At 54.5% G+C, this 56898-nt stretch carries 57 protein-coding genes and 1 tRNA gene (2 of these 58 only partly in view); 30 read left to right on the forward strand and 28 right to left on the reverse strand.

Annotated features, from left to right (window positions below):
* Nucleotides 1-348, reverse strand: the 5' end (the start) of a protein-coding gene (locus tag PGR29_RS07930) for an SPFH domain-containing protein (protein ID WP_020079443.1). It extends 570 nt beyond the left edge of the window; only the first 348 of its 918 coding nucleotides appear in the window; it begins with the start codon at nt 346-348; the stop codon falls past the left edge of the window.
* Nucleotides 349-487: 139 nt separating this feature from the next.
* On the opposite strand from PGR29_RS07930, the gene fetA reads away from it, so the two are divergent.
* Complete coding sequence (fetA, locus tag PGR29_RS07935) at nt 488-1165, forward strand: iron efflux ABC transporter ATP-binding subunit FetA (protein ID WP_087860346.1); 678 nt, start codon at nt 488-490, stop codon at nt 1163-1165.
* Nucleotides 1152-1934 (forward strand): iron efflux ABC transporter permease subunit FetB, encoded by a 783-nt coding sequence (gene fetB / locus PGR29_RS07940; protein ID WP_015367890.1) that lies wholly within the window; start codon nt 1152-1154, stop codon nt 1932-1934. Before fetA ends, fetB begins: the two co-directional genes overlap by 14 nt.
* Nucleotides 1935-2021: 87 nt before the next feature.
* Here the strand turns inward: fetB and PGR29_RS07945 are convergent, their stop codons facing one another.
* Genes PGR29_RS07945 through tesA form a run of 3 tightly spaced genes read right to left on the reverse strand, consistent with a single transcriptional unit; the run spans nt 2022 to nt 4357 of the window.
* Nucleotides 2022-2876: a co-chaperone YbbN gene (locus tag PGR29_RS07945; RefSeq protein WP_087860345.1), complete on the reverse strand. Its 855-nt coding sequence runs from the start codon at nt 2874-2876 to the stop codon at nt 2022-2024.
* Nucleotides 2877-2934: 58 nt separating this feature from the next.
* Nucleotides 2935-3741, reverse strand: a complete 807-nt coding sequence (locus tag PGR29_RS07950) for an SDR family oxidoreductase (RefSeq protein ID WP_162750175.1) — start codon at nt 3739-3741, stop codon at nt 2935-2937.
* On the reverse strand, nt 3731-4357 hold the full coding sequence (tesA, locus tag PGR29_RS07955; protein WP_087860429.1) for a multifunctional acyl-CoA thioesterase I/protease I/lysophospholipase L1: 627 nt from the start codon (nt 4355-4357) through the stop codon (nt 3731-3733). The genes PGR29_RS07950 and tesA overlap by 11 nt, the downstream gene beginning before the upstream one ends.
* Between tesA and ybbA the strand changes: the two genes are divergently transcribed.
* The 3 genes from ybbA (at nt 4325) to PGR29_RS07970 (ending at nt 8749) form a co-directional block, all read left to right on the forward strand.
* Nucleotides 4325-5011, forward strand: coding sequence for a putative ABC transporter ATP-binding protein YbbA (gene ybbA, locus PGR29_RS07960; RefSeq protein WP_047049495.1), 687 nt, complete (start codon nt 4325-4327; stop codon nt 5009-5011). The two genes, tesA and ybbA, sit on opposite strands and share 33 nt — an antisense overlap.
* Complete coding sequence (ybbP, locus tag PGR29_RS07965; RefSeq protein ID WP_316424363.1) at nt 5008-7422, forward strand: putative ABC transporter permease subunit YbbP; 2415 nt, start codon at nt 5008-5010, stop codon at nt 7420-7422. Before ybbA ends, ybbP begins: the two co-directional genes overlap by 4 nt.
* Nucleotides 7423-7603: 181 nt before the next feature.
* Complete coding sequence (locus tag PGR29_RS07970; RefSeq protein ID WP_087860342.1) at nt 7604-8749, forward strand: porin; 1146 nt, start codon at nt 7604-7606, stop codon at nt 8747-8749.
* 107 nt (nt 8750-8856) lie between these two features.
* Here PGR29_RS07970 and mnmH read toward each other — a convergent pair whose 3' ends face one another.
* From mnmH to ppiB, 7 genes are all read right to left on the reverse strand, one after another.
* Entirely contained in the window at nt 8857-9933 is a 1077-nt protein-coding gene (gene mnmH / locus PGR29_RS07975) for a tRNA 2-selenouridine(34) synthase MnmH (protein ID WP_316424364.1), read from the reverse strand.
* Nucleotides 9934-10042: 109 nt separating this feature from the next.
* Complete coding sequence (purK, locus tag PGR29_RS07980) at nt 10043-11110, reverse strand: 5-(carboxyamino)imidazole ribonucleotide synthase (protein ID WP_316424365.1); 1068 nt, start codon at nt 11108-11110, stop codon at nt 10043-10045.
* Nucleotides 11107-11616 (reverse strand): 5-(carboxyamino)imidazole ribonucleotide mutase, encoded by a 510-nt coding sequence (gene purE, locus PGR29_RS07985; protein ID WP_087860339.1) that lies wholly within the window; start codon nt 11614-11616, stop codon nt 11107-11109. The genes purK and purE overlap by 4 nt, the downstream gene beginning before the upstream one ends.
* Nucleotides 11617-11712: 96 nt before the next feature.
* Complete coding sequence (locus PGR29_RS07990; RefSeq protein ID WP_113373773.1) at nt 11713-12051, reverse strand: hypothetical protein; 339 nt, start codon at nt 12049-12051, stop codon at nt 11713-11715.
* Between the two features lie 8 nt (nt 12052-12059).
* Nucleotides 12060-12401: a hypothetical protein gene (locus PGR29_RS07995; RefSeq protein ID WP_316424366.1), complete on the reverse strand. Its 342-nt coding sequence runs from the start codon at nt 12399-12401 to the stop codon at nt 12060-12062.
* Nucleotides 12402-12506: 105 nt separating this feature from the next.
* The gene (gene lpxH, locus PGR29_RS08000; RefSeq protein WP_316424367.1) at nt 12507-13229 is read right to left on the reverse strand and encodes a UDP-2,3-diacylglucosamine diphosphatase; all 723 of its coding nucleotides are present in this window, start codon (nt 13227-13229) and stop codon (nt 12507-12509) included.
* A gap of 3 nt (nt 13230-13232) precedes the next feature.
* On the reverse strand, nt 13233-13727 hold the full coding sequence (gene ppiB, locus PGR29_RS08005; protein ID WP_015367878.1) for a peptidylprolyl isomerase B: 495 nt from the start codon (nt 13725-13727) through the stop codon (nt 13233-13235).
* A gap of 173 nt (nt 13728-13900) precedes the next feature.
* Between ppiB and cysS the strand changes: the two genes are divergently transcribed.
* Nucleotides 13901-15286 carry a cysteine--tRNA ligase gene (cysS, locus tag PGR29_RS08010; protein WP_045393462.1) on the forward strand — a complete coding sequence of 462 codons (1386 nt, stop codon included), beginning with the start codon at nt 13901-13903 and terminating at the stop codon, nt 15284-15286.
* Between the two features lie 45 nt (nt 15287-15331).
* Here cysS and PGR29_RS08015 read toward each other — a convergent pair whose 3' ends face one another.
* The 5 genes from PGR29_RS08015 to folD form a co-directional block, all read right to left on the reverse strand.
* Nucleotides 15332-16162, reverse strand: a complete 831-nt coding sequence (locus PGR29_RS08015) for a DUF2145 domain-containing protein (protein ID WP_316424368.1) — start codon at nt 16160-16162, stop codon at nt 15332-15334.
* Nucleotides 16159-16590 (reverse strand): STM0539 family protein, encoded by a 432-nt coding sequence (locus PGR29_RS08020; protein WP_113373776.1) that lies wholly within the window; start codon nt 16588-16590, stop codon nt 16159-16161. Before PGR29_RS08020 ends, PGR29_RS08015 begins: the two co-directional genes overlap by 4 nt.
* A 9-nt stretch (nt 16591-16599) precedes the next feature.
* Nucleotides 16600-17133: a metal-dependent hydrolase gene (locus tag PGR29_RS08025; RefSeq protein ID WP_316424369.1), complete on the reverse strand. Its 534-nt coding sequence runs from the start codon at nt 17131-17133 to the stop codon at nt 16600-16602.
* 118 nt (nt 17134-17251) lie between these two features.
* Nucleotides 17252-17464 (reverse strand): ribosome-associated protein YbcJ, encoded by a 213-nt coding sequence (gene ybcJ, locus PGR29_RS08030; protein ID WP_015367876.1) that lies wholly within the window; start codon nt 17462-17464, stop codon nt 17252-17254.
* Between the two features lies 1 nt (nt 17465).
* On the reverse strand, nt 17466-18332 hold the full coding sequence (gene folD, locus PGR29_RS08035) for a bifunctional methylenetetrahydrofolate dehydrogenase/methenyltetrahydrofolate cyclohydrolase FolD (RefSeq protein ID WP_087860332.1): 867 nt from the start codon (nt 18330-18332) through the stop codon (nt 17466-17468).
* 319 nt (nt 18333-18651) lie between these two features.
* Between folD and PGR29_RS08040 the strand changes: the two genes are divergently transcribed.
* From PGR29_RS08040 to PGR29_RS08065, 6 genes are all read left to right on the forward strand, one after another.
* Nucleotides 18652-18728 (forward strand) — tRNA-Arg (locus PGR29_RS08040).
* A gap of 160 nt (nt 18729-18888) precedes the next feature.
* Nucleotides 18889-19290 carry a hydroxyisourate hydrolase gene (gene uraH / locus PGR29_RS08045; RefSeq protein WP_015367872.1) on the forward strand — a complete coding sequence of 134 codons (402 nt, stop codon included), beginning with the start codon at nt 18889-18891 and terminating at the stop codon, nt 19288-19290.
* 401 nt (nt 19291-19691) lie between these two features.
* Entirely contained in the window at nt 19692-20690 is a 999-nt protein-coding gene (gene kdgT / locus PGR29_RS08050) for a 2-keto-3-deoxygluconate transporter (RefSeq protein ID WP_316424370.1), read from the forward strand.
* A 58-nt stretch (nt 20691-20748) separates the two neighbouring features.
* On the forward strand, nt 20749-21585 hold the full coding sequence (gene kduI / locus PGR29_RS08055) for a 5-dehydro-4-deoxy-D-glucuronate isomerase (protein WP_087860328.1): 837 nt from the start codon (nt 20749-20751) through the stop codon (nt 21583-21585).
* A 255-nt stretch (nt 21586-21840) separates the two neighbouring features.
* Nucleotides 21841-23148: an MFS transporter gene (locus PGR29_RS08060; RefSeq protein ID WP_087860327.1), complete on the forward strand. Its 1308-nt coding sequence runs from the start codon at nt 21841-21843 to the stop codon at nt 23146-23148.
* Between the two features lie 9 nt (nt 23149-23157).
* Nucleotides 23158-23958: a substrate-binding domain-containing protein gene (locus PGR29_RS08065; protein WP_213794418.1), complete on the forward strand. Its 801-nt coding sequence runs from the start codon at nt 23158-23160 to the stop codon at nt 23956-23958.
* On the opposite strand, the gene PGR29_RS08070 is transcribed toward PGR29_RS08065, so the two are convergent.
* Nucleotides 23959-24858, reverse strand: coding sequence for a LysR family transcriptional regulator (locus PGR29_RS08070; RefSeq protein WP_087860325.1), 900 nt, complete (start codon nt 24856-24858; stop codon nt 23959-23961). It abuts the gene before it with no gap.
* Between the two features lie 118 nt (nt 24859-24976).
* Nucleotides 24977-25843, reverse strand: coding sequence for a GNAT family N-acetyltransferase (locus tag PGR29_RS08075; RefSeq protein ID WP_020079430.1), 867 nt, complete (start codon nt 25841-25843; stop codon nt 24977-24979).
* Nucleotides 25844-26446: 603 nt separating this feature from the next.
* Here PGR29_RS08075 and PGR29_RS08080 point away from each other — a divergent pair.
* The 3 genes from PGR29_RS08080 (at nt 26447) to PGR29_RS08090 (ending at nt 28991) form a co-directional block, all read left to right on the forward strand.
* Complete coding sequence (locus PGR29_RS08080) at nt 26447-27283, forward strand: alpha/beta fold hydrolase (protein WP_045393439.1); 837 nt, start codon at nt 26447-26449, stop codon at nt 27281-27283.
* 287 nt (nt 27284-27570) lie between these two features.
* Complete coding sequence (locus PGR29_RS08085) at nt 27571-28491, forward strand: Kdo(2)-lipid IV(A) acyltransferase (RefSeq protein ID WP_316424371.1); 921 nt, start codon at nt 27571-27573, stop codon at nt 28489-28491.
* A gap of 227 nt (nt 28492-28718) precedes the next feature.
* A complete protein-coding gene (locus tag PGR29_RS08090; protein ID WP_015367862.1) occupies nt 28719-28991 on the forward strand; it encodes a DUF1471 domain-containing protein in 273 nt (90 codons plus the stop codon).
* 110 nt (nt 28992-29101) lie between these two features.
* On the opposite strand, the gene PGR29_RS08095 is transcribed toward PGR29_RS08090, so the two are convergent.
* Complete coding sequence (locus tag PGR29_RS08095; protein WP_316424372.1) at nt 29102-30208, reverse strand: alkene reductase; 1107 nt, start codon at nt 30206-30208, stop codon at nt 29102-29104.
* Nucleotides 30209-30413: 205 nt separating this feature from the next.
* Between PGR29_RS08095 and cadC the strand changes: the two genes are divergently transcribed.
* The 5 genes from cadC (at nt 30414) to lysS (ending at nt 39128) form a co-directional block, all read left to right on the forward strand.
* Nucleotides 30414-31940, forward strand: a complete 1527-nt coding sequence (gene cadC, locus PGR29_RS08100) for a lysine decarboxylation/transport transcriptional activator CadC (protein WP_087860322.1) — start codon at nt 30414-30416, stop codon at nt 31938-31940.
* Between the two features lie 365 nt (nt 31941-32305).
* A complete protein-coding gene (gene cadB / locus PGR29_RS08105) occupies nt 32306-33643 on the forward strand; it encodes a cadaverine/lysine antiporter (protein ID WP_015367859.1) in 1338 nt (445 codons plus the stop codon).
* A gap of 82 nt (nt 33644-33725) precedes the next feature.
* Entirely contained in the window at nt 33726-35873 is a 2148-nt protein-coding gene (gene cadA, locus PGR29_RS08110) for a lysine decarboxylase CadA (RefSeq protein ID WP_015367858.1), read from the forward strand.
* A 60-nt stretch (nt 35874-35933) separates the two neighbouring features.
* On the forward strand, nt 35934-37406 hold the full coding sequence (dtpD, locus tag PGR29_RS08115; protein WP_015704649.1) for a dipeptide permease DtpD: 1473 nt from the start codon (nt 35934-35936) through the stop codon (nt 37404-37406).
* A 204-nt stretch (nt 37407-37610) separates the two neighbouring features.
* Complete coding sequence (lysS, locus tag PGR29_RS08120) at nt 37611-39128, forward strand: lysine--tRNA ligase (RefSeq protein WP_015704650.1); 1518 nt, start codon at nt 37611-37613, stop codon at nt 39126-39128.
* A 58-nt stretch (nt 39129-39186) separates the two neighbouring features.
* Here lysS and PGR29_RS08125 read toward each other — a convergent pair whose 3' ends face one another.
* The 6 genes from PGR29_RS08125 to PGR29_RS08150 form a co-directional block, all read right to left on the reverse strand.
* Complete coding sequence (locus tag PGR29_RS08125) at nt 39187-40575, reverse strand: amidohydrolase family protein (RefSeq protein WP_316424373.1); 1389 nt, start codon at nt 40573-40575, stop codon at nt 39187-39189.
* Between the two features lie 17 nt (nt 40576-40592).
* Nucleotides 40593-41543 (reverse strand): carbamate kinase family protein, encoded by a 951-nt coding sequence (locus PGR29_RS08130; RefSeq protein WP_087860319.1) that lies wholly within the window; start codon nt 41541-41543, stop codon nt 40593-40595.
* A gap of 127 nt (nt 41544-41670) precedes the next feature.
* Nucleotides 41671-43089, reverse strand: a complete 1419-nt coding sequence (locus tag PGR29_RS08135) for a DUF1116 domain-containing protein (RefSeq protein ID WP_316424374.1) — start codon at nt 43087-43089, stop codon at nt 41671-41673.
* Nucleotides 43089-44636 carry an acyl-CoA synthetase FdrA gene (fdrA, locus tag PGR29_RS08140; protein WP_316424375.1) on the reverse strand — a complete coding sequence of 516 codons (1548 nt, stop codon included), beginning with the start codon at nt 44634-44636 and terminating at the stop codon, nt 43089-43091. Before fdrA ends, PGR29_RS08135 begins: the two co-directional genes overlap by 1 nt.
* Complete coding sequence (locus PGR29_RS08145) at nt 44626-45489, reverse strand: DUF2877 domain-containing protein (RefSeq protein ID WP_316424376.1); 864 nt, start codon at nt 45487-45489, stop codon at nt 44626-44628. The genes fdrA and PGR29_RS08145 overlap by 11 nt, the downstream gene beginning before the upstream one ends.
* Nucleotides 45490-45528: 39 nt before the next feature.
* Nucleotides 45529-46134: an ankyrin repeat domain-containing protein gene (locus PGR29_RS08150; protein ID WP_316424635.1), complete on the reverse strand. Its 606-nt coding sequence runs from the start codon at nt 46132-46134 to the stop codon at nt 45529-45531.
* Nucleotides 46135-46393: 259 nt separating this feature from the next.
* Here PGR29_RS08150 and PGR29_RS08155 point away from each other — a divergent pair, with 259 nt between their 5' ends.
* The 7 genes from PGR29_RS08155 (at nt 46394) to PGR29_RS08185 (ending at nt 51440) form a co-directional block, all read left to right on the forward strand.
* Nucleotides 46394-46879: a DUF1097 domain-containing protein gene (locus PGR29_RS08155; protein ID WP_271032031.1), complete on the forward strand. Its 486-nt coding sequence runs from the start codon at nt 46394-46396 to the stop codon at nt 46877-46879.
* A 110-nt stretch (nt 46880-46989) separates the two neighbouring features.
* Entirely contained in the window at nt 46990-47928 is a 939-nt protein-coding gene (locus PGR29_RS08160) for a LysR substrate-binding domain-containing protein (RefSeq protein WP_316424377.1), read from the forward strand.
* A gap of 118 nt (nt 47929-48046) precedes the next feature.
* The gene (locus PGR29_RS08165) at nt 48047-48688 is read left to right on the forward strand and encodes a helix-turn-helix domain-containing protein (protein ID WP_026612377.1); all 642 of its coding nucleotides are present in this window, start codon (nt 48047-48049) and stop codon (nt 48686-48688) included.
* Between the two features lie 93 nt (nt 48689-48781).
* Complete coding sequence (locus tag PGR29_RS08170) at nt 48782-49117, forward strand: DUF3302 domain-containing protein (protein ID WP_020079414.1); 336 nt, start codon at nt 48782-48784, stop codon at nt 49115-49117.
* A complete protein-coding gene (locus tag PGR29_RS08175; RefSeq protein ID WP_316424378.1) occupies nt 49117-50259 on the forward strand; it encodes an HlyD family secretion protein in 1143 nt (380 codons plus the stop codon). Before PGR29_RS08170 ends, PGR29_RS08175 begins: the two co-directional genes overlap by 1 nt.
* A 115-nt stretch (nt 50260-50374) precedes the next feature.
* Nucleotides 50375-50800, forward strand: a complete 426-nt coding sequence (locus tag PGR29_RS08180) for a hypothetical protein (RefSeq protein WP_015367842.1) — start codon at nt 50375-50377, stop codon at nt 50798-50800.
* Between the two features lie 175 nt (nt 50801-50975).
* Nucleotides 50976-51440: an RcnB family protein gene (locus PGR29_RS08185; protein WP_316424379.1), complete on the forward strand. Its 465-nt coding sequence runs from the start codon at nt 50976-50978 to the stop codon at nt 51438-51440.
* 89 nt (nt 51441-51529) lie between these two features.
* Here PGR29_RS08185 and PGR29_RS08190 read toward each other — a convergent pair whose 3' ends face one another.
* Nucleotides 51530-52120, reverse strand: coding sequence for a YSC84-related protein (locus PGR29_RS08190; protein ID WP_316424380.1), 591 nt, complete (start codon nt 52118-52120; stop codon nt 51530-51532).
* Nucleotides 52121-52356: 236 nt separating this feature from the next.
* Here PGR29_RS08190 and PGR29_RS08195 point away from each other — a divergent pair, with 236 nt between their 5' ends.
* From PGR29_RS08195 to PGR29_RS08205, 3 genes are all read left to right on the forward strand, one after another.
* Nucleotides 52357-53535 carry a M20 aminoacylase family protein gene (locus PGR29_RS08195; RefSeq protein ID WP_087860309.1) on the forward strand — a complete coding sequence of 393 codons (1179 nt, stop codon included), beginning with the start codon at nt 52357-52359 and terminating at the stop codon, nt 53533-53535.
* Between the two features lie 19 nt (nt 53536-53554).
* Nucleotides 53555-54331, forward strand: coding sequence for an ABC transporter substrate-binding protein (locus PGR29_RS08200; RefSeq protein ID WP_015367838.1), 777 nt, complete (start codon nt 53555-53557; stop codon nt 54329-54331).
* Between the two features lie 129 nt (nt 54332-54460).
* Complete coding sequence (locus PGR29_RS08205) at nt 54461-55414, forward strand: aldo/keto reductase (RefSeq protein ID WP_316424381.1); 954 nt, start codon at nt 54461-54463, stop codon at nt 55412-55414.
* Between the two features lie 391 nt (nt 55415-55805).
* Here PGR29_RS08205 and PGR29_RS08210 read toward each other — a convergent pair whose 3' ends face one another.
* Nucleotides 55806-55952, reverse strand: a complete 147-nt coding sequence (locus PGR29_RS08210; RefSeq protein WP_162750176.1) for a hypothetical protein — start codon at nt 55950-55952, stop codon at nt 55806-55808.
* Nucleotides 55953-56156: 204 nt separating this feature from the next.
* A protein-coding gene (locus PGR29_RS08215) for a MoaF C-terminal domain-containing protein (RefSeq protein ID WP_316424382.1) crosses the window boundary here: on the reverse strand, nt 56157-56898 show its 3' portion. The gene runs 50 nt beyond the window's last position; 742 of the gene's 792 nt are visible here — the last part of the coding sequence; its start codon lies beyond the right edge, outside the window; it ends in the stop codon at nt 56157-56159.

Below are 56898 nucleotides of genomic sequence, written 5' to 3' on the forward strand. Positions count from 1 at the left end.
AATATTGGTCATCGTCAGATTGACGATTGCCAGCTCAAGATTGCTGACTTCATAGGCGGCTTTTGGCGCATCGATAACCTGAATGAAGCACACGGCGTCAATGGTGACGTTGGCGTTATCGCGGGAGATGACCTCCTGTGAAGGGATATCCAGCACCTGCTCCATCATGTTCACTTTACGGCCGATGCGGTCCATAAACGGCACCACTAAACTTAAGCCCGGCTGCAGCGTCTGCGTGTAGCGGCCAAAGCGTTCGACGGTCCATTGATATCCCTGCGGCACGATTTTTACTGCCGCCCCCACAATGACCAGTGCGACAAAAATAAGAACGGGGATAAAAATCAGCATCAAAAACCTCCTGTCTTGTTGCCTGATGGGCGCCGCAGCGAAATGGCGCATGTTTAAACAGAGTATAACTTTCTCCTTGTTCCGGTGAAAGAAAACTGGAGTAAACTGTCTGGGTTTGAGGAAATAAACTGGACATATAATGAAGGAAAATAACGCGATTTTACGTCTCGAGGGTGTTGGTTTTAAAACCGACGACGCGGTCATCCTGAATAATATCGATCTCCGGATTGCGGCCGGGGAATTTAAGTTGATTACCGGGCCATCCGGATGCGGCAAAAGTACGCTGCTGAAAATTATCGCCTCGCTGCTGAGCCCGACCAGCGGAGAGATTTTTTTCAATGACAAAGATATCACTACGCTGACGCCAGAAAACTATCGCCAACAGGTCTCTTACTGCGCGCAAACCCCGGCGCTATTCGGCGATTCGGTCTATGACAACCTGGTCTTCCCATGGCAGATCCGCAACAAACAGCCGGATCCTAAAGCGCTGATTGCCGACCTCGAACGATTCGGGCTGGCGGATAACACGTTGGAGAAATCCATTAATGAGCTTTCCGGCGGTGAAAAGCAGCGGGTCTCGCTCATTCGTAATTTGCAGTTTCTACCGCAGGTTTTGCTGCTTGATGAAATTACCAGCGCGCTGGATGAAAGTAATAAGCGCAACGTTAACGAGATTATTCATCGCTACGCGACGGAAAAAGGGATGGCCATTCTGTGGGTCACTCACGACCAGAACGAAATTGCCCATGCTGATGAAGTCATTACGCTACAGCCTGCCGGCGGGAAAATGCAGGAGGTGAAAAATGAACGGGCATAATATTACTAACGAATCACTGGCGCTCTCGATGGTGCTGGTGCTGGTAGCGATCGTCGTCAGCTATCGAGAAAAGCTAGCGCTGGAAAAAGATATCATCTGGAGTATTTGCCGGGCGATAGTGCAATTAATTATCGTCGGCTACGTGCTGAAATATATCTTTAACGTCAACCATGCGGTGTTGACGCTATTGATGGTGCTGTTTATCTGCTTCAACGCGGCGTGGAATGCGAAGAAGCGCAGTAAATATATCGATAAAGCTTTTGTTTCATCGTTTATCGCTATTACCACCGGCGCTGGACTAACGTTGGCGGTACTGGTCTTCTCGGGGTCGATTGCCTTTGTGCCGATGCAGGTTATTCCGATTGCCGGCATGGTGGCCGGTAACGCTATGGTGGCGGTAGGACTGTGCTACAACAATATGGGCCAGCGTTTTAACAGTGAGCAGCAGCAGATTCAGGAGAAGCTAAGCCTCGGCGCGACGCCGAAGATGGCCTCCGCGCGGCTGATTCGCGACAGCATACGCGCTTCGTTGATTCCCACGGTAGATTCGGCGAAAACGGTCGGGCTGGTGAGTTTACCGGGCATGATGTCGGGACTGATTTTCGCCGGGATTGACCCGGTGAAGGCGATTAAGTATCAGATTATGGTCACGTTTATGTTGCTATCGACCGCCAGCCTGTCGACGATTATTGCCGGTTATCTGACCTACCGGAAGTTCTTCAATGCCCGCCATCAATTGGTGGTGACGCAGTTGAAAAAGCGCCCGTAAGTATTCCCGGGTTACGCCTTACCCGGGCTACCACGGCGTAATCTGTAGCCCGGATAAGCGTAGCGCTATCCGGGTCAGCGCCTCTGATTAATACAGCAGTGAATACAGCTGGCGGCGGTACTTCGCCGCCAGGGCGTCGCCGGTGCCGAGCGCCGCGAGGATCTCTTGCAGCATTTTGCGCACCTGGCCATCGCCGGCGCCTAAATCTTTTTGCAGATGCGTGAAGAGCAGCGCCAGCGCTTCTTCGTTGCGCCCGACCTGGTGCAGCTGCAACGCCAACTGAGACGCCAGCGCCGCGTCGTCCGGGTTCTGCTCGACCTGCTGCTGAAGTTGCTGGATTTCCGGGGTATCAGCGGCCTGCTTAAGCAGGTCAATCTGTGCCACCAGCCCCTGATAACGGGTGTCTTGATCCTGCAGCGGCACGGTTTTCAGCACACCTTCGGCCTCATCGGAACGCTGCAGGGCAATTAGCGTTTCCGCCAGCAGCAGGCCAATCTGGCTATCCTGGTTAGACAACTGCCAGGCCTCTTTCAGCAGCGGCAGCGCGTCGGCGTATTTTTCTTCCTGCATCAGCGCCAGCGCTTCCTGCGCTTTCAATTCTTCTTCGCGCGGCAGCACTTTATCCAGCAGGGCGCGGATGGCTTCTTCCGGCTGCGGGCCTTCAAAACCATCTACCGGCTGGCCGTTCTGGAACAGATACACCGTTGGGATCGCGCGCAGACCAAACTGCGAGGCCAGCATCTGCTCCGCGTCGCAATCTACTTTCGCCAGCGTAAACTGACCGTGGTATTGGGCGGCCAGGCGCTCAAGCACCGGCGTCAGCTGTTCGCAGTGCTGGCTGCGGGCGGACCAGAAGTAAAACAGCACCGGCGCATTCATGGATTGCTGCAGCGTCTGCTGCAGATTAGCTTCGGTAATATTGACAATATTCTGTTCGGACATGAGCGTATCTCGTTGGTCGATTTCTGTTTTAGATGGGGGCGACATTCAGCGCTTCAACTCAGCCCTGGATAATTTTGTCCATCGCACGGGCCGGTAGCAGGCGTTTTAACCAGCCTACAGCGTGGGTGACCAGCGTCACCGGATAGCGCAGTTTCGGTTTGTCGCTGACGAAGGCATGACGCACTTTTTCCACCACCGCCTCCGGGCCGAGCGTAAAGCGCGCGGCAATACCGGGATTTTCTACCGTCTTGTCGCCGGTCTGGTTAACATTGTTGGTAAAGCGGGTGCGGATTGGCCCAGGCTCAATCAGGCTGACTTTTATGCCGCTGTGGCGGAGTTCCATACGCAGCGCATCGGACCACGCCTCCAGCGCGTATTTACTGGCGGCATAGGCGCCGCGACCGGGGCTGGAAATCAGGCCCATCACCGAAGAGGTCATCACGATGCGGCCTTCGCCGTGCGGCTGCATGGCGGGCAGCAACAGCATGGTGAGCTGATGGGCGCCAAAAAAGTTGGCGGAAAACTGCTGTTCCATCTGCTGACGGCTGATGGTGGTGAGCGGGCCATAGACGCCGTAGCCTGCATTATTGAACAGGCCATACAGGCGGTTATCGGTCAGTGCGATGACTTCGGCGGCGGCATTTTCGACGCTTTGCGGGTCATCAAGATCCAACAAAATACCGGTCAGACCCAGTTCCTGCATACGAGCGACATCCTCCCCCTTACGGCAGGCGGCCAGTACGCGGAAGCCCTGGCGCTTTAAATCAAGGGCGCTTTCGAGGCCAATCCCGCTGGAACATCCTGTAACTAAAACCGATTTTTGCATAACTTTACCTGTGAATGACTCCCGGCGTTCAGGAGTCATGATTAACTAAGGGAGCCAACCGGGTTGCCATCCAGTCGGCAATAAACGGTTGCGCATCGCGATTAGGATGAATGCCGTCGTCCTGCATCCATTGTGGCTTGAGATAAACCTCCTCCATAAAAAAGGGCAGCAGAGGAATATCGAACTCTTTGGCCAGTTGCGGATAAATCGCGCTAAAGGCTTCATTATAACGGCGCCCATAGTTAGCGGGCAGGCGTATTTGCATCAGCAGCGGCTGGGCCTTCGCCGCTTTGATATCCTGAATAACGGTGCGCAGCGTCTGCTCCGTTTGCTGCGGCGGGAAACCGCGCAGCCCGTCGTTGCCGCCCAGCTCCACCAGCACCCAGCGCGGCTGGTGCTGCTTCAGTAGCGCCGGCAGGCGCGCCAGTCCCTGCTGCGAGGTGTCGCCGCTGATACTGGCATTGATCACTGTCGTTTTGGCCTGCCACTTGTCGTTGAGCAGAGCAGGCCAGGCCGTATTGGCCGCCATTCGATAGCCGGCGCTCAGGCTATCGCCAAGCACTAACAGCGTATCCGCCGCCATCGCGCGACAAGTAAACAGAACCATAAACAGGAAAGGCAAATGCCAGCGGAAAACATACTTGAAGTTCATCATCTTAAGAAATCCGTCGGTCAGGGAGAGCATCAGTTGTCCATCCTTACCGGAGTTGAGCTGGTTGTCAAACCGGGGCAAACCATCGCCCTGATTGGCGAGTCTGGTTCCGGGAAATCCACGTTGCTGGCCATTCTCGCCGGGCTTGATGATGGGAGCAGCGGCGAAGTGTCTCTTTTGGGGCAACCGCTGCATCAGATGGATGAAGAGGCGAGGGCGACGCTACGCGCAAAGCACGTAGGTTTTGTCTTTCAATCGTTTATGTTGATTCCGACGTTAAACGCCCTTGAGAACGTCGAGCTGCCGGCATTGCTGCGCGGCGCCAGCGATAGCCAGAGCCGTGGCGATGCGCGCGCGCTGCTTGAACAGCTGGGGCTTGGCAAACGCCTGCACCATTTGCCGGCCCAGCTTTCCGGCGGCGAGCAGCAGCGGGTGGCGCTGGCCCGCGCCTTTAACGGCCGTCCGGCGCTGCTGTTTGCCGATGAGCCGACCGGCAATCTTGACCGTCACACCGGTGATAAAATCGCCGATCTGCTGTTTTCGCTTAACCGCGAACACGGCACCACGCTGATTCTGGTGACCCACGATCCGCTACTGGCGGCGCGCTGCGATCGTCGCTTACGCCTGGTGGATGGCAAGTTGCAGGAGGAAGCATGATAGCCCGCTGGTTCTGGCGCGAATGGCGCTCGCCTTCGCTGCTCATCGTCTGGTTGGCATTAAGCATGGCGGTGGCCTGCGTGTTGGCGCTGGGCTCAATCAGCGACCGTATGGAAAAAGGGTTGAGCCAGCAAAGCCGCGATTTTATGGCCGGGGATCGCACTCTGCGCAGTTCGCGCGAAGTGCCCGCCGAGTGGATCGCCGAGGCGCGTACGCTAGGGTTAACCGTGGGCGAACAGCTGAGCTTCGCCACCATGACTTTCGCTGTGGATACCCCGCAGCTGGCGGACGTGAAGGCGGTTGATGATAGCTACCCGCTGTACGGCACGCTGGAGACCGCTCCGGCGGGATTAAAACCGCAGCGCGGCAGCGTCCTGCTGGCCCCAAGGCTGATGGCGCTGCTGAATCTAAAAACCGGCGATAACATTGATGTTGGCGACGCTACTTTGCGCATCGCTGGCGAGGTCATTCAGGAGCCTGACGCCGGCTTCAACCCCTTCCAGATGGCGCCGCGGCTGCTGATGAATATCGCCGACGTGGCGAAAACCGGCGCAGTACAGCCCGGCAGCCGCGTCTCCTGGCGCTATAAGTTCGCCGGTAGCGCGCAGCAACTGGCGGCTTACGAGCGGTGGCTGCTGCCGAAACTTGGCGCGGAACATCGCTGGATCGGTCTGGAGCAGGATGATAGCGCGCTGGGGAAATCGCTGGAACGCTCGCAGCAATTTTTGCTGCTGTCCGCGTTATTAACGTTGCTGCTGGCGGTCGCTGCGGTAGCGGTCGCGATGGGGCATTACTGCCGCAGCCGCTATGATTTGGTCGCCATCCTTAAGACGCTGGGCGCCGGGCGGGCGCAGCTACGTAAACTTATCGTCGGTCAGTGGCTGATGTTGCTGGCGCTGGCGGTAGCGGCGGGGGGTGCGATGGGGCTGCTGCTGGAAAAAGCCCTGCTGTTGATGCTTAAACCGGTGCTGCCCGCCGCGCTGCCGCCGGCCAGCGGCTGGCCGTGGCTATGGGCTATCGGCGCGATGATGGTAATTTCGCTGCTGGTTGGTTGGCGGCCCTATCGGCTGCTGCTGGCGACCCTGCCGCTACGGGTATTACGGCAAGATGTGGTGGCTAACGTCTGGCCGCTGAAACACTATATTCCCGTGGTCTGCGCGGTTGTCGTGGGCGGACTAGCCTGGCTGATGGGCGGTAGTCCGCTGCTATGGTCGGTGCTGGTCGGGGCGCTGGTGCTGGCGCTGCTGTGCGGGCTGGTAGGCTGGGCCTTGCTGTGGTTGCTCAAGCGCTTAACGCTGAAAGCGTTACCGCTACGCCTGGCGGTGAACCGCCTGTTGCGCCAGCCGTGGTCAACGCTGAGCCAACTGGCGGCGTTTTCACTGTCGTTTATGCTGCTGGCTCTGCTGTTGGTGTTACGCGGCGATCTGCTCGAACGCTGGCAGCAGCAGTTACCCCCGGAAAGCCCGAACTACTTCCTGATTAATATCGCTCCCGAACAGGTTGTGCCGGTGAAGACATTCCTGGCCGAACACCAGATCCGGGCGGCGGAGTTTTATCCCATCGTGCGCGCGCGTTTGACGCAGATTAACGGTCAGACGACGGAAGGGAATAAAGACGAAGCGCTGAATCGCGAACTGAATCTCACCTGGAGCGAGCAGCGCCCGGATCATAATCCGCTGGTGGCCGGAAGCTGGCCGCCGAAGGCGGGCGAGGTGTCAATTGAAGAGGGGCTGGCGCAGCGGTTGGGCGTCAGGATCGGTGATAGCGTCACCTTTACCGGCGACACCCAGCAATTTAACGCTAAGGTGACCAGCGTGCGCAAAGTTGACTGGGAGAGCCTGCGGCCAAACTTCTTCTTTATTTTCCCGCCAGGGGCGCTGGATGGGCAGCCGCAAAGCTGGCTCACCAGCTTCCGCTGGGATAATGGCAACGCGATGCTGACCCAGCTTAACCGCGAGTTCCCCACCGTTAGCCTGCTGGATATCGGCGCCATCCTGCGCCAGGTCGGCCAGGTATTGACGCAGGTAAGTCGGGCGTTGGAAGTCATGGTGGTGCTGGTCACCGCCTGCGGCGTATTACTGCTGCTGGCTCAGGTGCAGGTCGGGATGCGTCAGCGGCATCAGGAGCTGGTCGTCTGGCGGACGCTGGGGGCTGGAAAAAGCTTGCTGCGTACCACGCTGTGGGCGGAGTTCGCCCTGCTTGGCGTGGTGTCGGGGCTGGTGGCGGCCATTGGCGCCGAGGTGGCGCTGGCGATGCTGCAAACAAAAGTGTTTGATTTCCCATGGACGCCGGACTGGCGGCTGTGGGTTATGCTGCCACTCTCAGGCGCTATTTTATTATCATTATGCGGCGGATGGTTGGGATTACGCTTATTAAAAGGCAAAGCGTTATTCCGACAATTTAACCAGTAAATAGATTTCATTTTTATGAAGCGCCGCGCAATTTCGTGGCGCTTTTATTTTAACGGCACAAAATGATAATTCCTTGATTTTTAAGCGCACAAAACATTAAAAAACCAACAACACGTCGTGCTAATTCGCAGTTAATATTCAACTGGCAAATATAAGGTTGCTTATTACTCAAGGAAAAAGCATGGCACATAAAATAAAAGCGCTGGCGATCTCGATCGGCGCAGCATTAGCGTTAACCTCTTTTGCATCCCAGGCTGAGATTACGCTGCTGAAACAAGATCCGCAGGCGGGCGATCCGTTAAGTCGCCTTAACTTTACCGTCGGCGGCAGTATTCGTCCGCAGTTCAATATGATGACCGGCGATGGCGATAAAGGTTCCTACAAGCGTAACGGTTTCGATGGCGGCACCCGTTTCCGTTTCGCAGCTGATTACTATCTGTTTGATGATATTAGCTGGATTAGCTACTACGAACTGGGCGTCAATATTCCGGCGCTGTTCGATTGGGACAATCACTACGCGGAAGGGGCGAACAATACCTCCCGTCGTATGCTCTATACCGGTCTGAAGAGTGATACCTGGGGTACCTTAACCTACGGTCAGCAGAACAGTATTTACTATGATGTCGTCGGCGTGAAAACCGATATCTGGGACTACGATATGATTGGTCAGGCCCCGGGTAACGGTATCAATGGCGACTACGATGGTTCTTATCGTTCACGCAATATGTTGAAATATAAGAAAACCGTGGGCGATGTCGATCTGTACGGATCCTATTTGTTTGAAGATAGCGAATATCTGCCGGGTAATGGCCTACGCTACAAGCGTAAAGGCGGCGGTTCTATCGGTGCGGATTACCACATCATGAAGGACCTGACCTGGGGTACCGCGTGGAACTACACCCGCGCCGAAATGCGCGACCCGTCAAGCTCCGATAGCAAAACCTATGACCAGAATATTGTTGGTACCGCGCTGAGCTGGACCCCGGATAACTGGACTTTCTCCTTCGGCGGCGGCTGGTATCAGAACTTCCTGACTACCAAGAAAACCGATGTTCATAACTACTTCGCCGGCGATGCCTGGGGTATTGAATACTTTGCCGGCTATAAATTCCCGATCAATCAATACGCTGTTAAATCTATTCAGCCGTACTTTATGGGCGACCGCCTGGAGTATGTGAATGGCCGCAACTATCAGCGTATTGATAACGGTTTGGGTATTAGCTTCCAGCTGGATTACGGTTTCCGTGTTGATTACGAGCACGTGTTTACCTCCAGCACCGATGATCTGGGCGATATGAACCTGGTGCGTCTGCGCTACGACTTCTGACGATGAGTTGCCGCAAGCCGGGAATTTCCCCGGCTTGCGCTGCGTTAAGCGGGGGTAGCCCGGGTAAGGCGCCAGCCGCTACCCGGGAAGCCGTCTGGTTGGGGGAACTACTTCGCCAGCCAGGCGGCGACCTCTTGCCAGTTGCCGCGAAAAATGATTTTTCCGGCTTTTTTCCCCAACTGATAGCGATACATCGGGTCGTAGTATTCATTCAACAGCGGTACCAGCCAGGCGAAGTGCGCCTCGGTACTGGCGGAACGCTGCTGCTGCAACAGCGCCGCGTCGAGCAGTTCGGTTAACTGGGCAAAGCGCTGTAGCCCCAGCCGACGCCGGATGGCAAACAGCCCATGATGCAGATACTCGCTATATTCCTGCCAGCCTTTCTCTTCGCCATAGGCGGTAATAAAGTCGCGATGCATACGATCGAAGTACTCTTCGCGCAACCGTTCGAGACGAACGTCAAAGGGATCCTCCACCACCGCCAGCGGCGATTGCGCCATGCGGATGCGCAAGCACTCCGGCAGGTGGTTCGCGCCGATCATATGGCCTTCATCTTCCAGCACCCAACGTGTTTGTTGTTCCGCCTTTTTAAGCAGGGAGACCGCCAGATGGTTTTCGAACGTCGCCTGCGGGTGTTGCTGCTGCAACGTACGGCCAAATGACGAACCGCGGTGGTGGGCATGACCTTCAAGATCGATACCGTCCGGGCGCGAGCAAACCAGTTGGGTTTTGCCATTGCCGGTGCAGCCGCCAATCAGCACGATGGGGCGCTGTACCAGCTCCTCGGTAGCCTGTATTGCCGCCTGGCGTAGCGCTTTGTAGCCGCCGACAATCAGCGGATAATCGACGTCCGCTTCCCGCAGCCACTGCTGCACGATATGCGAGCGCTGGCCGCCGCGGGCGCAGCACAGATAACCCTGTGGATAGCGGGCGCAGGCTGTCAGCCACGCCTTCAGGCGGCTGGCGCGCAGGTCGCCATCGACCAGCTTATGGCCGAGGGATAATGCCGCTTCCGGCCCCTGGCGCTTGTAACAGGTACCGACGGCGGCGCGTTCTTCGTCGTTCATCAGCGGCAGGTTAATCGCCGCGGGCATCGCGCTTTGCTGGAATTCCACCGGCGCGCGAACGTCGATAAGCGGCGTATCCGCGCAGAGGATGGCGCGATAGTGTGTCCCATTTTCCATGGGTCGTCCTTTTGAGTTAAAACCAGATGTGCTTACTGCGAGGTGGGGATTCTACGCGCCGAAGGGCGTGCCGGGGAAGGGGATAGATCAAATCCCCGGCACGAATGGCTTAATTAAGCTGCGACTGCGCCCAGAAAACGCCGCTGGCGTATTCAACCGGCAGGAGTGGTTTTAGCGCTTCCAGCGTGGCGCTCAGGCGATCGGTATCGCTGTCGGTTAGATTCAGGTGCCCGACTTTACGCCCCGGACGGACTTCTTTGTCGTACCAGTGCAGATGCACCAGCGGCAGTTTCAGCCAGTCGTAGTTCAGATCGCTGCCGATCAGGTTGATCATCACCGACGGGCTATTGACCACCGGCGGCGGCAGCGGTAAATCGGTAATGGCGCGCAGATGCAGTTCAAACTGGCTAATGGAAGCGCCGTTTTGCGTCCAGTGGCCGCTGTTGTGCACGCGCGGCGCCAGTTCGTTGATCAGTAGTCCCTCGGCGGTGACGAAGCACTCCATGGCCATCACGCCCACGTAGTCGAGCTCGTTCATGATCGCCGTCAGCATGCTTTCGGCCTGCGCCTGCTGGCGCGCATTGGCCTGCGGGAAGGCGACGCTGGCGCGCAGAATGCCGTCCTGGTGCAGGTTGCGGGTCAGCGGATAAAACACCGTGCTGCCGTCGCGGCCGCGGGCACCAACCAGCGACACTTCGCCGGAGAAGTTAATTCCCTGCTCGACGATACACTCGCCGTAATTATCATCCGGCAGTTGTGCGGTTTCGTTCTCGCGTAGACGCCACTGCCCGCGGCCATCGTAGCCGCCGACGCGGCGCTTGACGATAGCCAGCTCGCCCAGACGGGCAAACACGGCGGGCCACTCGCTTTTATCCGCCAGTAGCTGCCACGGCGCGGTGGCGAGGCCAAGTTTGTCGAACAACTGTTTCTGGGTCAGGCGGTCGGCGATGATCGGAAAAACGTCGCGGTTGACGAAAGCCGGATGGCGCGCCAGTTCGCGGGTCAGGGCGGTTTCCGGCCAGCGTTCGATTTCAGCGGTGATGACGCTTTGCTGGAATGGCACCGCTTCCGGGTCGGCTTCGAGACCGACCGGCCAGACGGCGATACCCAGCGGTTCACCGGCCTGACGCAGCATGCGGCCTAACTGTCCGTTACCGAGGACGCAAACCTGTTTCATGCCGCACCTCGCGGGTCCGGGTTATCCAGCACTTCATCGGTCTGCGCCTGACGCCAGGCGCTCAGGCGCTGGTGCAGCTCGGCATCATGCTGGGCGAGAATTTGCGCGGCGAGCAGGGCGGCGTTAGCGGCGCCGGCTTTACCGATGGCCAGCGTGCCGACCGGGATGCCCCGTGGCATTTGAACGATAGAGTAGAGGCTGTCAACGCCGCTTAACGCTGCGCTCTGAACCGGCACGCCGAGCACCGGCACCAGAGTTTTCGCTGCAATCATGCCCGGCAAATGCGCCGCGCCGCCCGCACCGGCGATGATCACCTGATAACCGTTGTTTTCCGCGCCTTCGGCGAAGCTAAACAGTTTATCGGGCGTACGGTGGGCGGAGACCACTTCAACATGGTGCGGAACGTTCAGGGTATCAAGGATTTCTGCGGCGAACTGCATGGTAGCCCAGTCGCTTTTGGACCCCATCACGATGGCGATACGCGCCGGATTATTGCGGGAAGACATGCGTCTGAAAACTCCTGTGGGTGTGCTTCACACTGCTTTAGAGGCCACAGAGAATAGCACGATATCCCGGCAAGGAAAACGGTTGCGTCTGCGTGATTAGCCGTCTTTTGTCTCGCTTGTCGACGATGAAGTACGTTGTTTATTTGCCTTTATCTCATTCATGATACAGGTGATAAGCAGCACCAACCCCCAGGGCAGCATAAGGACGCCCATAATTAGCATATATATTTGTACAAAGCGGCTATCATGTGGGCGGGTAAAGAGCAGGTAAATCGCATAGAGCCAGAGCAACCATAGAAACATCGCATATAAAATCACAGCATATGTGCCAGCTATATACAGGAAAACCAAACCGTAATAGCTGACGCCAAGTGGACTAATAATTGAAATAATCAATCCCCAGATTAGGGGCTGGTTCCATTTTTTCATACTCATTCCCTGAGTTAGTCACTATTAGACGCATTTGTGCGTGATGACATAAGTTGGTTTTTAGCTTTTGTCTTACTGGCATAATAGGCACATATCAACATAAATCCCACTCCCCAAAATAACACCGTAAGGATCCCTAAAATTAAGACAAAGTTTTGGATAAAAGGGTCTTCAGGAGGACGGGTGAAGAACCGATAAAGTGCATAAAAATAGAGCACCCATAGCAGTACTGCGCACCAGACAAAATTAAGCGAGTTGCCTATAAATACGCCGATTAACGCCATAAAACTTGCGCCTAGCGAGCAGATGAAAGCGACTATCATTCCCCACACCAGAGGCTGGTTCCATTTTTTCATACTCGTTCCTTGAGTGAGATTTAGCCAAAGGCTAGCATGCGGAGAACAAATAGCGTCAGTCATTCTCCCCTTCAGAAGAAGGTTTTCGGAATTGTGCCTGGGGGATTAAAACGGGAAATAGATGAGTTCGACGCCGTCGGCGCTGACTTTAACCATTGACCCTTCGCTGTGCCACGCGCCGAGGACCACGCGCCACGCGGGCTGCCCGTTGGCCAGCAGTTCATGGACGGCCGGGCGATGGGTATGGCCGTGAATCAGCCACTGCACCTGATGCCGCTCCATCGCGTCAATTACCGCCTGCGGATTCACATCCATAATTTCCATCGCTTTGCTGCTGTTGGCGGCTTGGCTATCGGCGCGCATTTTGGCGGCGATGCGGCGGCGGATAAACAGCGGCAGGGCGAGAAACAGACGTTGGATCCACGGGGTGTGGACTTTAGCGCGAAACGCCAGGTAACCGGGGTCATCGGTACATAAGGTGTCGCCATGCATAATCAACACTTCACGGCCATAGAGATCCAGCCGCTCTTCTTCAGTGAGCAGGATCATGCCGCTCTGGCGGGCGAAGCGCTGGCCGACGAGAAAATCGCGGTTGCCGTGGATGAAGTAGCAGGGTACGCCGGCGTCGACGACGGCTTTGATGGCCGAAGCGATTTGCTGATGCAGCGGGTTCGGATCGTCATCGCCGATCCAGGCCTCGAACAGGTCGCCGAGAATATACAGCGCTTCCGCTTCGCGGGCGCTGCCGGCTAAAAAGCGCAGAAAACCGGCGGTGATCGCCGGTTCTTCTGTTTGCAGATGCAGGTCTGCAATAAAAAGTGTCGCCACGAATTATTCGCTGACGGTGACGCTTTTGATCACAACATCTTCTTTCGGCACATCCTGGTGCATGCCGCTGCGGCCGGTGGCAACCGCTTTGATTTTGTCGACCACGTCCATACCTTCAACCACTTCGGCAAAGACGCAGTAGCCCCAACCCTGCAGGCTTTCGCCAGAGAAGTTCAGGAAGTCGTTGTCGACCACGTTGATGAAGAACTGCGCGGTGGCGGAGTGCGGCGCCTGGGTACGGGCCATCGCCAGCGTACCACGGGTGTTTTTCAGACCGTTGTTGGCTTCGTTCTGAATCGGAGATTTGGTCGCTTTCTGATTCATGCCCGGTTCAAAACCGCCGCCCTGAATCATGAAGCCGTTGATAACACGGTGGAAAATGGTGTTGTCGTAGAAACCTTCGCGGCAGTAGTCCAGGAAGTTTTTAACTGTTTCCGGCGCTTTGTCGTCAAACGTTTTGATTACGATATCGCCATGATTGGTGTGGAAAGTAACCATTTTTGCATCCTGTTCCGATGATTGTAGTGCTGAACCCAAGGTTGGGTATGACATAGGTGGCTGTTATAGCATAACCGCGGGGGTCGATGCACCTTGCAATGTGTGCTGCTTCCGGTTTGAATTAGGGTTAGAATAAGCGACTTATATCCACACACGTCTACACGGAATCTTCGATGTTAAAAATTTTTAATACACTGACGCGCCAAAAAGAAGAATTTAAACCTATTCATGCCGGGGAAGTTGGCATGTACGTGTGTGGAATTACCGTTTACGATCTCTGTCATATCGGCCATGGCCGCACCTTCGTCTCCTTCGACGTTGTCGCTCGCTACCTGCGCTTCCTTGGTTACAAGCTGAAGTACGTGCGCAACATTACCGATATCGACGATAAAATCATTAAGCGCGCTAATGAAAACGGCGAAAGCTTTGTCGCGCTGGTCGATCGCATGATCGCTGAAATGCACAAAGATTTTGATGCCCTCAACATTCTGCGCCCGGACAACGAGCCGCGCGCCACCCACCATATCGCCGAAATTATCGAAATCACCGAGCAGCTGATCGCCCGTGGTCACGCTTATGTGGCGGATAACGGCGACGTGATGTTCGACGTACCAACCGACCCTAACTACGGTCTGTTGTCGCGCCAGGATCTCGACCAGCTGCAGGCGGGCGCTCGCGTCGACGTGGTTGACGTCAAGCGTAACCCAATGGACTTCGTCTTGTGGAAGATGTCGAAAGAGGGCGAGCCGAGCTGGCCGTCTCCGTGGGGCGAAGGGCGTCCGGGCTGGCACATTGAGTGCTCGGCGATGAACTGCAAACAGCTGGGTAATCACTTTGATATTCACGGCGGCGGTTCGGATCTGATGTTCCCGCATCACGAAAACGAAATCGCGCAATCGACCTGCGCCCACGACGGCGAATACGTCAACTACTGGATGCACTCCGGAATGGTGATGGTCGATCGCGAGAAAATGTCGAAATCGTTGGGTAACTTCTTCACCGTCCGCGATGTGCTGAAGTACTACGATGCCGAAACCATCCGCTACTTCCTGATGTCCGGCCACTATCGCAGCCAGTTGAACTACAGCGAAGAGAACCTCAAGCAGGCGCGTTCGGCGCTGGAGCGTCTGTACACCGCGCTGCGCGGGACCGACAAATCCGCACAGCCTGCGGGCGGCGAAGCCTTCGAAGCACGCTTTATCGAAGCAATGGATGACGACTTCAACACCCCGGAAGCCTATTCGGTACTGTTCGATATGGCGCGTGAAGTAAACCGTCTGAAAACGGAAGACGCGGCTGCCGCGAACGCGCTGGCGGCCCATATGCGTAAGCTCTCATCGGTGCTGGGTCTGCTTGAACAGGAACCGGACGCTTTCCTGCAGAGCGGCGCGCAGGCCGATGATGGCGAAGTGGCGGAAATCGAAGGGCTTATCCAACAGCGTCTGGATGCGCGTAAAGCGAAAGACTGGGCGGCGGCGGATGCGGCGCGCGACCGTCTTAACGAGATGGGTATCGTGCTGGAGGATGGTCCGCAGGGTACCACCTGGCGTCGTAAGTAAGCGCCATTGCTAATGAAAAGGCCACGCTTGCGTGGCCTTTTTGCGTTAGGGACTGACTTCCAGTGGTGTGGGCTGAAAAACGCATACGGATTCGGGCAGATTCAGATGCTGGCAGGAGGATATTTTGCGGCTGTAACGGGCAATAAACTGAATAACGCTATCGCCGCTGTTTAAACCTACTTTGCCATTTGCCAATAGTTGTTCCGGCTGATCGTCGGTAAAAACATTGTTGGCAACCATTTTTGCCCCAAGGCGTTCGAAAAGCGTGACCTTAACTAACGAGGGTTGATAACCCTGCTGTAAGAGCCAATGTCTGGCCTGTTCACGTGACCAGATATTGCTATCGCCCGCTCGGGCAAAGACTTCCAGCAGCCAGCCGTTAGAGTTCTGATACGGCCCGGAGAAGGGCCAGGCGATCAGGTTATAGCGCGGGCTGTGGAACAGGTTCAGTTTGACAGGACTGTGCAAAAGCGCTTGTAAGGCGGCGTTAAGTTCGCCGCGCGGGCGTAAAACCGCTATCTGCTGATTAACCAGTTCATCGGCGAGAAACTCATATAATCCCTGCACGTACAGCGCTGAGCGCGCGGTGCTGCAGGTATTCAGATTATGATAAACCCGCCAGCTGTTATCGGGCTGTCGCAGGGCGTAGCCGGCATGGGACCAGGTTAACCCGCGGCTGGACATATCCTGACCCTGGCGGACTAAAATAACCACCGCTTCCGGCTCGCTATTTAATTGTTGTTTGAGCAACTGTGCCTGATGCATGGTTGCGGCGATGGTTTCCGCCGATGGCGACCCCGTGCCGCAATCGGTGCTGGCGGCCGTTGCGCTTACTGATGTCACGCTCAGGCACAAGGCGAGCGCCAGGCGCTTCATTTCGCCGACAACGGTTGGTTAGCGGAGAGCGAGGCGTCCTCTTGATTCACCATATGGGCCAGGACTTTATCTTCTTTTTTCAGCAATGCGCCGGTGCCTTCCGGGGCTTTCTCCAGCGTCAGCTTGTCCCCGGCTTTAAGCTCCGCCTCTTCGACCACCTGCAGCGGCAGCACCATTTTGACGGTGTTCTGCTTAAGATCTTTGGTGGTCAACAGCGCGGTTTTCTGCTCTTTATTTTTGTCGACAGAAGCGGCGATCAGCGCGGCGGGAAGCAGGACCGGGGAGAGAATGATGCCGCTCACCAGCACTGAACTGCCGATACTGGTAATGGTCGAAGAGACGGCATAGGCGTTGGTATGATCCTCGGCGCGAATGGTGGAAGAAACCGCCAGCAGTGCTGCAGCGGCGAGGATGGTCGTTTTATGCATGTTAATCCCTTAACGTTGAATAGATTGACGATACAACCAGAGTAGTAACGCCAGTACGCAACCAGGCAGCCAGACCCACTGCAGCTCGGAGAGGATCACCTGATGTCCATAAGGCGTGGCATAGCGTGATAGCGCGAATGGCGCCACTTTAATCACCTGCCAGGGCAGGAAGAAGCGTTGAGCGGACCAGGGCCACAGCCAGCCGACGCCTTTACCACCATCGGTGATGGCATCGAGCAGGCTATGGGATAACAGGCAGACGCTAAGAAATGCCCAACTGCGCGCCGGCCCGCAGTGAAACCTCCTGCCAACCATCACCATGCACAGCAAAGGAACCACGAAGGCGAACAATAAAGAGTGGGTAAATCCGCGGTGGCCGAAAATATTGCCGTAGGCGACGCCGAATTTAAACGCCAGCACGTCGGCATCCGGCAATATTGCCAACGCCACGCCAGCCAGCAGCAGGCGAGGAGGAATGATTTTGCATCCCAGCCCTAACCCCAGACACAGTGGAACAGCGGCATGAGTGACGATAGTTGGCATTGGCTTATATTCTACAAATAAAAGCCTATTATCAGTAGGGTATTTGAGAATTACATCCCCGCATTTTTCTGATTTTCCAGCGGGAGAGCGCTGGCGCCGGGACCGGCGCCAGAGAGGGTTAGGCGATAACGGTAATGCTTTGACCGTCAAAGGTCACCGTTTGGCCGGCGACGATTTTACAGCGTTTGCGGGTTTCCACCGCGCCGTCGACTTTCACCAGCCCTTCAGCGATAAAGATTTTGGCCTGCGCGCCGCTTTCGCTCCAGCCTTCCAGCTTCAGCAGATCACACAGTTCAACATGCGGGTGTTTGCCCAGAGAAAAATTCGCCATCTTAGGCCTCCTGAATGTCGTGATACTCTTCGCACGCCTGCAGCGTATTCTGAATGAGGGTCGCTACGGTCATTGGGCCAACGCCGCCAGGCACGGGCGTAATGTAGGACGCGCGTTCCGCTGCGTCTTCAAACACCACGTCGCCGACCACTTTGCCGCTTTCCAGACGGTTAATGCCGACGTCCACCACGATGGCGCCTTCTTTAATCCATTCACCCGGAATAAAGCCTGGTTTACCAACCGCGACAATCAGCAGATCGGCATTTTCGACGTGGTGGCGCAGGTTTTTGGTGAAACGGTGGGTGACGGTGGTGGTGCAGCCCGCCAGCAGCAGCTCCATGCTCATCGGACGACCGACGATGTTAGAAGCGCCAATCACCACCGCGTTGAGGCCATAGGTATCGATATTGTAACGCTCAAGCAGGGTAACGATACCGCGCGGCGTACATGGGCGCAGACGCGGCGCGCGCTGACACAGACGACCAACGTTATACGGATGGAAGCCGTCGACGTCTTTGTCCGGGGCAATGCGCTCAAGAACTTTAACGTTGTCGATACCGGCGGGCAGCGGCAACTGCACCAGGATGCCGTCGATAGTGTTATCGCCGTTAAGCGTGTCGATAAGTTCCAGCAGCTCGGCTTCGCTGGTGGTTTCCGGGAGATCGTAAGAGCGGGAGACGAAGCCCACCTCTTCACATGCCTTGCGTTTGCTGCCGACATAAATCTGCGACGCAGGGTTGCTGCCGACCAGCACAACGGCGAGCCCGGGGGCGCGTTTTCCGGCCGCTACGCGAGCCTTCACTTTTTCCGCGACCTCAGAGCGCACCTGCTGCGCAATCGTTTTACCGTCAATAATTTTTGCTGCCATCAGAGAGAGGATTCCATCTGTCACTTTACGAAAGGGGGATGCGGATATTTTGTCAGAAGCCAGCCCCGCTGTCAGTTATCGTTTGCGTTTTTATCGGTTTTCCGCCGCGAGGAGGTAAAAACAGGCTATTTTTCCGCGCCGTGGCGGCGGAAGGGGCCAGTCGCGAACGAACGGGGCGAACAATCCTTAACCAGACATCGCGTTAATAATCGACAAGCTCGCTATGCCGCTGCCTTTTCCCGGCAAAATGCATTGACTCACCGGAGGTTGACCGTATAATTTCACGCGATTGCACCTCCCGAAGCTCCCGCTTCTCAGTGCGCCCTTAGCTCAGCTGGATAGAGCAACGGCCTTCTAAGCCGTAGGTCACAGGTTCGAATCCTGTAGGGCGTGCCATTATCGCTTCTCTTACGCTCGATTCCTCCATCCAACACAAGCCTCTGACGTAGATCCGCGCTGCTATTACCCGTTAATTAATAACGAAAAGTTTAATTTTATTTCCCATCGTGCTGACTATAGTGATGACACATTCACTTGCTTATTAAGGTCATCGCTCATGAAGTTAATTATTGCCTCCGTTATTTCGTTGTTGAGCTTCAGCGCGCTTGCGGCGCCGGAAGGGACACTAAGCGTACATATTCTCAATCAGCAGACCGGTCTGCCTTCTCAAGGGGTGCAGATTGAGCTCGATAAGCAGCAGGGCAGCGGCTGGCAGCATATCGCCAGCGGTAAAACGGATGCCGATGGCCGTATCAAGTCGCTCTATCCGCAGGCCGATAATATGGAACCAGGGGTGTATAAAGTGACCTTCAAAACCGGTGACTACTTTAAAAGTCATAATATGAGCACCTTCTTTCCCGTCATTCCGGTTATTTTCAGCGTAACCGAACAGAACCAAAAGCTACATATCCCGCTGTTGTTGAGCCAGTATGGCTACTCTACCTACCGCGGTAGTTGATCCACGCACATTTCCTGCCGGACAAAGCGAAGACCGTCATTTCTTGCTTTGTCCGGCGTAGGTCACGGAACTAACTAAAACATCTATTTAACATCTCATCCTTTCTTTGATTGCCGCAACGTCGTGGCTACTCCTCCCTTTTGTTTTCAATAAACCATCCATCGTTCGATTTCTTTTTGATATGTGATGACGGTAACTAAAACACTGTTTTGTTTTCGTTGAATCATTATTTCACATGATCAATGATAACGGCATGGTATCAGTGTGGTGCGCACAACCCTGAGACTCCTGACTTTTCTCATCTGTTCGTAATGCAATGAACAGAAAGAATTTTTTCAAACGCTATTGAAAGAATAAGTCACATCCTTGCCGTTCAGGTGGGGTGGAGATGAGGATAAAAAATGAAAATCAAAGCAACCATTGAACGTATCCCTGGCGGCATGATGCTGGTCCCATTGCTGCTTGGCGCGCTTCTCAATACCCTGGCGCCGGATACCGGTAATTACTTTGGTTCATTCACCAAAGGCATGATTGGCGGCACGGTGCCGATCCTGGCGGTGTGGTTTTTCTGTATCGGCGCATCGATTGATTTGCGCGCCACCGGCACCGTATTACGTAAATCCGGCACGCTAGTGATCACCAAAATTGCCGTCGCCTGGATTGTGGCCTTTATCGCTGCGATGGTCATTCCGGAAAATGGCGTCCAGACCGGTTTCTTTGCCGGACTGTCGGTGCTGGCTATTGTCTCAGCAATGGATATGACCAACGGCGGTCTGTACGCCAGCCTGATGAATCAGTACGGCAGTAAAGAAGAATCCGGCGCGTTTGTATTGATGTCGCTGGAGTCCGGGCCGTTGATGACGATGGTTATCCTTGGCTCCGCCGGTCTGGCTTCCTTCGAGCCGCACCATTTTATCGGCGCGGTGCTGCCATTCCTGGTGGGCTTTGCCTTAGGTAACCTCGACCACGACTTCCGCGCTTTCTTTAGCAAAGCCACCCCGGTGCTGATTCCGTTCTTTGGCTTTGCGCTGGGCAACACTATCAACCTGAGCGTGATTCTGGATACCGGACTGCTGGGGATCGTGCTTGGCGTGGCGGTCATCATCATTACCGGTATCCCACTGATTATTGCTGACCGGGTTATCGGCGGCGGCAACGGGACGGCTGGCGTCGCGGCCTCTTCCGCAGCGGGCGCGGCGGTCGCGAACCCGGTGATCATCGCGCAGATTAATCCGGCCTTGGAACCGGTGGCGGCTTCGGCGACGGCGCTAGTCGCGGCAAGCGTCATCGTCACCGCGATTTTAGTACCGATTATTACCGCCTTGTATGCCAAACGCTTTGGCAACGCGCAGGTGGTGAAAGCGCCTGGCGCCAGCGTGGCGCCATCGGCAAATCACTAATTTATTTTCGCCCTCCGCAGGAGGGCTTTATCATTCAAGAATCTGCCTGGAGGCTAACGTGGACGTAAGACAAAGTATCCACAGCGCGCATGCGAAAACTCTGGATACCCAGGGGCTGCGTAATGAATTTTTAGTTGAAAAAGTGTTTGTGGCTGACGAATACACCATGGTGTACAGCCATATTGACCGCATTATTGTTGGCGGTGTCATGCCGGTGCAGCGCGGCGTTTCGGTGGGCGGAGAAGTCGGTAAACAGCTTGGGGTAAGCTATTTCCTCGAACGCCGTGAGTTAGGGGTGATTAATATCGGCGGCCCGGGTTGTATTACCGTTGATGGCCAATGTTATGAAATCGGCCACCGTGAGGCGCTGTACGTCGGTAAGGGGGCGAAAGAGGTGGTGTTTACCAGCATCGACCACGCAAAACCGGCGAAGTTTTACTACAACTGCGCCCCGGCGCATACCACTTATCCGACGAAGAAAGTCACCCCTGCCGATGTAGCGCCGGTGACGCTGGGTGACAACCTGACCAGCAACCGCCGCACCATCAATAAGTATTTCGTGCCGGATGTGCTGGAAACCTGTCAGCTCAGCATGGGCCTGACCGAACTGGCGCCGGGCAACCTGTGGAACACCATGCCTTGCCATACCCATGAGCGGCGGATGGAGGTCTATTTCTATTTCAACATGGATGAGGACGCCTGCGTCTTCCACATGATGGGGCAGCCGCAGGAGACCCGTCATATTGTGATGCATAACGAGCAGGCGGTGATTTCGCCAAGCTGGTCGATTCACTCAGGCGTAGGTACCCGCGCTTATACCTTCATCTGGGGGATGGTCGGCGAGAACCAGGTCTTTGACGATATGGATCACGTCGCCGTACGCGATCTTCGTTAAAACTCCCCCTCAAGCCCGGATTGCCTTGGGGGGAAATGCAGCGGAGTTCACACTATCAGTGTTAAGAGGCGGGGTGGGGGGTAAGACCCTTTGCCCCGTCATTGTTGGTGTCGCGTAGATAGCCGACTTTATTAATGTGTCTTACGCATCAATAGATGCGCAAAATGCGCTTATTCTCTTTCGCAACTTCCCGCACTCTTACGGTTACCTAAATGTTAATGAGAGTTAACTATTCAGTTAATCAGGGAGAGTGTGATGTCCGCAACTGCCGCTACTTCAGTGTTTCGCGCCAGGGCCAAAGTGATCCTGCAAGTGACCTCAGGGAATTTTCTTGAGCAGTTTGACTTCTTTTTATTTGGTTTTTACGCCACCTATATCGCCCATACTTTTTTTCCTTCCGAAAATGAATTCGCCTCATTAATGATGACCTTCGCCGTTTTCGGTGCCGGGTTCTTGATGCGACCCGTGGGCGCGGTGGTGTTAGGCGCCTGGATTGACAAGGTCGGCAGACGCAAAGGCTTAATCGGCACGCTGTCGATTATGGCGATGGGGACCATACTGATCGTGCTGGTGCCAGGTTATCAGACTATCGGTTTGTGGGCACCGGCGCTGGTGCTGTGCGGCCGACTGTTGCAGGGTTTTTCTGCCGGTGCTGAGCTGGGCGGCGTCTCGGTTTACCTCGCTGAAATGGCGACGCCAGGACGTAAAGGGTTTTATACCAGCTGGCAATCCGCCAGTCAGCAGGTCTCGATTATGGTGGCCGCTTCACTGGGCTATCTGCTCAATATGCTGCTCAGTGAGTCGAGTTTGCATCAGTGGGGATGGCGAATTCCGTTCGCGATTGGCTGCCTGATCGTGCCTTTTATCTTCTTTTTACGCCGCAACCTGAATGAAACCGCGGAGTATTCGGAGCGTAAGGAACATCCGACGTTAGGACAATCGCTGACGATTCTGCTGGCAAACTGGCGGGTGGTGATCGCGGGGATGTTAATGGTGGCCATGACCACTACCGCGTTCTATTTGATCACGGTCTACGCGCCAACCTTTGGCAAAAACGTGCTGTTATTAAGCGCCTCGGATAGCCTGCTGGTCACGCTGTTGGTGGCTATCTCTAATTTCATCTGGCTGCCTATCGGCGGCATGCTTTCCGATAAGTTTGGGCGTAAACCCGTGTTGGTCAGCATGACGTTGCTGGCTATTTTCACCAGTTGGCCTGCGTTATCGTTGCTGGCCCGCATGCCGGACTTCGCCATGATGTTGTCCGTGCTGCTGTGGCTCTCTTTTATTTACGGCATCTACAACGGCGCGATGATCCCCGCGCTGACGGAAATTATGCCCAGGTCGGTCAGGGTCGCTGGTTTTTCTCTGGCTTACAGCCTGGCGACCGCTCTGTTTGGCGGTTTCACGCCGGCGATGTCCACCGCGCTAATTAAAGTCACCGGGGATAAGGCGGCGCCCGGCTACTGGATGAGTTTTGCGGCAATCTGCGCGCTACTGGCGACGCTGTATCTCTATCAACGCGTTTCCCGACAGTCATTGAAAACGCAAAATTCTTTAGGTTAAGAGGTGAATATGCAACGTAAATCATGGGTTTTCTCGTTAGTGATATTCACCTGCGGCTATGCGCATGTTGCCGCCGCGCAGGAGATCACGGTGATGATTTCCGGCGGCTTCTCCGCGGCGTTGGATAAACTGGCGCCCGACTATCAGCAAAAAAGCGGCAATACCTTACATATCATTCATGGTCCCTCGATGGGGAAATCCGCGGAGGCGATACCGAACCGCCTGGCGACAGGGCAAAAAGCGGATGTGGTGATAATGGTGGGATACGCCCTGGATGATTTGCAGAAGCAGGGCAAAGTGATGCCGGGGTCGCGTATTGAACTGGCGGACTCACGAATTGGCGCCGTTGTGCCAAAGGGCGCCCCGGTGCCGGACATCAGTAGCGTCGCCGCGTTGAAACAAACATTGCTGCAGGCGAAATCCATCGCCTATTCGGATAGCGCCAGCGGGCGTTATGTTGAAAAGGAACTGTTCCGAAAACTGGATATCGCCGCGCAGGCAAGCCCCAAAGCAAAAATGATCGAAAAAATCCCCGTTGCTTCGCTGGTGGCGAAAGGGGACTACGCGATAGGGTTTCAGCAGGTTAGCGAGCTGTTGCCGGTCAGCGGCGTGACGTTCGTTGGCCGTCTGCCGGATGAAGTGCAATACGTTACTCGCTTCGCGGGCGCCGTGGTTGCCGATTCATCCGCGCAATCGCAGGCGAAGCAGTTGCTGTGCTATCTGGCTTCAGTCCCGGCGCAGGCGGAAATTCGTCGCACAGGCATGGATCCTTTACCCTCCAACGCCTGCGAATTACCGGAAGAGGGCTAATTATGCGGTGGGATGGTAAAAATCGGTAATGGCTTTTTCGAGTTCGGCGGCCAGAGGGGGTAACGCTCTGCCCGCTTTTTTTATCAGCCCCACCTGCCTTTTCACTTCAGGTTCCACTAGCGGAATACTGGCTAACGCGTGGTGTGCATAGGCCGGCAGCGCCATCGCCGGTATTGCCGCAATACCAAGGCCGGCATCCACCATACCCAGCATCGTCGTGACATGGCGGGTTTCACAAACCGCAGTGCGTCGTGGCCCTACATCGCTCAGGGCGCCATCCAGCAGGTGGCGATTGCCGGAGATCTTATCGAGCCAGATATAATCGCGGTTAAAAAACTCCTGCCAGCAGAGGCTGTTACGCTGCGCCAGCGGATCGTCGCGTCGGCAAACCGCCAGATAGCGTTCATGAACCAGCGGCGTAAACACCACATCAGACGCGATCTCAGAGAGAAAACTCAGGCCGAAATCCGCCTGGCGATTTTGCACGGCGCTATAAACATTTCCGGCGCTGGTATCAATAACCTTGATCCGCGCCTTAGGAAAACGTTGACGGAATTGCGTAATGACCTGGGGCATAAAATAGTTGGCGGCTGAAGGAACGCAGGCGACCGTCACCAGCCCGTTGCCGAAAGCCGCGCGGTCGCTAATGCCGTCCAGGGCATCTTCGAATTCGGAAAGCAGATGCTGCGCCTTTGGAGCGAAAGCTCTGCCGGTTTGTGTGAGCGTCACCCGGCGAGTGGTTCTTTCAAACAATCTCACCCCTAAAGCGGTTTCCAGCTTCTCGATTCGCCTGCTTAACGCCGATTGCGAAATGCAAATCGCCTCGGCGGCGTAGCGAAAGCTGCCGTGCTCGCTGAGGGCTAAAAAGGCGTAGAGATCCTGCAGATCAAAAAGGGGCAAGTGGCGTTTCTCCTGGATTTAACAAAAAAACAACAATTGATTGTACTGTTTATTTTGTTTTCCAGGAAGAAACAACGCCGACCAGCCGCAGGTTAAATAGATGACCTGCGGCCCGGCATCAGGCGTGCGCCAGTAGCGGGAACATTAATTTGTTGTCGTGGAAGATGTTCTCTTTAGTCGAATAGATAAACAACATATCGTCGCCGTCTATTTTTTCGTACTCGCCAAGGCGCGCTTCCTTCGGCGTAAAACCGAGCACCGCCTGTTGCGATTGCGGTTGGGCGAGTTCATTGATAATGGTCGCCATGGATTGTCCGGCATCGCAAAAAATATCAAAGCAGATCAGCTCATGGGCGCTTTGCATCGCAATGGCGACGGCCTGGTTTTTCTCCGAGTAGTAAACAAAATGCTTCATAAACGCCGAACAGTAAAACATCAGCAGACCGAAGTTATTTTCCACTCGTAGCTGTGAAAAGGGGTTGGATTTCTGGTAGTAGTGCTTAAGCAGGGCGATATCCTGCGCACTATCCATATCCAGTTTACGGAAGTCGCCGGGTGTAGGCGAAACGGGCGCAACATATTGATATTCGTCGGTCCGCGTAAAGCCAAATTTGGGATAGAAGTCGACGGTAGTAGAATTGGCAAACAGGAAAAAAGCATCCGCTTTGTCACGCCAGTCATCAAGAATATGTTGTATCAACTGTCCGGCAAGCCCTTTATTACGGTAATCAATGTTGGTCATTACCGTACCTATTTGAATATAGCGTCGGGGTTGGCCTTGCCAGACCAGATCAATAATATTCGCGGAGGCGTTGGCGATAACTTTATTCTTATCAACGAAAGCGTAAGGGATATAGGATTCACTCCAGTACCCCTGCTGATACCAGGCGTCAAAGGATAGATCGAACGTTTTGATGGCTAAATCAATAAAGCTCTTTCTTAATGTATTATCATCTTTGAGTTGCTTAACCAATTTGTAGTGCATCGCAGTCATTCCTTTCTTATTCGTTTTACTATCCGGGATTGCTACAGGCAAATTTTACCCCTTGAAAATCACAGGCTTTGCGCCTGAGTATGGCGGTTTTCTGCGGTTTGTACAGCATTGGCGGAAGGGCATCGCTCAGGACGTTGCCTGGCTCACAATTAATAGCAAATATTCTGCGTGGATAAGGTCAGTGAGACGCACCTGCGGTGGAATTTGGTTTATTCTTTTTTCTCGGGGAATAATCTGAAGAAATCTATTTGAGAGAAATTTACAGTAAAACGTAAGTATAAGAGGAAAATATTTTAATTATTTCTTTTTGACATAACGCACTGATATTTATCTATAAATAAAAAATATCGGAAAGGCATATTTTATCAATAGGTAATATGCACTAACGCTCAACAGTATATGGCGTATTTTAGTTGCTGCGTTGATATTAAATTGCTGAGAGATGAGCTAAATGAGCCATCATCTTCTACACTTTATGGCGCCGTTGCCATTGAGGTTTTTCGCAAGCAAGGGAAAGGCTTCATATCAGCGCTGAATGTAACCAATTGAATGTTAATGAGAAGTTGTCATATTTTCAAGAGAGGAGTTCCTGATATGGCATTCGTAACAACTAAAGATGGCGTTAATATTTATTTTAAAGACTGGGGTCCGAAGGAGGCTCAGCCGATTGTGTTCCACCATGGCTGGCCGTTAAGCGCTGATGACTGGGATAACCAGATGCTGTTTTTCCTCGCACAGGGTTTTCGCGTCATCGCTATCGATCGCCGTGGACATGGGCGCTCCGACCAGGTAAGCGAAGGCCATGATATGGATCACTATGCGGCCGATGCTTCGGCGGTAGTGGAAAGTCTGGATTTGCATAACGCTGTCCACGTTGGCCATTCAACCGGTGGCGGCCAGGTCGCGCGTTATGTGGCCAAGTACGGCCAACCGCAGGGCAGGGTAGCTAAAGCGGTATTAATCAGTTCCGTACCGCCGCTGATGGTCAAAACCGACAATAACCCTGGCGGTACGCCCATCGAAGTGTTTGACGGTTTCCGCAAGGCGCTTGCCGCCAATCGCTCGCAGTTTTATCTCGATGTTGCCAGTGGACCGTTCTACGGCTTTAATCGCGATGGCGCAGAGGTTTCGCAAGGTACCATTCAAAACTGGTGGCGCCAGGGGATGACCGGTAGCGCGAAAGCCCACTATGAAGGGATTAAAGCCTTCTCTGAAACCGACCAGACAGAAGATCTGAAAGCGATTACGGTGCCAGTGCTGGTTATGCAGGGTGACGACGACCAGGTCGTTCCTTATAAAAATGCCGCCATTTTGCAGGACAAACTATTAGCGAATAGCGAGCTTAAAATTTATCCGGGCTTACCGCATGGTATGCACACGTCACATGCGGATGTGATTAACGCCGATCTGCTGGCCTTCATTCGTTCATAACGATATTCAGCCTTCGAAGACGTTTCTTCGGAGGCTATTTATTTATTGTTGAAGATGAATAACGCAAACTTTAGTTTGCGTGCCGCTGTACGAAAAAATTAATAATAAATTTGTTACATAGTTCGTTTAATACCAGGGCAGTGTACAGGTTATAGTCTACGCTTGTATGCGTATTACCGCACGAATAGGAAAAAACTAAATGTTATGGATCGGGTACCTTATCCGCAAATTCGGACTGAGGCCTCCCGCTGGTATGTAAATCAAGGATCCTGAAGAGCAATACTCAGATGTCGCATTTACCCAAATTCTCTCTTTCATTATTACACCCGCGTTACTGGCCGGCATGGCTGGGTATTGGCTTATTGTGGCTGGTGGTACAACTACCTTATCCGCTGATCTATCGTCTGGGCCATGGGTTAGGGCGTTTATCCATGCATTTTTTGCGCGGAAGGGTACGTATTGCGAAGCGCAATCTTGAGCTCTGTTTTCCACAACTCAGCCCGGCGCAGCGTCATGAAATGTTGGTTAAGAATTTTGAATCTCTGGGCATGGGGTTGATGGAAACCGGCATGGCATGGTTCTGGCCGACCCATCGCGTCGAGCGCTGGACCGAGACCAGCGGCGTCAACGAAGTCGTTGAACTGCAGGAACAGAAGCAGGGTATTTTGCTGATTGGCATTCACTTTCTGACTCTGGAGCTCGGCGCGCGGATGTTTGGCATGTTCACGCCGGGGATTGGCGTTTACCGGCCAAACGATAATCCGCTGATCGACTGGCTACAAACCTGGGGACGACTGCGTTCTAACAAGACGATGCTGGATCGTAAGAACTTGAAAGGTATGGTTAAGTCACTGAAAGAGGGAGAAATCCTCTGGTACGCTCCGGATCATGATTATGGTCGCGCCAGCAGCGTATTTGTTCCCTTTTTCAATGTTGATAATGCTGCGACTACCACCGGGACCTGGATGCTGGCGAGAATGTCAAAAGCCACCATCGTTCCTTTTGTTCCGCGAAGAAAGCCCAACGGCGCCGGGTATGAGCTGATTGCGCTGCAGCCAGAAGCGACGCCGCCGCTGGATTCCCCGGAAACTACCGCCAGCTGGATGAACAAAATTATTGAGCAATGTATCCTGATGGCGCCGGAACAGTACATGTGGCTGCACCGTCGTTTTAAGACCCGTCCGGAAGGGGTTCCGTCGCGGTACTAAGCGCGGTGGCCGGTGAAAAATAATCCGATAAATAGCGCGCTTATTAATCTAGTGTCTATACTCTAAATAATTCGAGTTGCAGGCAGGCGGCGACGCAGAGAATCCCCAGGAGCTTACTCTAGTAAGTGACTGGGGTGAGCGAGGAAAGCCAACGCACATGCAACTTGAAGTATGACGAGTATATACTGAAAGAGCCTCAATTAGGCTCAATCCAAGGAGAATGTAGGATGAAAAAGGTATTAGTCGCTTTAGCTCTTTCTGCTGTTGCCTTTGGCGCCTCTGCTGCGCAATTAATTACTAAAGAAGAAGCTTCGCATTTCAAACTGACTCACGTGGGCAGTATTTCTGTGGGGCCGTCTGGCGGGCAATTCTCTTCACCTTCTGATCTTCACGATCAGCTTTCTAAGCTGGCAGATGAGAAGGGCGGTAAATATTACATTATTACCGCGGCGCGCGAACACGGGCCGAACTTTGAAGCAACGGCGGAAGTGTATAAATAATTAATCACGTTGATTAATTATATATAAACGTCGAAAGTCTGATTTTTAACCCGGCATGCCACCGCGCTGCCGGGTTTTTTATTTAAGTACTGTGAAGCGATATATCCTGTTTACTTCGCGTCGACGGTAGGGTAGTCGAGGTAGCCCTCTTTACCACCGCCGAAAAACTGCTCTCTGATTGGCTGATTGAGCGGCAGGTTGTGCTGCAGACGATACGGCAGATCCGGGTTGGCGATAAACGGGCGACCAAAACCAATCAGGTCGGCCCAGCCTTTGGCCAGCGCTTCTTCGGCACGTTCTACGGTGTATTTCCCCGAATAAATCATTGTGCCGCGGAACACCTGTCGTAGCGCTTCTTTAAAGGCAGCGGGCATCACTGGCGCATCATCCCAGTCGGCTTCGGCGATATGGATATAGGCGATGCCGATATCATTGAGGACGCTGGCCGCCGCCAGATAGGTGGCTTCCGGCGTATCATCTTTCGACCCCATCAAGGTGGTCAGCGGCGCCAGGCGGATGCCCAGTTTCTCTTTACCAATCGCATCGGCAACGGCTTGCGCCACTTCTTTGAGGAAACGCAGGCGATTGGTTAACGAACCGCCGTACTCATCGGTACGCTGGTTTTCACGAGAATCAATAAACTGATTGATCAGATAGCCATTCGCACCGTGTAGCTCAACGCCATCAAAACCGGCGGCAATAGCGTTACGCGCGGCCTGTGCATATTGTTCGATGATAGCCGGGATCTCTTCGCGAGTCAGGGCGCGCGGCATCGAGTGCTGCACCATTTCACCAACGCCGTTTTCCGGACCGCGTCCTTCGACATCGACAAAGACCTTCACTCCTTCAGCCTGAATTGCAGATGAAGAAACCGGTGCGGCATTACCCGGCTGCAGTACGGTATGGGAGACACGCCCTACGTGCCAGAGCTGGGCAAAAATTTTGCCTCCCGCCTGGTGTACCGCGGCGGTGACTTTTTCCCAGCCGGCGATCTGCGCTTCATTATAGATGCCAGGCGTCCAGGCATAACCCTGTCCCTGTTGGCTAATCTGCGTGCCTTCGCTGATAATTAAACCGGCGCTGGCGCGTTGGGCGTAATACTCCGCCATCTGATCGGTAGCGACATCACCGGCCCCGGCGCGGGAACGCGTCATCGGCGGCATCACGATACGGTTGTTTAACGATAGGGCCTGCAAGGAATAGTGGTCGAATAACATAATGCGTCTCCTTAACGACTTGATGGACGCAGCATAGACCCTGGCTATTTTGGATTAAATGACAACGATGTTCATAGACTGTTAACTGATTTGTATATAAATGGGGTAGCGTATGCCAAACGTGTGGGGTATTGACCACCCGCATAATTAGGTAGGCGAAATGTGGTATTATCGCGCCTTTCCCTTTTCGTCCTGGGGTTTTTTTATGCAACAACCTGTTGTTCGCGTTGGGGAATGGCTCGTTACTCCTTCTGTAAACCAAATTAGCCGGAACGGACGTCAGCTTACTCTCGAACCGCGTTTAATCGATCTTCTGGTCTACTTTGCTCAACATCCTGGCGAGGTACTTAGCCGGGACGAGCTTATCGATCACGTCTGGACGCGCAACGTGGTGACCAGCCATGTCGTCACCCAGAGTATTTCCGAGTTGCGTAAGTCACTGAAAGACGGCGATGACGGCAGCATGGAATATATTGCGACGGTGCCCAAACGCGGTTACAAGCTGACGGTCCCGGTAATTTGGTGTACGGAAGAGGGCGAAGAGTTGGCGCCGGTTGTCCCGCCAGTGGCCCCTGTCACCGTTCCTGAAACGTCGCCACCGACTATTTCTCCTTCATCTGCCTCGCCTGCGGCGGCGGCAGTGCCGGAAAAACGTAAACGGATCACCACCTTCTGGGTGTGGACGCTGTTCCTGCTGGCGTTGGGCAGTTGCGTCGCGTTAGTCGCCTTGTCGTCGATAGAATCGCGGCCGCCGGAAACCAAAACTCGCCTGCTGCTAAACCCGCGCGATATCGACATACACCTGGTAAACGGCAGTTCATGCAACAACTGGGCATCGCAGCATGCCTATGCGGTAGGGTTGGGCAGCCTGGTAACCACCTCGCTCAACACTTTCTCGACCTTTATGGTCCACGATAAAACCAACTACAACATCAACGAGCCCAGCAGTTCGGGTAAAACGTTGACCATCGAATTCGTTAATCAGCGCCACTATCGCGCCCAGCAGTGCTTTATGTCGGTGCAACTGGTCGATAACGCCGACGGCTCGACGATGCTCGATAAACGCTACTTTATTACCATGGATAACCAGCTCACCATTCAGAATGACCTGCTGGATAGTCTGTCAACCGCGCTAATGCAGCCGTGGCCGGATCGCATGAAAGCGATGCTGAAACAGTATCAACCCGCGCAAAGCCCTTCATTAACCCGTCTTTATCAGGCCCATCAGCTGTTAATGAAAGGTGATGTCGATTCATTAGGTAAAGCCAGCGATATACTCGATGACGTCATTAAACAATCGCCGGACTTTATTTATGCTTACGCCGAAAAAGCGCTGGTGGATGTATTACGTCATTCGCAGCAGCCGTTGGATGAAAAACAATTAGCGACGCTGTATGCCGAGGTTGAAAAAGTGGGTGAAATGCCCGGCATTAAAGATATGGCGATCTTCTACCAGATAAAAACGGTAGATATGTTAGGCAAAGGGAAAATAGATGAGGCGTACAGCGCTATCAACACAGGCATTGATTTAGAAATGTCGTGGATGAATTACGTGCTGCTCGGTAAAGTCTATGAGATGAAAGGACAGAACCGCGAAGCTGCCGATGCCTACCTGACGGCGTTTAATTTACGCCCTGGCGAAAACACCTTGTACTGGATTGAAAACGGAGTATTCCAGACCTCCGTCACCCGCGTAGTACCATATCTCGACAATTTCCTCGCTTCAGAATAAGTAAACCCTCATCATGCTCATGGTTTTGAGTATGATGAGGTTAAATTTATGTATCTCATGAGCACTCTGATTGTTACCTGAAATAAGCGTTATTTTCCTGCCTGGTAACACAATTTCAACACCAGTATGCGCGTCTAACTCTTTGTAAGTAGGCGATGTTTATCTTTTTTTGATATCAACATGTCATGTTTATATGTTAATCGAAAAAGGTCAAAATATCATTTGTCTGATGTTTGTAGTTATTTCACTTTATCTTTAGGATTTATCTCGTACGAATCAGTAATCTTGTTGGCAGTTGGTCGGGTCAATAAATGGTTCTATATCATGATCTGTACCTCCCAAATAAACTTAGGAGAAAAACAACCATGAGTTCTGCCAAGAAGATCGGGCTATTTGCCTGTACCGGCGTAGTCGCCGGTAATATGATGGGGAGCGGTATTGCACTATTACCTGCGAACCTCGCCAGCATCGGTGGTATTGCCATTTGGGGTTGGGTGATTTCTATTATTGGCGCGATGTCTTTGGCTTATGTTTATGCCCGACTGGCGACCAAGAACCCGCAGCAGGGTGGTCCAATTGCTTACGCAGGGGAAATTTCTCCGGCCTTCGGTTTCCAGACCGGCGTCCTTTATTATCATGCAAACTGGATTGGTAACCTGGCAATCGGTATTACCGCCGTCTCTTATCTCTCTACGTTCTTCCCAATTTTAAATAACCCGGTGCCAGCAGGTATTGCCTGTATTGCCATCGTGTGGATCTTTACTTTCGTTAATATGCTCGGCGGGACCTGGGTAAGCCGTCTGACCACTATTGGTCTGGTACTGGTGCTTATTCCGGTGGTAATGACAGCGGTCGTCGGCTGGCATTGGTTTGACGCGGCAACTTATCAGGCGAACTGGAACACCTCCAGCACCACTGATAGCCACGCGGTCATTAAAAGTATCCTGCTCTGCCTGTGGGCCTTCGTTGGCGTAGAATCCGCCGCAGTGAGTACCGGGATGGTGAAAAACCCGAAACGTACCGTACCGCTGGCAACCATGCTGGGTACGGCGATGGCCGGTATCGTCTATATCGCCGCGACTCAGGTTATCGCCGGTATGTATCCTGCTTCTCAGATGGCCGCGTCCGGTGCGCCGTTCGCAATTAGCGCCTCTACCATTCTCGGCGGCTGGGCTGCTCCGATGGTTTCCGCTTTCACCGCCTTCGCTTGCCTGACTTCTCTGGGCTCGTGGATGATGCTGGTTGGCCAGGCCGGTGTACGTGCCGCCAACGACGGTAACTTCCCGAAAGTGTATGGCGAAGTCGATAGCAACGGTATCCCGAAAAAAGGCCTGCTGCTGGCCGCGGTGAAAATGACCGCGCTGATGGTGCTGATTACCCTGATGAACTCCGCCGGTGGTAAAGCATCTGACCTGTTCGGCGAGCTGACCGGTATCGCGGTACTGCTGACCATGCTGCCTTACTTCTACTCCTGTGTTGACCTGATTCGTTTCGAAGGCATCAACATCCGCAACTTCGTTAGCCTGATTTGTTCGGTACTGGGTTGCGTGTTCTGCTTCATCGCGCTGATGGGCGCAAGCTCCTTCGAACTGGCCGGCACCTTTATCGTTAGCCTGATTATCCTGATGTTCTACGGTCGCAAAATGCACCAGCGCCAGCAGAACAACGCAACGGATAACAACAGCCCCGCTAACGCGCACTAATCAGTAACCCTTTTTCCTGAGGCTCCTTCCATCACCTGTCACATCGAGACGGGAGGGGCTTTCTACATCTGGAGATTTGACTATGAACGTTATTGCAATCATGAATCACATGGGTGTTTACTTCAAAGAAGAACCCATCCGTGAACTGCATCGTGCTCTCGAACGCCTGGACTTCCGTATTGTCTACCCGAACGACCGTGACGACTTATTAAAACTTATCGAAAACAACTCTCGTCTGTGCGGCGTGATCTTCGACTGGGATAAATACAATCTCGAACTGTGCGAAGAAATCAGCAAAATGAATGAGTACATGCCGCTGTACGCTTTCGCTAACACCTACTCCACTCTGGACGTTAGCCTCAACGATCTGCGCATGCAGGTTCGCTTCTTCGAATATGCGCTGGGCGCCGCTGAAGATATCGCGAACAAAATCAAACAGAACACTGACGAATACATCGACACCATTCTGCCGCCGCTGACCAAAGCGCTGTTCAAATATGTACGTGAAGGCAAATACACCTTCTGTACCCCAGGCCACATGGGCGGTACCGCGTTCCAGAAAAGCCCGGTAGGCAGCATCTTCTATGATTTCTTTGGTTCCAACACCATGAAATCCGATATCTCCATTTCGGTTTCTGAACTGGGTTCACTGCTTGACCACAGCGGCCCGCACAAAGAAGCGGAAGAGTATATCGCTCGCGTCTTCAACGCTGAACGCAGCTACATGGTGACCAACGGTACATCAACCGCTAACAAAATCGTCGGTATGTACTCCGCGCCTGCCGGCAGCACCGTGCTGATTGACCGTAACTGCCACAAATCGCTGACTCACCTGATGATGATGAGCGACATTACGCCGATCTACTTCCGTCCGACCCGTAACGCCTACGGTATCCTCGGCGGTATCCCGCAGAGCGAATTCCAGCACGCGACTATCGCCAAGCGTGTGAAAGAGACGCCGAATGCGACCTGGCCGGTACACGCGGTTATCACCAACTCAACCTATGATGGTCTGCTGTATAACACCGACTTCATCAAGAAAACCCTGGATGTGAAATCCATCCACTTTGACTCCGCATGGGTGCCTTACACCAACTTCTCGCCGATCTATGAAGGCAAATGCGGGATGAGCGGCGGCCGCGTTGAAGGGAAAGTGATCTACGAAACCCAGTCCACGCATAAACTGCTGGCGGCATTCTCTCAGGCTTCGATGATCCACGTGAAAGGCGACGTTAACGAAGAAACCTTCAACGAAGCCTACATGATGCACACCACCACTTCTCCGCATTACGGTATCGTGGCTTCCACCGAAACCGCGGCGGCGATGATGCGCGGTAACGCCGGTAAACGCCTGATCGACGGTTCTATCGAACGTTCGATCAAGTTCCGTAAAGAGATCAAACGTCTGAAAGGCGAGTCTGAAGGCTGGTTCTTCGATGTATGGCAGCCGGAACATATCGATGGCGCTGAATGCTGGCCGCTGCGTTCCGATAGCGCATGGCACGGTTTCAAAAACATCGATAACGAGCACATGTACCTCGACCCGATCAAAGTCACGCTGCTGACCCCGGGGATGAAGAAAGACGGCACCATGGATGATTTCGGTATTCCGGCAAGCATCGTGGCGAAATATCTCGACGAACACGGCATCGTGGTTGAGAAAACCGGTCCGTACAACCTGCTGTTCCTGTTCAGCATCGGTATCGATAAGACAAAAGCGCTGAGCCTGCTGCGTGCGCTGACCGACTTCAAACGCGCGTTCGACCTGAACCTGCGGGTGAAAAACATGCTGCCGTCTCTGTACCGTGAAGATCCTGAATTCTATGAAAACATGCGTATTCAGGACCTGGCGCAGAACATTCATAAACTGGTTGAGCATCACAACCTGCCGGACCTGATGTTCCGCGCATTCGAAGTGCTGCCATCCATGGTGATGACCCCGTATGCCGCGTTCCAGAAAGAGCTGCACGGTCAGACTGAAGAAGTGTACCTCGAAGAGATGGTAGGCCGCGTCAACGCCAACATGATCCTGCCGTATCCTCCGGGAGTACCGCTGGTTATGCCTGGTGAGATGATCACCGAAGAAAGCCGCCCGGTACTGGAATTCCTGCAGATGCTGTGCGAAATCGGCGCTCACTACCCGGGCTTCGAAACCGATATCCACGGCGCATATCGTCAGGCGGATGGCCGTTACACCGTTAAAGTGCTGAAAGAAGAAAACAACAAGTAATAGACGCACACAAGGGAAGTGGCTTGCCACTTCCCTTTTTTCACGCTGCAAGGAGAACCTATGAAAACACCCTCACAGCCGCGCGCGATTTACTACATCGTAGCGATCCAGATCTGGGAGTACTTCAGCTTTTACGGCATGCGCGCCTTACTCATCCTTTATCTCACCCACCAACTTGGCTTTGACGATAGCCACGCCATCAGTCTGTTCAGCGCCTACGCATCTTTAGTTTACGTAACCCCCATTCTCGGCGGCTGGCTTGCCGACCGCCTGCTCGGCAACCGCACGGCGGTGATTGCCGGGGCGTTGTTGATGACCCTCGGCCACGTGGTGCTGGGCGTCGAATCTGATTCCACCTGGAGCCTCTATCTGGCGCTGGCGATCATTATCTGCGGCTATGGTCTGTTCAAATCCAATATCAGCTGCCTGCTCGGCGAACTGTACGCCGCTGACGACCATCGTCGCGATGGCGGTTTCTCGCTGCTGTATGCCGCCGGTAACGTCGGTTCGATAGCCGCCCCCATTGCCTGCGGGCTGGCGGCGCAGTGGTACGGCTGGCATATCGGCTTTGCGCTGGCGGGGATCGGCATGTTTATCGGCCTGATGATTTTCTTAAGCGGCAGCCGCTACTTCCGCGACACCCGCGGCGTCGACAAACAGGCGCTGCGCGCGGTGAAATTCGTGTTGCCGACCTGGGGCTGGCTGGTGGTGATGCTGTGCCTGGCGCCGGTGTTCTTCACCTTGCTGTTAGAAAACAACTGGTCCGGTTATCTGCTGGCGATTGTCTGCCTGTTCGCCGCGCAAATGGTGGCGCGGATCATGATCAAATCGCCGCAGCACCGCCGCGCGCTGTGGCAAATCGTTCTGCTGATGTTGACCGGAACGCTGTTCTGGGTGCTGGCGCAGCAGGGCGGTAGCTCGATTAGCCTGTTTATCGACCACTTTGTTGATCGCCGGCTGTTCAATATTGAAGTACCGACCGCGCTGTTCCAGTCGGTTAACGCGGTGGCGGTGATGGCCGCCGGCGTGATCCTGGCGTGGCTGATCCGCCCGGAAGGGCGAACCCGCTCGGTGTTAAAAGTGTGGCTGAAATTTGCTTTCGGCCTGCTGCTGATGGGCGGTGGATTTATGCTGCTGGCGCTGAATGCCCGCCACGGCGCGGCTGATGGTCAGGCCTCGATGGGCATGATGGTCGCCGGGCTGGCAATGATGGGCTTTGCCGAACTGTTTATTGACCCGGTGGCGATGGCGCAGATAACCCGTCTGAACATGCCCGGCGTCACCGGCGTATTAACCGGCATTTATATGTTGGCCACCGGCGCGGTCGCCAACTGGCTGGCCGGGGTGGTGGCGCAGCAAACCACCGAATCGCAAATCAGCGACACGGCGATTGCCGCCTATCAGCATTTCTTCTCGCAGATGGGTGAATGGACTATCGGCTGCGTAGCGGTGATTGTCATTGTCGCCTTTGCCGCGATTTGCAGCACCGGCCAGCGCAGCGCGACCGGGGACATTAACTCAACAGCCAAGTGAGCAGGAGGTGGATATTCTGGCAGGCGCGGAAGCCAACGATAAAAAATACCGTTAGTGAAGCCATAGCTGAGTGAGATCAGCTTGTAGTGAATCCAGAGTCGTTAAGATTGTTCTCTGGTGTGTTACCAGAGACAGGCCGCGCTGAATGGTGACCTGGTTCAATTTATCGAAGCTAGTTTGAAAGCAGGGTTATGAGGAACCAACATGTCTGAACAACAAGCACAAGGTGCCGATGAGGCAATTGACCTTAATAATGAACTGAAAACTCGTCGCGAAAAATTGGCTGCGCTGCGTGAGCAGGGCGTCGCTTTCCCGAACGATTTCCGTCGCGATCATACCTCTGACCAATTGCACGCTGAATTCGATGCGAAGGATAACGATGAACTCGCTTCCCTGAACGTTGAAGTCTCTGTTGCTGGCCGTATGATGACCCGCCGCATCATGGGTAAAGCCTCTTTCGTTACCCTTCAGGACGTCGGCGGCCGCATTCAGCTGTACGTCGCGCGCGATGACCTGCCGGAAGGCGTCTACAACGAACAGTTTAAAAAATGGGATCTCGGCGATATCATCGCCGCCCGCGGCAAGCTGTTCAAAACGCAAACCGGCGAACTCTCCATTCACTGCACCGAGCTGCGTCTGCTGACCAAAGCCCTGCGCCCGCTGCCGGATAAATTCCACGGCCTGCAGGATCAGGAAGTCCGCTATCGCCAGCGTTATCTGGATCTGATCGCCAACGAAGAGTCGCGTCATACGTTCCGTATCCGTTCGCAGATCCTCGCCACCATGCGTCAGTTCATGGTTGCCCGCGGCTTTATGGAAGTCGAAACCCCGATGATGCAGGTGATCCCCGGCGGCGCTTCCGCCCGTCCGTTCATCACCCATCACAACGCGCTGGATCTGGATATGTACCTGCGTATCGCGCCGGAACTGTATCTGAAACGTCTGGTGGTTGGCGGCTTCGAACGCGTCTTCGAAATCAACCGTAACTTCCGTAACGAAGGGATCTCCGTACGTCATAACCCAGAGTTCACCATGATGGAACTGTATATGGCGTATGCGGATTACAAAGACCTGATCGAACTGACCGAGTCGCTGTTCCGCACTCTGGCGCAGACGGTGTTGGGCAAAACCGAAGTGCCGTATGGCGACCAGGTGTTTGACTTCGGCAAACCGTTTGAAAAACTGACCATGCGTGAAGCCATCAAGAAACACCGTCCGGAAACCAACATGGCGGATCTGGATAACTTCGACGCGGCGAAAGCGCTGGCAGAATCTATCGGTATTCAGGTAGAGAAAAGCTGGGGTCTGGGACGTATCGTCACGGAGATCTTTGATGAAGTGGCGGAAGCGCATCTGATTCAGCCGACCTTCATCACCGAATATCCGGCGGAAGTTTCTCCGCTGGCCCGCCGTAACGACGTGAACCCGGAAATCACCGACCGCTTCGAGTTCTTCATCGGCGGCCGCGAAATCGGTAACGGTTTCAGCGAGTTGAACGATGCGGAAGATCAGGCGCAGCGTTTCCAGGATCAGGTCAACGCCAAAGCGGCGGGCGATGACGAAGCGATGTTCTATGACGAAGACTACGTCACCGCGCTGGAGTACGGCCTGCCGCCGACCGCCGGCCTGGGTATCGGTATCGACCGCATGGTGATGCTGTTTACCAACAGCCACACCATCCGCGACGTTATCCTGTTCCCGGCCATGCGTCCGCAGAAGTAATCGTGTTTGGTAAATGACAAAACCCCGGCTTGCCGGGGTTTTTTACATGACGCTGGCATCAGGCTCCGACGCTGCCCCAGACCATCTTACCGTTATGGAAGGTGGCGGTACGCGGCGAAATTCGCGCCACGGCTTCGGCGGAGCAGGAGGCATCGACCAGCACAAAGCTGGCGTCGTCCTGTGCTTTTGGCCATACGCGCTCGCCTTTGTCATTCAGCGGCAGCACGTCGCCGGTGGCGATGGCCAGCGCGCGCGACAGGGTCTGCTCATTGGGGCGGATATACAGCTGGGCGTAGAGATTGGCTTTCTCCAGCATGTCGCCCAGTCCGTAGGGCGACCAGTGGTCAATCACGCTATCGGTACCGGTCATCACGAAGACGCCTTTTTCGCGCAGTTGCTTGAGCGGCATGTGCAGAGTGCCGATCGGCACGGTGGAGGCGATGGTGATTTGCTGCGCCGCCATGCGGATCGCGATGGCATCGACCTGCTGCTCGTTCAGCGTCGCCAGCGCAAAAGCGTGGCTGATGGTCAGCTTGCCTTTCAGCGCCGGGGTCTTCTCCACGGTTTCCACCATATAGTTCACCGCCGCCACGCCCGCCGGGCTGGTTTCATGCAGGTGAATATCCACCCCTTTGTCGTAATCCAGCGCAATCTGGAACATGGTATCGAGCGATTTCTCCATCGCGCCATCGACATTAGTCGGATCGAGACCGCCGACATAATGGGCGCCGGCCTGCATCGCTTCGCGAACCAGTGATTCCGATTTCGACAGCAGCAGCCCGTGCTGCGGAAAAGCGACGATTTCGCAATCGAAGCCTGGTTTACGCCGCGCCAGCACTTCCTGCAGATTCTCAAGGTTCTTCAGCCCGGACACCGGCTCAATGTTGCAGTGGCTGCGGGCGATGGTCGAGCCTTTGGATTGAATCAGGTCGATAAGCTTCTCGGCGTGCGCCTGCGTATAAGGCTGGAGTTCCGGCAGCAGTTTCTGCTCAAGCTTGATCATATCCTGAATGGTGGTGCCCGCCGGGCGGTTAAGCGAGCGCCACGGGCCGCCGTAAAACGTTTTGTCCAGATGGATATGCATGTCGCGCATGGCGGGCAGCATCAGTTTGCCGCCCGCATCGTAGCGCGGCAGCGTGGCATCCGGGTGGCTATTATTGCTGCGCAGGGCGACGATTTTGCCGTCTTTTATTTCCAGCGTTTGCAGCTCGGTCCGGGTGTGAACCACCACGCCGTTTTCATATTCGAAGCCGCTTTCCAGCAGCACGTTATCAAGATAGTAATGTTTATCGGCGACGTTGACCGCGCCTTTATTATCGCAGGCGGCCGCGGACGATTGGCTTCCCGCGGCATACGCCGCCGGCGCGCCCGCTGCCAGCAGCGCGGCGGCGGTGACCATCTTGCCGCTTTGGGTAAGAAATTCGCGACGGCTATTGTCTTTATTCATTCTTTCTTCCTTTTGTGTCAGTCATGCACAATATGGGTTCCCGTTTCGCCACGTAGCGCGGCTGGCAGACATTCCGGCGTAGTGATGATCACCCGTTTGCCGCCGTGTTGCAGGAACGTGAGGCTGGCGACGATTTTTGGCAGCATACTGCCTGCCGGGAAATGCCCTTCCTGCATATAGCGGCTCATCTCGCTGATGCCAACGCAACCCAGCGCCTGCTGATTAGGTTTGCCGAAATTAACGCACACTTTCTCCACACCGGTAGTGATCACCAGAATATCAGCATCAATTTCGCGGGCCAGCAGGGCGGTTGAGAGATCTTTATCGATCACCGCATCCACGCTCTGGTAGTCGCCCTGCGGGCTGCGTACCACCGGGATCCCGCCGCCGCCGGCGCCGATCACCACAAAGCCTTGCCGGGTCAGCGCTTTGATAGCTTCCGCTTCGACAATGCGTTTCGGCTCCGGCGAGGCGACCACCCGGCGATAGCCGCGGCCCGAATCTTCCACAAAGCGCCACTCAGGATGCGCCTGCTGCAATTCATCGCGCTGGCTTTCGCTGAAGAACGCGCCGATAGGCTTGGTCGGATGGGTAAAGCCGGGATCGTTTTTATCGACTTCAACCTGGGTGACGACGGTGACCGCCTTTTGCTCGCCGCGCTGGGCAAGGCGGTTATTCAGCGCCTGCTGAATGAGGTAGCCGATGCCGCCCTGGGTATCGGCGACGCAGTTGGCCAGCGGCGTCAGCGGCAGACCTTCTCGTTCGTGGGCTATCTCCGAGCGGCGTAAATCCAGCCCAACCTGCGGGCCGTTACCGTGGGTTAGCACCACGTTATAGTCCGATGCCAGCATCTCCAGCACCGTGCTGGCCACCGCTTTGACCGCCTCGGCCTGATGCTCGATCGACTGGCTGGCGTTATCTTTGATAATGCTGTTGCCGCCAATGGCGACGACGATGAGTTCTTTCATATCTGGCTTCCGTTACAGAAGGTGATGTAGTTATTGTTATTGTGTGGTCGTGGTAGTCGCCCGGCCAGGCGTAGGGCTGCCGGGGATTTCCCGGGGTCGGCGCAAACGCCTCGCCCGGGCTACAACGTTAAACGTCGTAACGATCGCACCAGCGGAGGATCGCTTTTTCGAAACAGGCGAACGGCGGGTGGACGATACCGGCGCCAATCATGCCGATCCCGGCGTCTTTATGGGCGATGGCGGTGTTGATCACCGGTAAAATACCGCTGCTGCCGACGCGGGTGATGTCGATCGCGGTCGGGATCCCCATAAAGCCGAGCAGCGGAATGGTGACGTTCGGGTTTTCGCCAAGGGTGATTTCACGCATCTGGCGAGAGAAATCGACCGCTTCTTCTACCGTTCCACCGACCAGCGCGACGATAGCCGGCGCCGTCGCCATGGCGAAACCGCCGATGCCATAGGTTTCAGTAATGGCGCTGTCGCCGATATCGAGGCCGGAGTCTTCTGGTTTAAAACCAGCGAACATCGGGCCTATCACCTGCTGGGCCGGGCCGGTAAACCATTGTCCCGGCAGGCCGCTGACCCGCAGTCCGAACTCGACGCCGTTGCGCGCCATGGTGGTGACCACGGTGCTGTATTCAATGCCGTGGGCCGCGTCCATCGCCGCTTTGCACATCGCCATCCACGTCGGGCCGGAGAAGTAATCGCTGCTGGCGACAAATTCGAACACCTCGCGCTGCTGCGCTACCGGATAACCGGCCTGAATAATCCCCGGCGTGAGCGCCTGAATCAGCAGGGTGGTGCCGGCGTTGTTGCGGTTATGGCACTCATCGCCCATATGCAGCGCCTGCGCCAGCATTAAGCGCAGATCGATTTCGCCGATGATCTTCATGGCGTCGCGCAGCATGGGGCCCTGCACGTCGCGCATCCAGTTCAGACGATCGATCACGCTCTTATCGTTAGCCCCCATGCGCAGGATCTTCGCCATCTGCTCGCTCATGTTGGTATAAGCGATATTGCCGTAGGTTTTGTTCTCGACGATGTGCATGAACATCGACGCCGACGTCACGCCCGCCATCGAACCCACGCAGTCGTGTTCGTGACAGGGTGAGAAGGTAATTTCACCGGAGGCGGCAAGCTCGGCGGCTTCATCCAGATCTTTCGCCAGCCCTTCAAAGACCAGCGCGCCGGTGACCGCGCCTTTCATGGCGCCGCACATGTTTTGCCATTCCACCGGCGGGCCGGCATGCAGGATGGTTTTTGGCGTCATGCCCGGCACGACGTTAATGGCCTGATCAAAGCCGATGAGTACCGGGTGTGATTGAATAATACGCTCCAGCGCCTGCTGGTTGGCGGCGGCGATTTTATCCGCCAGCGGCGAGTCGGCGATGCGATCCAGCGCCTCGACCACCTGCATATTGCCCTGGCCCGGCGGCGTCCAGTCGAGCTGGGTGACGGCGGTATGCTGCTTTTTCAAATCGTCGCTGAACATGGCGATACCGACGTTAATTACGTTCAACGGCTGGTTAAATAGCGACTGGCTCATCAGGCTTGCTCCCCTTTGCAGATAAATTCACGCGCCAGCAAACCGGTATTGGTGCTGCTGCTGGCCAGAATGACGCCAGCGTCAAGTAGCATCTGGCGCTGTTGCTCCAGCGACGGCGTATCGATGTCGGTACCTAACACGTAAGCGAGGATCGTCAATGGGCGCCCATCGGCGGCGGCAATGGCTTTGGCCTCTTTGATCGCCGCGATCGTCGAACCCACCGGATCTTCATGCGATCCGAAGCCCAGCACGAAGTCCATGACGATGACCGCCACTTCGGGATCGCGCGCCTCTTGCAGCAGGCGGCTGATGCGGTTGGTCGGGTCGATCATCGGGTGCGGCTTACCGTTGGTGAAGTCGTCATCGCCGAAATCGAGGAAAGTGTGCTTGATGCTGCGATTGATATCGCTCAGACGATAGGCCGGATCCGGCTGAATGTTGCTATAAACATCCGCGTGTTTTTCCAGTACCGCGAACATGGTTTCATCGCACAGGGTACCGCCGCAGAACAGGCCGCGAATGTACTTTTGCCGTGGCGTGAGCTGCGCGCGAACGTCAGCAATCAGCGCCTGGTTCAGCGGATGTAAATCGAGATTTTCCTGCTTAATACCGCTCAGCAGGACGGCCTTCAGCGCCGCGTCTTTAGTGCCGCGGGCGAACTGCAGACCTTGCTCATCGGCGGGAGGCTCGGCGCGGCCGAGGAAGCACGCCACTACCGGTTTACGGCAGGCGCGAGCGCGTTCGAGCACTTTTTTCGCCACCGCTGGAGCCGGTGGTTTAGAAACAAGGACGATGATTTCCGTTTGCGGATCGGCTTCCAGCATCTGAATAGCGTCGAGCATCATCAGGCCGCCGATTTTCTCACTCAGATCGCGACCGCCGGTACCGATTAACTGCGAGATCCCGCCGCCGAAATCATGGATACGGACGCTCAACTCCTGGCTACCGGTACCAGAGGCGCCGATAATACCGATGTTGCCGCGGCGAACCGCGTTACCGAAGCACAGCGCCGCGCCGTTAATAATGGCGGTGCCGCAGTCTGGCCCCATCATCAATAACCCTTTTTCGTGGGCCAGCTGTTTCAGCGCCAGTTCGTCGTCAATAGAGACGTTATCGGAAAACAGCATCACGTTAAGATCGTTTTGCAGCGCCTGGCGCGCTTCGCGAGCGGCAAACAGACCGTTGACCGAGATAATCGCGAGGTTACTTTGCGGAAGATGTTTTTTGGCGCTGGCGAGGGTGGCGTAGCGCGCTTCGTGCCGGCCGCTTTCGGCCTTTTTGCTGAACAGCGCTTCTATTTCACCGAGTATCTGTTCACTATCGGCGCCGTCTTTGCCCTTGATAACAATCATCAGGTCGCCGTTTTTCGCCGCTTCCAGCTCCGGCGTCAGCAGTCCCAGGTTATTCAGCACCCCTTTGTTCATTTCCGTCGCCATCGCCACAAATGCCTGCTCTACGCCATCGAGCTTATTAGCGCGGGTGGAAATCGACATTAATGAGACGGAATCAAAATAGGTATTCTTCTTCACCACTATTTTAACTGACATTATTCCCTCCATACGTTTGGCTCAGCGCGCAGGCATCCGCCATGCCCAATAGCATGTCGCTGCCGGAACTTGAGCCAATATTTTTAATATCGGCAATAGCCTTAATAGAAAAGGTTGTCGGTTGATTAACCATCAGATTAATCAACACGGCGATACTTTCGCGATAACGTTGGTTTATCGCTGCCTCCAGCGTAATCGCACTGAGCGGCGTAGTATTTTGTTGGGCGCTCTGCAGCGCGGTTATAAATGCTCCCCGGTATTGATTAGCCGGGTGTCCCTTTATGAATAAAATAACGCTCAGGCCTACCAAATAATCATCCGCCGATGGCGTCAGGCCAATGCCTAATCCGATCATGTGCGCCACGGCGGCGCCGATATTTTTATTTTCGCCAAGTGCTTTAAATAAGGTTTCCCGTCGCTGCTGGAGTTCATGACGCATCGCGTGATAAAAGGGATTGTCGCCGCGATAGAGAAATAACGTGTCATCCTCATGTAACTGCGTAACGATAATGTCATGCCATCGTCGCCAGGCTATCTGGTTAAATGTTGCCGCGTTTAATACCGCCCGCGGCGTTTGCCAGTGCTCACAACGGTAGATGTCTATCCATGTATTATCGCCAACGTAAATCCCTGAATCGGTAAACCGGACGCTTTCCCCTGGCCGGAGCAGGTTGTCAAAGTGGGTGAGTGCTAACCTACAGCTATTAGGCGCATTGTCAGAGGTTTCACACAGCAGCGTCACAAGACCTGGTTTGCCCGGGGTTAGCAGGTTCACCGCATGGGCGAAAACCTCTCCAACCCGTCCGCCGCCGCGCTGTGCGAGAAAGCTCTTATCCGCAGTTAGCGCTTGCACACACCGCCAGGAGGAGGTGTTAATGGCGATTCTCCTTCCTCAGGCTCCGGCGGCGACCAGCAGGTGGGCGATTTCACTGAATCCCTTATCCCATGCCAGCTCCAGCGGCGATTTACCGTACTTATCGGTCATATGCGGGTTGGCGCCGTGGTCCAGCAGCAGTTTGACGATCTCCTGCTGCGTCGCGCCGCCGTCGTTTAAGACAATCGCTTCCAGCAGCGGCGTCCAGCCAACGAAATTGGTGTGGTTAACGTTAATGTTAGTTTCCGCCAGCAATATTTTTACGATTTCAAGATGGCCTTTTTCACAGGCCGGCGTCAGGCCTACGCCGCCGAAACGCGTTAATCGTTCGAGGTCGGGTTTTGCCGGTAAAATTAAGCGCAGTAGTTCGACGTCGTTATTCAGACAGCTGATTAAAAACGGGTTAAAACAGGTCTGGTCCTGCTTATTAATATCGGCGCCAGCAGCAATAAGAACAGAGACACAAGCATAATGTTTATTCAGGCTGGCGAGGGTAATAGCGGTTCGCCACTGGCGATTACTGGCATTAATATCGACACCGCTTGCCAGGCAGGCTTTTAGTTTCGCGATATTTCCCTGCTCTGCAGCCAAAAGATAGTCAGCAATAATATTTTCCATGGCCATCATCTTGCTCCTGTTGTTGCGGCTGAGACTTTCTCGATGGCTTGAGCATAGCAACCAGAAATAGATAAAAGAACCCGCTTAAATTTTATTCGCCATAATCCGGTAGATTATTGAATAAATTTCAATAATCGATGCAGACTGTGCGGCAGAGCAATGTTTACTTCTTTACACCTATACCCCTTAACGCAATCGGGTTTTCTTTCGATATAGTTACCGTCAGAAAGCAATGTCATCGATCTATTTTTCAGAGGGGAAAGAGATGAACGGACTCACCGCTACGGGGATCACCGTCGGGATTTGCGCAGGCGTTTGGCAGCTGATTTCCTCGCACGTTGGGCTGCAGCATGGTTGGGAATTATTGGGAACCATCGGCTTCGTGGCCTTCTGTAGTTTCTATGCGGCAGGGGGAGGCCAATCCGGCTTTGTCAAAAGCCTGTGCGTTAACTATTCCGGAGCGGTGTGGGCGTGGCTGGCGGCGCTGGCCGCTGGCGCTCTCGCCTCAGCCAGCGGTATGTCGGGATTCTGGGCAAGCGTCATTACCACGGTGCCGTTTTCGGCAGTCATCGTCTGGCAGGGGCGCTTTACGCTAACCTCGTTTATTCCCGGCGGTTTCCTCGGTATGACGCTCTTTTTCGCCACCGGTTTGAACTGGACGGTGACGCTGTTGGGATTTCTGGCGGGAAATTGTGTCGGCTTTATTTCAGAATATAGCGGGCGCAAACTCAGCGAGGCGACCAGTAAGTAGCGTGCCTGAAGTCGCGACGGGTATTAAGTATTGTTCAAAAATGATTGCCCCGCGTCCCGGTAACCAATACATTCAGCTCAGGTATGGTTTAGCGGAGGCGGGAAGGGCGCATGAACTCGATTTTTACTGAAGAAAATCTGCTGGCATTCACCACCGCGGCGCGTTTTGGCAGCTTCAGCAAGGCGGCCGACGAGCTGGGGTTAACCACCTCAGCCATCAGCTATACCATCAAACGGATGGAAGCCGGGCTGGACGTAGTGCTGTTTACCCGCAACACCCGCAGCATTGAGCTGACGGAATCCGGCTACTATCTGTTTCGCAAGGCTACCGATCTGCTTAATGATTTCCATGCGATAAAGCGCAGCATAGATACTATCTCGCAAGGCATCGAAGCGCGGGTGCGCATCTGCATTAATCAACTGCTATACACGCCGCGCCATACCGCCCGCCTGCTGCAGGTGCTGAAAAAACAGTTTCCCACCTGCCAGATAACCGTCACCACCGAGGTGTACAACGGCGTTTGGGATTCGATCATCAATAACCAGGCGAATATTGCCATCGGTGCGCCGGACACGCTGCTCGACGGCGGAGGTATTGATTACACCGAGATCGGCGCGATCCGCTGGGTGTTTGCCATTGCCCCGGATCATCCGCTGGCGTTTATGCCCGAACCTATTTCGGAAAGCCAGTTACGCCTCTATCCCAATATCATGGTTGAGGACACCGCCAGTACGATTAATAAAAAGGTCGGTTGGCTGCTGCATGGCCAGGAGGCGATCCTGGTTCCCGACTTCAATACCAAATGTCAGTGTCAGATCCTCGGCGAAGGGATCGGCTTCTTACCCGACTATATGGCTCATGAAGCCATTGCGGAGAATCTGTTGGTGATCCGCCAGATCCACAACCCGCGCCAGGATTCCGGCATGTTGCTGGCCACTCAGCACGCGGCTACCGGCCAGGTGACGCAGTGGATTAAGAAGCAATTCCGCCCCGGCGGGATTTTAACGGCTGTATATGCTGATTTATTGCATCGTGGAGAAGCGAAATAGTCTTGCCACACATATCTTTACGCCAAAACTCCAGCTGTGGACTTTTCCCCTCGCTTTGCCTTATATATATTTGATGACGTCGGTGATACGGGAAAGTACGGCAATGGATACGGGGAAGTTGAATAGCAGTTTTGGTCGTATTCATGCGTGCTACCAGAAGCTGCAGTTGAATGCGCATCTCCCACACGTCATCGCCTGTAGCGAAAACGTCGAGTGCGCCGCCGGCGAGCGTTTTCATCCGCAGGATGGGTTCATTTACTTTCTGCTGTCCGGGCAAATCACCCTCGCAGTCAACGACCCTGATAACCTGTTGGGGATTGTGATCGAGCATATGCCGCTGGGCCTGCTTGAGCACTACTGTCCGGCGGTAGAGCTACTATATCAATGTCTCGATCGCTGCCGTTTTGCCAGAATCAGCATTGAGGATTTCGAGCGTATCTTCTTTTACTCTTCGCCGGAGTATATGAAAGAGCTGACGACTATTCTGGCCTACATGGGCATTTTTGCTCTTGATGCGCACAACGAGCGCGGCAACCTGTCCGGTTTTCAGACCATAAAATCGATGCTATCGCGTTATCTGTACCGTAACGAGATCGATTGTGGAAAACGTGAAAGCCTGTCCGCTTTTATTATTAAACGGACCAATCTTTCGCGCAGCTATGTTTATCAGGTTTTAGCGGCGTTAAAAGAAGGCGGTTATATCACGGTGAAAAAAGGTCAACTCATTTCTATCGACCGAAAAATACCGGATAAATTCTGATTAATATGGTCAGTTGTCAGGGCGATTATGCCCGGCTTGCTGACGCCTGTATAAAGTGAATGTGAAATACGTCACACATTCTGGAGTTATTTTATGACCCTGGATTATATTGCTTTAGCCATCCTGATTGCGGTGGTGCTGATTTTATTTTATGGAATTATCGTGATCCACGATATTCCTTATGAAATAGCCAAAAAAAGAAATCATCCGCACCAGGATGCGATTCATTACGCTGGCTGGGTGAGCTTGTTCACCCTGCACGTGCTGTGGCCGCTGCTGTGGATCTGGGCCACGCTGTGGCGAGAAGACCGCGGCTGGGGAATGCAGCAGTTAAAGACCGACCAGCACGATTTACATCAGCGTCTGGATGCGATGCAGGCGGAATTAAACCGTCTGAAAAATAGCGCCGTCAATCAGGAGGGTAAATAATGGAAACGTTATTACTGCTGTGTTATGCCGCCTTGTGTATCGTGATATTTAAAGTATTCCGTATTCCATTAAATAAATGGACGGTTCCCACTGCGGTATTAGGTGGCGTGATACTGATTGGCATGTTAATCCTCGGTATGAATTATAACTTCCCCTATAGCGAAGTCGGGAAGCAGGTTTATCGCACGGTGCCCATTGTTTCGCAAACCCGCGGTCGAGTCACCAGCGTGCCGGTGAAACCAAATCAGATGCTGCATGAAGGCGACATCTTGTTCACCATCGACCCAACCCCGTTCCAGGCGAAGGTGGACGACCTGACCGCGCAGGTGAAAGCGGCCAGCCAGGAGGCGTTGTCGCTGGATGCGGGGTTAACCAGCGCGCAGGCTGATTTAAGCAAAGCGGTAGCCGAGCGCGACCGGGCCCAGCGTGAATACGCCCGCTTCCAGGCAGGTCATGATAAAGGGGCCTTTTCCGATCAGATGGTCGATACCCGTCGCCAGAACTGGAAAGCCTCGCAGGCGGCGGTTGACGCCGCCCGGGCAAAGGTCGCACAGGCGCGTAACGATCTCAATTCGGTGGTGCACGGCGAGAACACCAAAGTCGCTTCGCTGCTGGCGCAGCTGCGCGAGGCGCAATTTAAGCTCGATAACACGGTGGTGCGCGCGCCGTCTGACGGCTATGTCAGTACCGTCGGCTTGCGCCCGGGGACCATGTCCACCGCGTTGGGGCTGAAGCCGGTAATGACGTTTGTGCCAACGGATAATGCGAATTCACGTGAATACGTCGCCGCATTCCGTCAGAACGCGCTGCAGCGTTTGCAAAAAGGTGAACAGGCTGAATTACTGTTCCCCTCTATTCCGGGAACCGTATTTAAAGCGCAGGTCGCGGAAGTGCTGCCGGCGATTGGCGAAAGCCAGTTTCAGGGTCAGGGGACGTTGCTGACGGCCAACGATCTGGCGGCGCGCGGCCGAGCGCTGGTGGTATTAAAAGTGACCGACGATCGTCTGGAAAATTATCAGCTGCCGCAGGGCGCGGATGTCGAAGCCGCCGTCTATTCGGAACATTTTGAGCACCTGTCGCTGATAAGAAAGATCCTCATCCGTATGAAAAGCTGGGAAAGCTATCTCTATCTCGATCACTAAAACGACGGAATAGCGGTCAGGCAGTTTTAAGAACTTTTCCTAATGCCAAGCGCAGAAGCTTATGCCATGCTGAATGTGACTCGTAACATAAAGCACGCGTTAAGAGAGGAAAAATATGAAAAAAGCAATGATTGCACTATCCGCTATTCTGGTCGCTTCTCCGGTATTCGCGGCAACCACTACACATGCAACCGATGATACCGTGGCCGCAGCCCACGAAAATGCCAACACGGCAAAAGAAAAACTGCACCAGGCGCAGAATCAGGGCGAAGAGATGAAGCTCAAGTCCAAACATGCTGCTGAAGGGAAAAGCGATAGCGTCGGCAGCCAGATAAGCGAAGGCACGCAGAAAACCTGGAATAAAACCAAAGAAGGCGCCGAGAAGGGCTGGGATAAGACCAAAGAAGGCACTGAGAAAGGCTGGAACGCCACTAAAGAAGGCGCCAGCAAAGGTTGGGATAAAACCAAAGAAGTCAGCGAGAAAGGCTGGGATAAAACCAAGCAAGGCGCTGAAGAGTTAAAGAATAAAGTCTCTGAGTAATACTGACTCGCTGAGAACAAAAAAGGTCGCGTTAGCGGCCTTTTTTACGTCTGGCGCTCGCTGAAATTATTGTTTGCTGTCCTCCTGATTTAGCCAGGAATAGTCCTGGATAGGTTGCTAATCACTATTTCTCCACATTTGCAGGGTAAAAAAGAGATATATCAGGAGGTGTACTATGAAAAAGATGATTTCTCTGGCGGTTATTTTATCCTGTGTGCTGAGCGCTCAGGCTTTTGCCGATGGTCCAAATGACGGTCATCGTCCGGGGCAACAGCAGGTATGGCAGAATGGCCCGAAGCAGGGTGACCAGAATGGACACCACCAGCCGGGCGGTCCTGGCGATAACCATCAGGGCAACAATGATAGCCGCGGCCCGGACCGAAGAGGTCATGACGATCGTCGCCAGGAACGCCATGAACAGGACCATTTCGCCTGGAGGGGTAACGATTTCCGTAAAGGCCATCCGGCGCCGGAGCATTATCGCGGTGATGAATATCGCATCAGTAACTGGAACGAGCGTGGCCTGCCGCGCCCGCCGGAGGGCCATCACTGGTCTTATATCGATGGCAATTACGTGCTGATCGCCGCGGCGACAGGAATCATTACCTCAATACTGGTAAGCGGCGCCCTCGGTCATTAAATAATGATACTTGCGGCATGGCATTCGCGCCGGGTCAGGCTAGCGTCTGACCCGGCTTATTGATGCTAACTTGTACGGACCGCAAAGCCCTACCTTTTATTCAGCTCGTCATCCGGCCAGTATTTATAACCGTTGACCATTGCCTGAGCCGCCAAACCTTTCTCGGTGATTTCATAAACGTTGACTTTTGACGGCAGCGAGGCGGTATCTTTCGCCACGCCGTTGGCCGACGCGCCTATCGGGGCGATGCCGTTGTCGTCATATTTCGCTGCCGCGTTGGCATCCGCGCCGACCATATAGCCTTTAGTAATGAAAGTATTCAAGGCGTCTTTATCGTGGAATACCAGTACGGTGCGCAGCTGTTTCACGCCCATACCCACACCGGCGCCGCCCTGGGCCATTTTCATATAGGTATCTTTGCCGGTGGCGCTATTTTTAACGACGCCGTAACCGCTGCCGAAGCCAAAGACTAATATCTTACTACTGTTGCTGGCGAAGACCGCGTAGCCCTTTGAATGCTGGATATCGCTACGTGCTTCCGGGTACAGGCTATAGAGTTTACTGAGCGTGTTGGTACGCATCTTTTGAATACTGGCGCGTTGCTGGCTGGCGGTGTCGCCCTCAGCGCTGCAGCCTGTCAGCGTCAGCGCGCAGGCAAGTAAAAGTAAATGATATTTCATGGCTGTTTATTTTTATTTAAAACTGAACTAAAGCGGGGATGGTAGAGTAAGTGTTGGCATGGAACCCATAAAATAAACGTTTATATTTAAATTTTGCCAGTTTTAATGGTTATTGTTCTGCGATTTTTCTGTATTAAAAATATGATGGATGACGTTCCAGCAATTAGAAATGCTACTTGCATAAACTTTGAGCCAGGATAACTTGTTAAGTTCTTAATCTATTCCCGGAGAACGGCATGTCTGATTGTGTAATTCCAGAAATTAAAGCCACGGAAGATGAAATGATTTCTATCCGTCATTATTTACATGCCAATCCGGAATTAAGTCTGGAAGAGTTTAATACCAGCGAGCTGGTTGCCGGTAAGCTGACAGAATGGGGCTATCAGGTGACCCGCGGGCTCGGTAAAACCGGCGTCGTCGGCAGCCTGAGTAAAGGCGATTCGCCGCGCACTATTGGCCTGCGTGCCGACATGGACGCATTACCGATTTATGAAACCACCGATTTACCCTGGGCCAGCACGGTACCTGGAAAAATGCACGCCTGCGGCCATGATGGACATACCACGATTTTGCTCGCGGCGGCGAAATATATCGCCTCGCCGGCCTGCCAGTTTAACGGCACGGTGCATCTGATTTTCCAGCCCGCGGAAGAAGCCATCGGCGGCGCGGATCTGATGATTAAAGATGGCCTGTTTGAGCAGTTCCCCTGCGAACGCATCTTCGGTCTGCACAATATGCCGGGGCTACCGGTTGGCAAGCTGGGCTTCTATGCCGGCAACTTTATGGCCTCGGCGGACACGGTCAAAATCACGATTACCGGCTACGGCGGCCACGGCGCACACCCGGAACGCACCGTCGACCCTATCGTGGCCGGCGCGGCGCTGGTGATGGCGCTGCAGAGCATCGTCGCGCGCAACGTGCCGCCGGGGGAAACGGCGGTCGTCAGCGTGGGGACTTTCCAGGCCGGCATCGCCTCGAACGTGATTCCGGAGAGCGTGGTGATGGAGCTCAGCGTGCGGGCGATGAAACCGGAAATTCGCGATCTGCTGATTAAGCGTATTCAAGAGCTGACCGAGTTTACCGCCAAAAGCTATGGCGCCAGCAGCGACGTCGAGATTTACGACTCTTACCCGGTATTAACCAACAGTAACGAAGAGACCGATTTCGCCCAGGCGCTGGCGCTGGAAGTCTTTGGCCGCGAAGGGGTGCTGGAGTCGGTATCGCCAATGAACGCCAGCGAAGATTTCGCTTTTATGCTGCGCGAACGTCCGGGCTGCTACTTCCTGCTCGGCAACGGTGAAAAAGGCGAGAAGGGCGGCTGCATGGTGCATAACCCCGGTTATGACTTTAACGATGACATTATCAGCACCGGCGCGACGCTGTTCGCGCGTTTAGTGCAAGCGCACTGCCGTTAATCCCTGGAGAAAATCTCGAATGAAAAAATCACTGCTGTTATGTTTGGCATTAATGGCGTCGACGTCGGCGCTGGCCGCCGGGGCGAAAGAGATCCGTTTTGGCGTTGACCCGACCTTCGCGCCGTTTGAATGGAAAGATCCGCAGGGCAAGCTGGCGGGATTTGATATCGATTTAGGCAACGCGATTTGTCAGCAGCTGCAGGCGAAGTGCGTGTGGGTGGAAAGCAACTTCGACGGCATCATCCCGGCGCTGAAGGCGCGTAAATTCGACGCGATCCTCTCAGGGATGTATATGACCGAAAAACGTAAAGAGCAGATTGCCTTTAGCGATAAGCTGTACAACGGGCCGGTGTTTCTGGTGGCGCGCAAAAATACCCTCAAAGGCAATACGCCAGAGCAGTTGAAGGGGAAAACTATCGGCGTCGAGCAGGGGTCGGCGCAGGAAACTTATGTTAACCAGTACTGGCGGCCGCAGGGGATTAACATTGTCGCCTATCAGGGGGCCGATAGCGTCGTTCGCGACCTTGAATCAGGTCGTCTCGATGGCGCGGTGCTCTCCGGCATGATGGCCGATTATAGCTTCCTGCAGCAGCCGCAGGGCAAGGATTTCGCCTTTGTTGGCGGACAACTGCAGGATAATAAACTGTTTGGCGCCGGGGCGGCGATTGGCCTGCGTCAAGGCGACGATGCGCTGCGCGAAGAGATAAATGGCGCGATTGCGAAAATGCTTGCCGACGGCACCTACAAAAAACTGGCCGGGAAATATTTTAGCTTTGACGTTTATTCCGGGACATAATGTCAGAGTGTACCCTGCGGGCATGGACTGCCCGCCGCAAGATTCCTTTTCTGATTATCCACTCGACATCCTCTTCAGACCCCCTGCGGTTATCTGAGGGAAACAGAATATAAGCTAAGGAGTATCGGCATGATGACACGTCCATTGGGCAAAAGCGGATTTTCCATCGCCCCATTAGTCTTTGGCGGCAACGTCTTTGGCTGGACCATCGATGAGAAAACCAGTTTTGCCATTCTTGATGCTTTTGTTGACCACGGTTTTGATGCTATCGATACGGCGGATGTGTACTCCCGCTGGGCGGAAGGCAATCGGGGCGGTGAATCCGAAACCATTATTGGCCGCTGGCTACAGGCGCGCCCCGGCATACGCGATAAAGTCAAAATCTTCACCAAAGTCGGATCTGATATGGGGCTACCCGGCCATAAAGGGTTGAAAAAAGCCTGGATCCAGCAGGCGATTGATGACTCGTTGCGCCGCCTGAATACGGATTACGTCGACCTCTATTTCGCCCACTGGCCGGATCCTGAAACGCCAATCGATGAAACGTTAGAAGCATTCCAGGCGCTGCAGCAGGCCGGCAAGGTGCGGGCGATTGGCGCTTCAAACCTCGACGCCGGACAGATGTCATCGGCGCTGGAAGTGGCGCGTAAAGGCGGCCTTCCGGCCTGGCTGGTGTTGCAGCCGGAATATAACCTCTATCACCGCTCCGCCTTTGAAGGGGCGCTTCGCGATCTCTGCGTCAGCCGCGATATAGGCGTGGTGACCTACTACAGCCTGGCTTCCGGCTTCCTGAGCGGCAAGTATCGCCAGTCGTCCGATTTAGCGCAAAGCCAGCGCGGCAGCGGCATCGCTAAATATCTCAATCCACGCGGAATGCGGATTATTGACACGCTGGTCGCGGTGGCGGAAGAACAGTGCGCGAAGCCTGCAGAAGTGGCGTTAGCGTGGCTGATGAGCCGGGAAGGCGTTACCGCGCCGATTGCCAGCGCCACCAGCCTGGCGCAGGTGCAAAGCTTCGCCCGCGCGGCGGCGCTGAACCTCGGCAGCGAACAACTGGCGCGGCTCGACAGCGCCAGCGCCTGAGTCAGTCGCTCTCCCCGGAGGCGGCGCGTTGCGCCTTGTCCGGGCTACCAAATCGCACAGTGCCGTAGCCCCGGTAAGCGCTAGCGCCACCGGGGATTTTGCGGCCCCCAACCTCGACAGTTTCAGCCAGCGTGGTGAATAATTAATGGCAGACCACCCGGACCGTAGATACTGTTACCACTTTTCAAATTTTTTAGCCTGAGAAAAGCGTTTATCCCGTGGCGCTTCGGAGTATATTGCGCTCCCGGTTAATTTTTCTGCAATATGTTTTCTGTGGCGCAGGGAGCGCACAGAGGGCTCTGGCCGCCAAAATCGCCACTTCGTGGTGCCTTCGACTTATCCCGGCAGGCTTCGGGTCGGGCCGAGGCTGCGTCCCTGCAAATCACGGCCCTCAGCCCGCATCCATGCGGGCTGCCCCGGCCTGCCGGGAACGTCTCAGCGATTTTGAGGCCACCAACACCGGCAGTTTCAGCCACCATGGTGAATAAATTAACGGCGGGCTCCACGAACGGTAGGCCGGATAAGGCGCAGCCGCCATCCGGCGCAAACCTGCTCCTTATCCGCGGATGTTGCCCGGCGTAGCGACACATGACCCCCTTTACTCATCAGGCTCACCCGCCATTTCTGCTCCTGAACATGCATTTCCGTCAGTGCCTGATGCCGAAGCACCCGCACCCGCATGGCCCGTTCAACCGGATGGGGCGCTTCCGGTTGAACGGGCGCGTCTCCCGGCCACGCAATATTATTCCTGATGGCGGGTGACGTTGAGGATCTTCGCGCTCGCGCCGACCGGGAAATTGCTCAAGGCGCCAAAATCACTGCCCTGATAGCCCATGATCTTGCCATCGGTTCGCATCTGCTGAAGATCGATAAGGATCACCCCCAGCGTAGGAATGATTTTTTCCCGCCAGACGAACAAATAGAGATCCTCAGCCACCTGCACGTAATGGCAGCGATCGACATCCGCCAGCCCCTTTTCCACGCCATCGAGACACTGCCAGGCGTAAAAATTATCGTTGAGATAGATGTGTTCATAACGCTCGGTCGGGCTATAGGTGTACTGATTGCGCATGCCGACCAGCGCGGTGGTAAAGTCAGGCAGCGGTCCCGGCTGGGCATCCAGGCGGGCGAAGACAAATCGCGCCTCGACGGCGGTCAGCGGCAACCCTTGCTCTACCCGGCTGAAGGCGTCCAGCCGCGCGGCGGCTTCGTCAGGTAGCTGGCCGTATACCAGCGTGGCGTTGCGCTGCGTCAGGTTGCATACCGCGCTGATACTGGCGTTATCGCGCTCCGGGTCAAGAAAATCGATAAACAGGATATCGGGGCGCAGGGCGGTTGCCCGCCAGGGCGCGCGTTTGCCGTTCCAGCTAAGCGTTTGTTCATCTTCGATAATCAACTGCTGCGGCTCGCTCCCGGCGGCATAAAAGGTAAAGCGTTCGCCTGTGGGAAGGCTGGCGGTGGCCAGCAGGTTGCCGTGCGGGGCG

Source organism: Klebsiella sp. 141203, from assembly GCF_032601985.1.
Taxonomy (GTDB): Bacteria; Pseudomonadota; Gammaproteobacteria; order Enterobacterales; family Enterobacteriaceae; genus Klebsiella; species Klebsiella aerogenes.

Bases quoted from the DNA above. Each gene is read 5' to 3' on its own strand.
- PGR29_RS08170 (WP_020079414.1), top strand. From the start codon at position 48,782: ATGACCCTGGATTATATTGCTTTAGCCATCCTGATTGCGGTGGTGCTG.
- PGR29_RS08060 (WP_087860327.1), top strand. From the start codon at position 21,841: ATGTCCGCAACTGCCGCTACTTCAGTGTTTCGCGCCAGGGCCAAAGTG.
- PGR29_RS07995 (WP_316424366.1), bottom strand. From the start codon at position 12,401: ATGAAAAAATGGAACCAGCCTCTGGTGTGGGGAATGATAGTCGCTTTC.
- PGR29_RS08200 (WP_015367838.1), top strand. From the start codon at position 53,555: ATGAAAAAATCACTGCTGTTATGTTTGGCATTAATGGCGTCGACGTCG.
- PGR29_RS07950 (WP_162750175.1), bottom strand. From the start codon at position 3,741: ATGACTCCTGAACGCCGGGAGTCATTCACAGGTAAAGTTATGCAAAAA.
- PGR29_RS08155 (WP_271032031.1), top strand. From the start codon at position 46,394: ATGAACGGACTCACCGCTACGGGGATCACCGTCGGGATTTGCGCAGGC.
- PGR29_RS08135 (WP_316424374.1), bottom strand. From the start codon at position 43,089: ATGAGCCAGTCGCTATTTAACCAGCCGTTGAACGTAATTAACGTCGGT.
- PGR29_RS08180 (WP_015367842.1), top strand. From the start codon at position 50,375: ATGAAAAAAGCAATGATTGCACTATCCGCTATTCTGGTCGCTTCTCCG.
- purE (WP_087860339.1), bottom strand. From the start codon at position 11,616: ATGTCTTCCCGCAATAATCCGGCGCGTATCGCCATCGTGATGGGGTCC.
- PGR29_RS08095 (WP_316424372.1), bottom strand. From the start codon at position 30,208: ATGTTATTCGACCACTATTCCTTGCAGGCCCTATCGTTAAACAACCGT.
- mnmH (WP_316424364.1), bottom strand. From the start codon at position 9,933: ATGGAAAATGGGACACACTATCGCGCCATCCTCTGCGCGGATACGCCG.
- ybcJ (WP_015367876.1), bottom strand. From the start codon at position 17,464: ATGGCGAATTTTTCTCTGGGCAAACACCCGCATGTTGAACTGTGTGAT.
- PGR29_RS07970 (WP_087860342.1), top strand. From the start codon at position 7,604: ATGGCACATAAAATAAAAGCGCTGGCGATCTCGATCGGCGCAGCATTA.
- PGR29_RS08090 (WP_015367862.1), top strand. From the start codon at position 28,719: ATGAAAAAGGTATTAGTCGCTTTAGCTCTTTCTGCTGTTGCCTTTGGC.
- dtpD (WP_015704649.1), top strand. From the start codon at position 35,934: ATGAAAACACCCTCACAGCCGCGCGCGATTTACTACATCGTAGCGATC.
- folD (WP_087860332.1), bottom strand. From the start codon at position 18,332: ATGGCAGCAAAAATTATTGACGGTAAAACGATTGCGCAGCAGGTGCGC.
- PGR29_RS08015 (WP_316424368.1), bottom strand. From the start codon at position 16,162: ATGAAGCGCCTGGCGCTCGCCTTGTGCCTGAGCGTGACATCAGTAAGC.
- PGR29_RS08075 (WP_020079430.1), bottom strand. From the start codon at position 25,843: ATGCACTACAAATTGGTTAAGCAACTCAAAGATGATAATACATTAAGA.
- PGR29_RS08190 (WP_316424380.1), bottom strand. From the start codon at position 52,120: ATGAAATATCATTTACTTTTACTTGCCTGCGCGCTGACGCTGACAGGC.
- PGR29_RS08085 (WP_316424371.1), top strand. From the start codon at position 27,571: ATGTCGCATTTACCCAAATTCTCTCTTTCATTATTACACCCGCGTTAC.
- tesA (WP_087860429.1), bottom strand. From the start codon at position 4,357: ATGATGAACTTCAAGTATGTTTTCCGCTGGCATTTGCCTTTCCTGTTT.
- cadB (WP_015367859.1), top strand. From the start codon at position 32,306: ATGAGTTCTGCCAAGAAGATCGGGCTATTTGCCTGTACCGGCGTAGTC.
- cysS (WP_045393462.1), top strand. From the start codon at position 13,901: ATGTTAAAAATTTTTAATACACTGACGCGCCAAAAAGAAGAATTTAAA.
- PGR29_RS08185 (WP_316424379.1), top strand. From the start codon at position 50,976: ATGAAAAAGATGATTTCTCTGGCGGTTATTTTATCCTGTGTGCTGAGC.
- PGR29_RS08150 (WP_316424635.1), bottom strand. From the start codon at position 46,134: ATGGCCATGGAAAATATTATTGCTGACTATCTTTTGGCTGCAGAGCAG.
- PGR29_RS08195 (WP_087860309.1), top strand. From the start codon at position 52,357: ATGTCTGATTGTGTAATTCCAGAAATTAAAGCCACGGAAGATGAAATG.
- cadC (WP_087860322.1), top strand. From the start codon at position 30,414: ATGCAACAACCTGTTGTTCGCGTTGGGGAATGGCTCGTTACTCCTTCT.
- fetA (WP_087860346.1), top strand. From the start codon at position 488: ATGAAGGAAAATAACGCGATTTTACGTCTCGAGGGTGTTGGTTTTAAA.
- PGR29_RS08020 (WP_113373776.1), bottom strand. From the start codon at position 16,590: ATGCATAAAACGACCATCCTCGCCGCTGCAGCACTGCTGGCGGTTTCT.
- PGR29_RS08065 (WP_213794418.1), top strand. From the start codon at position 23,158: ATGCAACGTAAATCATGGGTTTTCTCGTTAGTGATATTCACCTGCGGC.
- PGR29_RS08025 (WP_316424369.1), bottom strand. From the start codon at position 17,133: ATGCCAACTATCGTCACTCATGCCGCTGTTCCACTGTGTCTGGGGTTA.
- fdrA (WP_316424375.1), bottom strand. From the start codon at position 44,636: ATGTCAGTTAAAATAGTGGTGAAGAAGAATACCTATTTTGATTCCGTC.
- PGR29_RS07945 (WP_087860345.1), bottom strand. From the start codon at position 2,876: ATGTCCGAACAGAATATTGTCAATATTACCGAAGCTAATCTGCAGCAG.
- PGR29_RS07990 (WP_113373773.1), bottom strand. From the start codon at position 12,051: ATGAGTATGAAAAAATGGAACCAGCCCCTAATCTGGGGATTGATTATT.
- uraH (WP_015367872.1), top strand. From the start codon at position 18,889: ATGAAGTTAATTATTGCCTCCGTTATTTCGTTGTTGAGCTTCAGCGCG.
- ybbP (WP_316424363.1), top strand. From the start codon at position 5,008: ATGATAGCCCGCTGGTTCTGGCGCGAATGGCGCTCGCCTTCGCTGCTC.
- ppiB (WP_015367878.1), bottom strand. From the start codon at position 13,727: ATGGTTACTTTCCACACCAATCATGGCGATATCGTAATCAAAACGTTT.
- PGR29_RS08210 (WP_162750176.1), bottom strand. From the start codon at position 55,952: ATGGCGGCTGCGCCTTATCCGGCCTACCGTTCGTGGAGCCCGCCGTTA.
- purK (WP_316424365.1), bottom strand. From the start codon at position 11,110: ATGAAACAGGTTTGCGTCCTCGGTAACGGACAGTTAGGCCGCATGCTG.
- PGR29_RS08125 (WP_316424373.1), bottom strand. From the start codon at position 40,575: ATGAATAAAGACAATAGCCGTCGCGAATTTCTTACCCAAAGCGGCAAG.
- PGR29_RS08175 (WP_316424378.1), top strand. From the start codon at position 49,117: ATGGAAACGTTATTACTGCTGTGTTATGCCGCCTTGTGTATCGTGATA.
- PGR29_RS08160 (WP_316424377.1), top strand. From the start codon at position 46,990: ATGAACTCGATTTTTACTGAAGAAAATCTGCTGGCATTCACCACCGCG.
- cadA (WP_015367858.1), top strand. From the start codon at position 33,726: ATGAACGTTATTGCAATCATGAATCACATGGGTGTTTACTTCAAAGAA.
- PGR29_RS08205 (WP_316424381.1), top strand. From the start codon at position 54,461: ATGATGACACGTCCATTGGGCAAAAGCGGATTTTCCATCGCCCCATTA.
- PGR29_RS08080 (WP_045393439.1), top strand. From the start codon at position 26,447: ATGGCATTCGTAACAACTAAAGATGGCGTTAATATTTATTTTAAAGAC.
- PGR29_RS08130 (WP_087860319.1), bottom strand. From the start codon at position 41,543: ATGAAAGAACTCATCGTCGTCGCCATTGGCGGCAACAGCATTATCAAA.
- ybbA (WP_047049495.1), top strand. From the start codon at position 4,325: ATGCCAGCGGAAAACATACTTGAAGTTCATCATCTTAAGAAATCCGTC.
- kdgT (WP_316424370.1), top strand. From the start codon at position 19,692: ATGAAAATCAAAGCAACCATTGAACGTATCCCTGGCGGCATGATGCTG.
- lysS (WP_015704650.1), top strand. From the start codon at position 37,611: ATGTCTGAACAACAAGCACAAGGTGCCGATGAGGCAATTGACCTTAAT.
- fetB (WP_015367890.1), top strand. From the start codon at position 1,152: ATGAACGGGCATAATATTACTAACGAATCACTGGCGCTCTCGATGGTG.